Genomic DNA, 55630 nt, shown 5'->3' on the forward strand with positions numbered 1-55630 from the left:
TTTACCGCGATGTTGGGGGTGGGAATCGCGGCGATGTTGGGGGTGGGGCAGCTGGGCGCCGGGGGCCATAACCACAACAACGCCTGTAACTGACTGCCCCGTGGCAGGGTTGTGGGGGGGGATCCTGGGAGCCCGCCCCTCACCCGTCCGCGCGCGTACGCCGGCTACAGCGCCGCGCGGGTACGTTCCACCAGGCGTACGACCGACGCGTCGGCCACACCCGCCACCTCGTCGTACGCGAACCAGCGCAGGTCGAGCGACTCCTCGCTGATCGCCTCGACCGCGCCGGCCGGCGCCAGCGCCGCGTACTGCACGTCGAGGTGCCAGTTGCAGGGCGCGGGGATGGGATGCCGGTCGAGCCGCACCGGTCCGCCGGGCAGCAGCGTCAGGCCCGCGATGCCGGACTCCTCCGTGGCCTCGCGCAGCGCGGCACCGCTCAGCGTCGCGTCACCGGGCTCGCAGTGGCCGCCCATCTGGAGCCACATGTTCAGCTTCTTGTGCAGGGTCAGCAGCACCCGCCCGCGCTCCGGATCGACGACGAGCGCACTCGCCGTGATGTGTCCGGCCTCGCATGCCTTCCACATCCCGTCCGGGTGCGCCGCCAGGTGATCGAGGTACGTACGGCGCAGTTCCTCCTGGTCCTCGTACTTCTCCAGTACGAGGACCGCGTCGTCGTGCAGGCTCACTTGTCGCTGTCGCCCTCTGCGCCGTCGTTCGACTCGCCGTCCGTGTCCTTGGTCAGGTCCGGCTTGGGCGCGCTGCCGCCGGCCGCCTCGCCCAGCATCTTGTCGAGCTCGGAGAAGTCCATCTGCTCGCGGTGCACGAACCCGTCGGGGTCGTCCAGGTCGTCGGCCGTCGGCAGCATGTCCGGGTGCTCCCACAGCGCGTCGCGCCCGTCCAGGCCGCGCGCGTCCGTGAGCGAGGCCCACAGCCGCGCCGCGTCCCGCAGCCGCCGGGGCCGCAGCTCCAGGCCGATGAGCGTGGCGAAGGTCTGCTCGGCCGGACCACCGGAGGCCCGGCGCCTGCGCAGCGTCTCCCGCAGCGCGTCCGCCGACGCGAGCCGGGGCTTGGCCGCCTCGTGCACGACGGCGTCCACCCAGCCCTCGACCAGCGCGAGCGCCGTCTCCAGACGGGCCAGAGCCGCCTTCTGCGCCGGGGTGTCCTCCGGCTGGAACATGCCCTGCTGAAGCGCTTCCTGAAGCTGCTCCGGGTGCGACGGGTCGAGCTGGCCGACCACGTCCTCCAGCTTCGAGGTGTCGACCTGGATGCCGCGCGCGTACCCCTCGACCGCGCCGAACAGGTGCGAGCGCAGCCACGGCACGTGGGCGAAGAGCCGCTGGTGGGCGGCCTCGCGCAGCGCCAGATACAGCCGTACCTCGTTCTTGTCGACGCCCAGGTCCTTGCCGAACGTCTCGATGTTCAGCGGCAGCAGCGCGGCCTTGCCCGCCGGGCCCAGCGGCAGCCCGATGTCGGTCGAACCGACCACCTCGCCCGCCAGCACGCCCACGGCCTGCCCGATCTGCTGGCCGAACATCGCGCCGCCCATGGACCGCATCATCCCGAGCAGCGGGCCCGCCATGGCCTGCATCTCCTCGGGCAGCACGTCGCCCATGGCCGCGCCGACGCGCTCGGCGACCGGGTCCACGAGCTGCTGCCACGCGGGCAGGGTCGCCTCGACCCACTCCGCCCGGCTCCACGCCACCGAGGTCGCCGCGCCCGAGGGCAGCGAGGTCACGCCGTCCAGCCACAGATCGGCGAGACGCACCGCCTCCTCGACCGCCGACCGCTCGCCCGGGCTCACGCTGGAGTCCTTGGCGCCGTCGGCGGTGCCCTGCGCGACCGTCTGGCGGGCGATGTCCTTGGCCATGTCCCAGTTCACGGGACCGCCCTCGTAGCTGAGCATCTGCCCGAGCTGCTGGAAGGCCGCGCCCAGGTCGTTCGGGTTCAGCGAACCGAACATCGCGGCGAACGGATTGTCCCCGCCCGCGCCGCCCGCCCCGCCCGGCAGACCGAACCCGCCGAACGGGTTCGCCGGACCCTGGCCACCCTGGCCACCGCCCTCGCTGCCCTTCTTCTTGCCATCGTCGCCGTCCTCCGGCTCCTCCGGCGGAAGGCCGAATCCGAATGGGGTGTCACTCACGGGTTTCCTCGGCTCGTAAGGCCGCCGGCTCAGGCCGGCGGCAGCTGCCCGACATCACCACCCAGCGTAGACACCGGAACCCGAGAAGGGCTCGGTGCTCCGCCAGGACTCTGCCTGCGGCAGGATGGACGCCACCTGGTCCGTACGCGCCAACGCGGGTACGTACTGAAGACAACCGCTGGAGACGCCTGGTGAGTTCCCCAGATCCGCAGGTTCGCGCATCGCAGAGCGCCGAAGTTCGCCAGAGGCGAAACGACTCGGCCCCGACCGGCCGCGGCCCCGTCGTCGCGGTCACGGGCGCCGCCACGGGCATCGGAGCGCTGCTCACCCGGCGCCTCGCCGAGTCCGACGAGATCAGACAGGTCGTGGCGATCGACGAGCGCCGCGGCGAGGTCGCCGAGGCGCAGTGGCACATCCTCGACGTGCGCGACCCCGCCATCGCGGAGAAGCTGCGCGGCGCGGACGTCGTGGTGCACCTGGCCCTCGACCTCGACCTGGAGTCCGACCCCGCGGCCCGTACGGCGTACAACGTGCGGGGCACCCAGACGGTGCTCACCGCCGCCGCTGCCGCCGGCGTCCACCGGGTCGTGCTGTGCACCTCGGCGATGGTCTACGGCGCCCTGCCCGACAACGACATCCCCCTGTCCGAGGACGCGGAGCTGCGTGCCACCGCGGAGGCCGCCGGTGTCGGCGACCTCCTGGAGATCGAACGCCTCGGCCGCCGGGCGCCCCGCGCGCACCCCGGCCTGAACGTCACCGTGGTACGCCCCGCCGTCCTGGTCGGCGGCACGGACACCGCCCTCACCCGGTACTTCGAGTCGCCCCGCCTCCTGGTCGTCGCCGGCTCGCGCCCCACCTGGCAGTTCTGCCACGTCGAGGACCTGGTCACCGCGCTGGAGTACGCCGCGCTGGAGAAGGTCGACGGCGAGCTGGCGGTCGGCTGCGACGGCTGGCTGGAACAGGAGGAGGTCGAGGAGCTGAGCGGCATCCGCCGCATGGAACTGCCCTCCGCTGTCGCTCTGGGCGCCGCGGCCCGGCTGCACCGGATCGGCCTCACGCCGTCCCCGGCCGGGGACCTGGCGTACACGATGCACCCCTGGGTGGTCAGCGTGAGCAGGCTGCACGAGGCGGGCTGGCGGCCGCAGTGGACCAATGAGGAGGTGCTGGGCGAACTGCTCGAGGAGGTCGCCGGACGGCACACCGTCGCGGGCCGCCGACTGGGCCGCAAGGACGCCACGGCGGCGGGCGCCGCGGGCGCCACGGTGGCCCTTCTGGGCACGGCCGCGCTGGTACGCCGGGTGCGCAAGGCGCGGGGCCGCATGTAGGACTCTCCATACCAGGGGCTCGTACAGCCGGTCGAAAACGCTATTCCGGAATGCCGGTGCGGTACGGCACGATGGGCGGCATGGCAGGCACGCATTCCCACCCGGGCGAGCAGTCGGCGCAGGACCCCATCCGGCTGCTGGCGATCCGCGACACCCCGCTCTCCCTCGACGAGGTCTTCAGAGCCGTGGGGGACGACGCCGCGGGCGGAACCGCGCTGTTCGTCGGCACCGTACGCAACCACGACGGCGGCTCCGACGTGGACAGGCTCGGCTACTCCTGCCACCCCTCCGTCGAGGACGAGCTACGCCGTGTGGCCGAAAAGGTCGCCGCGGAATTCCCCGTGCGCGCCCTGGCGGCCGTCCACCGGGTGGGCGATCTGGAGGTCGGCGACCTCGCGGTCGTCGTGGCCGTCTCCTGCCCGCACCGCGGCGAGGCGTTCGCGGCCTGCCGCAAGCTGATCGACGATCTCAAGCACGAAGTGCCGATCTGGAAGCACCAGACCTTCTCCGACGGCACGGACGAGTGGGTCGGCGCGTAGCGCCGTCGTCCAGGGGCGGTGGCCGGGCGGCGGGAGGGCGGTCGGTAACGCTGTCGTCGACGAAGGATCTTCGCCGAAACCTGGGTGGCGACGAAGCGCCCCGATTTGCGTAACCGGGCCCCTGCCGTGAGCGTTGGACGCACCGGTGGCTAATCTGCTGATCGGCCCAACGCGGTCGGTCCTAGGGGTCGGGAGGTCGGGATGGCGGCACTCGCGTGGTTGCTGATTCCGCTGCTCGCTGTACTCGGTGCTGCGATATGGGCGAGCTGGGCAGCCAGGAACCGAACGGCCGGCGACGTCTCCGAACTCGCCGGCTACGCGCGGTTCCGTGAGGCGATGGAGAAGTCCCACTCCGGCACCGGCCTCGTCTGAGGGCGCGTGCAGCGGCGCGCGCCGTACCTCCGAGCCCGTGGGCCCCGTACGGACCGGCCCCAGCGGTGCACTGACAGACCCGTCCCGTACTGTCGTTCCATGCCACGCCGCACAGTGACGATGCTTGCCTCGACCCTCATCCTGATCGCGCTGCTGTGCGCGGGCGTGTTCATCAAGGTGCCGTACTCGGAGATGTCTCCGGGCCCGACGTTCAACACGCTCGGCGAGGCCAAGGGCGAGCCGGTGCTCCAGATCTCCGGTCGCAAGACGTACCCCACGAGCGGCAACCTCAACATGACGACGGTCAGAGTCACCGGCGCGGACTACCGGATGAACCTGGTCGAGGCGGTCTACGGCTGGCTGGCGCACGACAGCGTGGTGGTCCCGCACGACACGCTCTACCCCGACGGCAAGACGGAAGAGCAGTCGACGCAGGAGAACGCCGAGGAGTTCAGCCAGTCCCAGGAGAGCGCCAAGACCGCGGCGCTGCGGGAACTCGGCATTCCGGTGAAGACCCGGGTCGTGGTGCAGACCGTTCTGAAGGACAGCCCCGCCGAGGGCGAACTGCACGCGGGCGACGTCGTCAAGGCCGTGGACGGTACGGCCGTGAACGACCCCAAGGACGTCGCCAGGCTCGTCACCCGGCACAAGCCCACCGAGAAGGTCGTCTTCACGATCGTCCCCGCCCAGGACGCCGCCGCGGCGGAGAAGGCGGGCAAGGAGCCGGTGGGCGCCAAGGACATCACCATCACCACCGAGAAGGCCGCCGACGACGACCGCGCCGTCGTCGGCATCCAGGCGGGGCCCGACCACACCTTCCCGTTCAGCATCGACATCAAGCTGGTGGACGTCGGCGGGCCCAGCGCCGGCCTGATGTTCTCGCTCGGCATCGTCGACAAGCTCACGCCCGGCGACCTGACCGGCGGCAAGTTCGTGGCCGGCACCGGCACGATCGACGAGGCCGGCAAGGTCGGCCCGATCGGTGGCATCGAGATGAAGACCGTCGGCGCGCGGCAGGCGGGCGCCGCGTACTTCCTCACGCCCGAGGCCAACTGCGCCTCGGCCGCGGCCGACGTCCCCGACGGCCTCACCCTGGTCAGGGTCGAGACGATCGACGACGCGCGGAAGTCGCTGGAGAAGATCCGTGGCGGGGACACGGCCGGCCTGCCGCGGTGCACGACCGGCTGACCGCAGACGGCCGTGCACCCGCGGAGCGCGCCTCGCGGCGGCTACGCCTCGAAGGTCGCGGCCAGGGCCTCGGCAAGGCCCGGAACGAGCATCGCTCCGGTGAGCACCTCGGTGGGGGAGTCCTTCTCCCGCAGCCGCAGCGCGGACTCGCGCACGCCGTTGCGCAGCACGGCCACCGTCATGCGGACCTCCTGGCGGTCGGGGTGCTTGGCGACCCACTTGGCCAGCTGGGCCTCGTTCATGCCCTCGGGCACGGACGCCTCGGCGGACGGCGGCAGCATCAGCCGCTCCACGGTGAGCGCGCAGCCGGCCACCGCGTCGGGCCAGGCGATCGTGGCGAGGAACTCGTCGAGCGGGGTGCCCGACGGGATCTCTTCCTGCTCGACGGGGGTGAGCGCGGCCGCCGCCTCGCCCTCGGCGAGACCGAGCTGGGCGGCGAGCCCCGGCTCCTGGGCTCGCAGCTGGGCGGTGTCGACGAGGGCGAACAGCCTCGCGGGCTGGTCCCAGCCGAGGCCGGAGGTGTATTCGTCGATTTCGAGCACGGCTCGGGTGAGCGGGCTCGTGGCCATGGGGGGCCCGGAGGGGGAAACGTTGGACATGGTCGACATCCTGCCTCCTTCGGACCCCAAAGCGGGAACTGAGTAAAGCTTCAGTAAGTTGCATGAGTGGGCTCTACGATCGCGGAGCCCGCTTCTTACGACAGCGAACTTTCGAGGTGCGCACCTTGGCTTTCCAGATGCCGGACCGCGGCGGAGGCCCGACAGGGCCACGGATCAGAGTCGGCCGCCCGTCCCGGCGCGTCCGGACCCTGCTCATGACATTGGGCGTCCTGGCCGTCCTGGCCATGGCTTTCGTCATGTTCGCCGGGTTCTGGACGGACTGGCTCTGGTACCGCTCGGTCAGATACTCGTCCGTTTTCACCACCACCCTGTGGACCAAGATCGGGCTCTTCGCCGTCTTCGGACTGCTGATGGCCCTGGCCGTCGGCGTGAACATCTGGCTCGCGCACCGGCTCAGGCCGCCGCTGAGCGCGATGTCGCTGGAGCAGCAGAACCTGGACCGCTACCGGATGGGCATCGCCCCGTACAAGAAGTGGGTGCTCCTCGCGGTCACCGCTCTGGTCGGGCTGATCGCCGGCGCGTCCGCGTCCGGGCAGTGGCGCACCTGGCTCATGTGGGTCAACGGCGTGTCCTTCGGCCAGAAGGACCCGCAGTTCCAGCTCGACGTGTCGTTCTTCGCGTTCGACCTGCCCTGGTACCGCTTCCTGCTCGGCTTCGGCTTCGCGGCCGCCGTGCTCTCCCTGATCGCCGCCGCCCTCGTGCACTACCTGTACGGCGGTCTGCGGATCACCAGCCCGGGCGCCAGGGCCACCGCGGCGGCCACCGGCCACCTGTCGGTGCTGCTCGGCATCTTCGTGGCGCTCAAGGCCGTCGCGTACTGGCTGGACCGGTACGGCCTCGCGGTGAAGTCCAGCGACTTCAAGGCCACGGGCAACTGGGCCGGCCTGCGGTACGTCGACGCCAACGCCTACCTCCCGGCGAAGACGATCCTCTTCTGCATCGCCGTCATCTGCGCCCTGCTGTTCTTCGCGACGCTGTGGCGCCGCACCTGGCAGCTGCCGGTCATCGGATTCGGCCTCATGGTGCTCTCGGCGATCCTCATCGGCGGGCTCTACCCGGCGATCGTGCAGAAGTTCCAGGTCCAGCCGAACGAGCAGGCCAAGGAATCGCCGTACATCAAGAAGAACATCGACGCGACGCGCAAGGCGTACGGCATCGACGACGCCAAGGTGGACGACTACCAGGGCGTCGGCGACAGCAAGGACAACGCCCAGCTGCGCCAGGACGCCGACACTGCGGCCAGTTACCGGGTGATCGACCCGAACGTCGTGCCGCCGACCTTCCAGCAGCTCCAGCAGGAGCGTAAGTACTACCAGTTCCCCGCGACGCTGGACGTGGACCGGTACAAGGGCCAGGACACGGTCGTCGGTCTGCGCGAGCTGGACCTCAAGGGCATCCCGAAGCGCAACTGGATCAACGACCACTTCACGTACACCCACGGTTACGGCGTGGTCGCCGCCAAGGGCACCGCGGTCAAGCCGGACACCGAGGGCGCCCCGGACTTCACCGAGTCCGGCCTGCCGGCCCGGGGCACGCTCGGGACGTACGAGCAGCGGATCTACTACGGCGAGAAGACGCAGCAGTACTCGATCGTGGGCGGCCCGCAGAAGGAGCTCGACTACGAGAAGAACGGCGAGCCCACCAAGACCACCAGCTACAAGGGCAAGAGCGGGGTCAACCTGTCGAACCCGCTGAACCGCGCCGCGTACGCGGTGGCCTTCAGCGAGCCGCAGATCCTCTACTCGGGGGCCATCGGCGAGGGATCGCGGATCCTCTACAACCGCACGCCCAAGGAGCGCGTCGAGGCGGTCGCGCCGTGGCTGTCGCTCGACGGCGACGCCTACCCGGCGGTCGTGGGCGGGCGCGTCCAGTGGATCGTCGACGCGTACACCACCACCAACGGCTACCCCTACGCGTCCCGCACGACGCTCGGGGACACCACGGCGGACTCGCTGTCCCAGACCGACAGCCAGCGCGCGGTGATCGCCCAGCAGAACCAGGTCAACTACATCCGCAACTCGGTGAAGGCCACCGTCGACGCGTACGACGGCACGGTCAAGCTGTACCAGTGGGACACCGAGGACCCGGTCCTGAAGACCTGGATGAAGGCGTTCCCGGACACGGTGAAGCCCAGGGGCGACATCGCGCCGGACCTGATGCAGCACCTGCGCTACCCGCAGGACCTCTTCAAGGTGCAGCGCGAGCTGCTCACCCGCTACCACGTCGAGAACCCGTCGCAGTTCTACAGCGGCAGTGACGCGTGGCAGGTGCCGGACGACCCGACGACGGGCGAGAAGAGCTCGGTGCCGCCGTACTACCTGAGCCTGAAGATGCCGCAGGAGCAGGAGCGCAAGTTCTCGCTGACGACGACCTTCACCCCCAACGGGCGCCCGAACCTCGGGGCCTTCATGGCGGTCGACGCCGACGCGTCGAGCAAGGACTACGGCACGATAAGGCTCCTGAGAGTGACGGGAGACGTGCCGGGTCCCCAGCAGGTCCAGAACCGGCTCAACAGCAACGCCGAAGTGGCCGAGTTCGTCCGCAACCTCAAGGGCGCCAACTCGGACATCCAGTACGGCAACCTGCTGACGATCCCGCTCAACGACGGATTCCTGTACGTCGAGCCGGTGTACGCCCAGGGCAACAACGCCTATCCGCTGCTGAAGAAGGTCGCCGTGTCGTACGGCAGGGAGACCGTCTTCAAGGACTCCCTCGGCGAGGCGCTGAACGCCGTCTTCGGCGAGGAGGGCGAGACGCCTCCGCCGCCCAAGGACGGCGAGGACGACACCACCCGGCCGCCGTCCGAGGGCGAGGCTCCGCTCCAGAAGGCCATCGAGGACGCCCAGAAGGCGTACGACGAGGGCGAGGAGGCGCTGAAGCAGCAGGACTGGACCGCGTACGGCAAGGCGCAGGAGAAGCTCCAGGACGCGCTCGAGCGGGCCGCGGAGGCCGGGGCGAAGCCCGAGACGCCGGCCGCGCCCGGCGCCGAGGGTGAGAAGCCCGAGAAGGCCGGACAGGACGAGGAGGGCGACCAGAAGGGCAGCTGAGCTGGGACGTCCCCGCGCCGTGGTACTGTTTGAACACAACGGCGCGGGGTGGAGCAGCTCGGTAGCTCGCTGGGCTCATAACCCAGAGGTCGCAGGTTCAAATCCTGTCCCCGCTACTGAAGAAGAAGACGAGGGCCCGGATCTCGAAAGAGATCCGGGCCTTTGTTGTGCGCGCGGACGCCCGCGCTCGTCCGTGCGAAGCGTCCTTCATGCGGGCGGAGTTCGGCGTCACGCGTTTGGAGTGTCGCTGTGTGGGCATGTCGACAAAACGCTGAAGTGACCTCACTGGCTGCGGTATACCAGGTGTACGCGGGTTGCGGGTGGTGCGACGATGGTTTTTATGGGGGACAGGACAACTCTGTTGGAGACAGGGCGGTTTGTGCAGCGACACCAGGAGCACGCTGTTGACACCGTGGACACCGCCGAGGACGAGTCCGAGGCGAGGCACCGCCGCGCCGCCGAGAACGGCGACACCGAGTCCATGAGCGTGCTCGGCTCGCTGCTGCTGCGCCGTGGGGACCTCGACGGCGCCGAGCCGCACCTGCGCGCCGCGACCGCCGACGGCGACCGCGCCGCCGCGAACAATCTGGGCGTACTGCTCCACCAGCGCGGATACGCCGACGAGGCGGCCGGCTGGTGGCGCATCGCAGCCGTGGCCGGATCCGCCGCGGCCGCGCACGCGCTCGGCCGCCACTACCGCGAGCGCGGCGACGAGCCCGCCGCCGAGTACTGGCTGCGCCAGTCCGCCGAGCAGGGGCACGCGCTGGGGGCGTACGCCCTGGCCGACCTCCTTGAGCACCGCAGCGACGTGGGCGCCGAGCGGTGGCTGCGCGCTGCCGCCGAGCAGGGGCACCGGGAAGCGGCGTACCGCCTGGCCCGCACGCTGGACCGCCGGGCCGCCGCCGAGGCGCGGACCGGCGCGGCCGCCGACGGCATCGCCCGGGGCGGCTCCCGCACCGGCGCCGTACGGGGCCGCGGCCACCTCGACTTCGACACGGGCACCCGGCTGCCCGGCGCCGGCGCCGTCGCGGGCGTGGGCGGCGGCCGGGGCCCCGGTCTCGGCCCCTCGGGCACGCGCTACCCCGGCTACGGGTACGCGGAAGCCGGCGACGGCTCCGACGAGGGCATCGGAGAGCTCGCCGGCGCGGACCCGGCGACCGGGACGCGCACGGCCGGCGCGGACACCGGGCCGGAGGCTGCGGACGCGGCGAAGAGCCGGGCGGACGCGGGTCCCGGCACCGGAACGCGGCACGCGGTGGAGGGCGGCCGGCGCACCGGCGCGGGGCCGTCCGGCACCGGCACACGGCACGCCGCGACGGGCGCCGCAGAGCTGCCCCCGGCCGTCGAGGCCGAGCAGTGGTACCGCCAGGCCGCCGCGCGCGGTCACCGGCGTGCCGCCCTGCACCTCGGCGCCATCCTGGAGGAGCGCGGGGAGCTCAAGGAGGCCGGGCGCTGGTACCTGACCTCCGCCAAGGACGGCGAGCCCCGGGCCGCCTGCGCGCTCGGCTTCCTGCTGCGCGACGCCGGCGACGAGGAGAGTGCCGCCGTGTGGTGGCTGCGCGCCGCCCAGGACGGCGACGGCAACGCGGCCAACGCGCTGGGCGCCCTGCACGCCGCGCGCGGCGAGCAGCAGACCGCCGAGCGCTGGTACCGCGCCGCCCTGGACGCCGGCGACGTGAACGGGGCGTACAACCTCGGGCTGCTCTGCGCGGCGCAGGGGCGCACCGCCCAGGCCGACCAGTGGTACCGCCGCGCCGCCTACGCCGGCCACCGCGAGGCGGCCAACGCCCTCGCCATCCTGCTGCTCCAGGGCGGGGACGCGGCCGGCGCCGAGCCGTGGTTCTCCAAGGCCGCCGAGGCGGGCAGCGTCGACGCCGCCTTCAACCTCGGCATCCTCTACGCGGGTCGCGACGACGACCGTACGGCCTTCGTCTGGTACGAGCGGGCCGCCGCCGCCGGGCACACCGAGGCCGCGCTCCAGGTCGGCATCGCCCTGCTGCGCGACGGCGAGGAGCAGGACGCGGAGCGGCACCTGCGCTGCGCGGCGGGCAGCGGCAGCGCCGAGGCGGCGTTCCGGCTGGCCACGCTGCTCGACAGCAGGCAGCCGCCCGCCGGCCCGCCCGGCCTCGGCGAGACGCTGAACGAGAAGACCGAGTGTGAGGAGTGGTACGAGCGGGCCGCCGAGCAGGGGCACCGCCGCGCCCAGGTGCGCGTCGGCATGCTCGCCGCCGGCCGGGGCGACCTGGAGGGCGCCGCGCGCTGGTACCGGGAGGCCGCTGAGGCGGGCAGCCGCAACGGCGCGTTCAACCTCGGGCTGCTGCTGGCCCGCGAGGGCAGCGAGCCGGAGGCCGCCCTGTGGTGGTCCCGCGCCGCGCACGCGGGCCACGGCCGCGCCGCGCTGCGCCTCGCGCTGCTCGCGGCCCGCCACGGTGAGCTGGACGAGGGCGAGCGGTGGTGCGCGCGGGCGGTCGAGCTGGGACCCGCCGAGGTCGCCGAGCGGGCGGCGCGGCTGCGCGAGGCGCTGCACCAGGAGCTGACCGCGTAGCCCCGGCGTCGGCCACGGCTGCTGGAGGATCGTTTCTCCCCGCGTACGGGAACGGATTTGCGCTGGTCGGCGGTGCGACGTACAGTCGTGTTTACCGACGCGGGGTGGAGCAGCTCGGTAGCTCGCTGGGCTCATAACCCAGAGGTCGCAGGTTCAAATCCTGTCCCCGCTACTGATGAAGTAGCCGAAGGCCCGGATCTCGAAAGAGATCCGGGCCTTTGTCGTTGTGTGCGGGACGCGTGCCGGCGCGGGCCCGCGGGGCGGCCGGAGAATCCGAAGGGCCCGGCACCGGAGATCCGGTGCCGGGCCCTTCGCGTACGTGCCGGCGTACGTCAGGCGGCGGCGCAGTTGGGGCACGTGCCCCGGTAGGTCACCTCTACGTCCGAGATCGTGAAGCCGAAGCGCTCGGAGTCGGGCAGGTCCGTGAGCGGATTGCCGACCGGGTGGACGTCCCGTATGGCGCCGCACTGCGCGCACACCAGGTGCTGGTGCGGGCGGTGCGCGTTCGGGTCGTACCGCTTCGCCCGGCGGTCCGTGGAGACCTCGATCACCTCGCCGAGGGACACCATCTCGCCCAGCGTGTTGTAGACGGTCGCCCGGGAGATCTCGGGCAGCTTCGCCACGGCGCGGGCGTGCACCTCGTCGGCGGTCAGGTGGATGTGGTCCCCGTCGAGGACTTCGGCCACGACGCGCCGCTGAGCGGTCATGCGCCAGCCGCGTCCGCGCAGTCGTTCCAGCAGGTCACTCATGCGATCCAGCCTAACAGTGGTGGGGCCCAGGTCCCGAACGGGTGTGACTTTGGATGTTTGCTTGACTTAGACAAAGTCCATTGTAGGATCGAGACCGGCAAACGCCAAGGGACAGGACTTGCAGGTATGACGCAGGAGGCGCACGTGACGCAGGGACCGCTTACCACGGAGGCCGGCGCGCCGGTCGCCGACAACCAGAACAGCGAGACCGCTGGCGTCGGCGGCCCCGTTCTGGTGCAGGACCAGGCGCTGCTGGAGAAGCTCGCCCACTTCAACCGCGAGCGCATCCCGGAGCGCATCGTGCACGCGCGCGGCGCCGGTGCGTACGGCACCTTCACGGTCACCCGCGACGTCACGCAGTGGACGCGTGCGAAGTTCCTCTCCGAGGTCGGCAAGAAGACCGAGACGTTCCTGCGCTTCTCGACGGTCGCGGGCAACCTCGGCTCCGCCGACGCCGTGCGCGACCCCCGCGGCTTCGCGCTGAAGTTCTACACGGAGGAGGGGAACTACGACCTCGTCGGGAACAACACCCCCGTCTTCTTCATCAAGGACGCCATCAAGTTCCCGGACTTCATCCACACGCAGAAGCGCGACCCGTACACCGGCTCCCAGGAAGCCGACAACGTATGGGACTTCTGGGGCCTGAGCCCCGAGTCGACGCACCAGGTGACCTGGCTGTTCGGTGACCGCGGCATCCCGGCGACGCTGCGCCACATGAACGGGTACGGCTCGCACACGTTCCAGTGGAACAACGAGGCCGGCGAGGTCTTCTGGGTCAAGTACCACTTCAAGACCGACCAGGGCATCAAGAACCTCACCACCGACGAGGCCAACCGCCTCTCCGGCGTGGACCCCGACTCGCACCAGCGCGACCTGCGCGAGGCCATCGAGCGCGGCGAGTTCCCGTCCTGGACCGTTCAGGTGCAGATCATGCCGGCGGCCGACGCGGCGACGTACCGCTTCAACCCGTTCGACCTGACGAAGGTCTGGCCGCACGCGGACTACCCGCCGATCGAGATCGGCAAGCTGGAGCTCAACCGCAACCCGGAGAACATCTTCGCGGAGGTCGAGCAGTCGATATTCAGCCCCGCGCACTTCGTGCCGGGCATCGGCCCGTCCCCCGACAAGATGCTCCAGGGCCGCTTGTTCGCGTACGGCGACGCCCACCGCTACCGCGTCGGCATCAACGCCGACCACCTGCCGGTGAACCGCCCGCACGCCACCGAGGCGCGGACGAACTCCCGTGACGGCTACCTGTACGACGGCCGCCACAAGGGCACCAAGAACTACGAGCCCAACAGCTTCGGCGGACCCGCGCAGACGGGCCGGCCGCTGTGGGAGCCCGTGCCGGTCACCGGCGGCACCGGCAACCACGAGGCTGCGCGGCACGCCGAGGACGACGACTTCGTCCAGGCGGGCAACCTCTACCGCCTGATGTCCGAGGACGAGAAGGGCCGCCTGATCGACAACCTGGCCCAGTTCATCGCCAAGGTGTCGCGCGACGACATCGCGGAGCGCGCGGTGAACAACTTCCGTCAGGCGGACGGAGACTTCGGCAAGCGGCTGGACGCCGCGGTCCAGGCCCTGCGCGGCTAGTACGGACGCTTGTCGTAGGCGGAGGGCCGGATTCCCCCAGGGGAACCCGGCCCTCTTTCGCGTCAGGCCGCCAGGGCGTCCGGTTGCGGTCGGGACTGCCTGCGCCCCGGCGCCCAGCAGCGGATGATGTCGCGTACGGAGACGACGCCGACGGGGCCGTCCGAGTCCAGCACGATCAGGTGCCGGAAGCCGCCGTGCGCCATGGCGTCGGCGGCGTCCTCCAGGGTCCAGCAGGGCGCCGCGAAGACGACGTCGGTGGTGGTGTGGGTGCCGGCCGTCTCCAGATCGGGGTCCTGGCCCGAGCCGACGGAGATGAGGATGTCGCGTTCGGTCAGGATGCCGAGTCCGCCGGCGTCGGTGTCGAGGACGACAGCCGCCCCGACGCGGCGCTCCGCCATCAGCCGGGCTGCCTGACGGAGTGTGTGGGCGGGGCCGATGGTGAGGACCACCGTACTCATGGCGTCACGTACGAGCATGGACAGAGCCACCTCCTTGGTGAACGGCTCACGCGCTACGAGAACCGGTTCACAAGTTCACAAGTGGGGGGATCTCACAGAGTGGCAGCCGACCGGGGAGGCGACAAGAGGGCACGGGAGGGACGCGCCCGACGATCACACGCCCCCGCACGCCGGTTTCCCGGGCACGGGGGCCACGGGGACTAGGCCCGGAGGTAGTTCAGCATCTCCTCGTGGAGCAGGCCGTTGGACGCGGCGGCGTTCCCGCCGTGCGGGCCCGTCACTCCTTCGAGGCTGGTGAAGACCCCGCCGGCCTCCTGGACGATGATCGCGTTCGCGGCCATGTCCCAGAGGGACAGCTCCGGTTCGGCGCAGATGTCCACCGCGCCCTCCGCCACCATCATGTACGGCCAGAAATCGCCGTAGCCGCGCGTCCGCCAGCAGTCGCGGGTCAGGTTCAGGAAGCCGTCGAGCCGGCCGCGCTCCTCCCAGCCGCTGAGCGAGGAGTACGCGAAGGACGCGTTCTCGATCCGGTCGACCTTGGAGACGTGGAGGCGGGTCGCCGAGGTGAGGCTGCGGCCCGTGTACGCCCCGCCCCCCTTCGCGGCCCACCAGCGGCGGCCCAGGGCCGGCGCGGACACGACGCCCATCACGGGCTGGAAGCCGTTCTCGCCGGCCTCCATGAGGGAGATCAGCGTCGCCCAGACCGGCACCCCGCGCACGTAGTTCTTGGTGCCGTCGATCGGGTCGACCACCCAGCGGCGCGGGCCCGTGCCCTGGAGCCCGTACTCCTCGCCCAGAACGGCGTCGCGCGGCCTGCCGCGGTGCAGGTGGCTGCGGATCAGCTCCTCCGCGGCCTTGTCGGCCTCGGTCACCGGCGTCATGTCCGGTTTCGTCTCGACCTTGAGATCCAGAGCCTTGAAACGCTCCATCGTCGTGGCGTCCGCGGCGTCGGCGAGAACATGGGCAAAGCGCAGATCATCGTGGTAGTCGGGCATGACTGAACAGTATCGACCGTGTTGTGCGCGAACCACACGGTCTCGCTGTGCGGGCGCCGCCCGCGCCCCGTGCGCCCCGCGGGCGCCATTGACAGGGCCCAGCGGCCCGTCAACCCTGAAATCCCAGCAGTCGGGGAGGCGAACGCGATGCCCACAGCGCGAGAAGCCTTGTTGGACGCGGCCTTCACCGCGCTCGCGCACCGTCCGTGGTCCGGGGTGCGGATGGTCGACGTGGCCGCGGCGGCGGGCGTCTCGCGGCAGACCCTCTACAACGAGTTCGGCACCAAGGACGGCCTCGCCCGCGCGCTCGTGCGCCGCGAGGCCGACGGCTATCTCGCGGGCGTCGAGCGGGTGCTGGCCGGGCGCCTGCCCGACCGGACGCGGCCGGCGGCCGGTCCGCAGCCCGGCCTGCCCGGCGGCCGCGAGACGCGGCCGCGGGCGCAGGAACCGGCGGCGTCCCGCACGGCGAGCACCGAGGACCGGCTCGCGGCCGTGGCCGAGTGGACCGTCGCCGCCGCGCGCGCCAACCCGCTCGTACGCGCGCTGCTCACCGGCTGCTGGGGCGACGGCATGCCCGCTCCGCGCCCCGCCCGGTCCGCCCCCCGTACGGCGGTGTCGCCGGTGCCCGCGCAGCGGCGGGCCGACGCCGGTTCGCCGGGGCCCGCCGACGTGGTCGCGGCGGTACGGGACAGGGCGCTCGCCGCGCTCGGGACCGGGCATACGAAGGAGGAGGCCGCGGAGGTCGCCCTCCGCTGCGAACTGGCCGTCCGTGTCGCGCTGTCGTACGTCCTGGCGCCCGCGTCGCCGGGGGACGGCTACGCGCGCCTGGTGCGCAGGGCGCTCGCCGGGCCGGCTGCCGGCGGTGCGGGCGTCGGTGTCAGTGGGCCGAGCCCGAGAGCTGGAGGCCGATGACGCCGATGATCACCAGCGAGATCGAGATGAGCTTGAGCGTCGAGACCACGTCGCCGAGGAAGACCATGCCGTAGATCGCGGTGCCCGCGGCGCCGATGCCCGTCCACACCGCGTACGCCGGTCCCACGTCGAGCTTGCGCAGGGCGAGCGTGAGCAAGCCGAAGCTGCCCAGCGCGAAGGCGCAGAAGGCGACCGTGGGCCAGAGCCGGGTGAAGCCGTGGGACAGCTTCAGGCAGACGGCGAAGCCGGTCTCCAGCAGTCCCGCCACCATCACCAGCAGCCACGCCATGGTCGGTTTCCTCCCGTTCGGTGACTGCTTCAGCTGACTTGGGCGATTATGCCCACACCGGCGGTCCGCGGGAGGGGAACGCGGCGCGGTCAGTCGCCCTCGCGCCGCTCGCGCGTGGCGAGCAGCCGGCGCAGCGAGTCGAGCCGGGCCGGGTCGGCGTGGCCGTCGGCCACCCACTGGTCCAGCGCGCACTCCGCCTCGTCGTGGCTGCATCCGCGCGGGCATTCCTCCGTACCCGGTTCCAGGTCGGGGAACGCGAGGATGACGCGCGAGGGATCCACGTGGTTCAGACCGAAGGAGCGGACGCCCGGGGTGTCGATCACCCAGCCCGGCACGCCCGTGAGCGGCAGCGCGAGCGCCGACGTGGTGGTGTGCCGGCCGCGGCCCGTGACCGCGTTGACCAGCCCGGTCGTACGTTGGCGGTCCTCCGGCACGAGCGTGTTGACCAGGGTCGTCTTGCCGACGCCCGAGTGGCCGACGAACGCCGTGACCTTGCCCTCCAGGTGCTTGCGCACCAGGTCGGTCGCGGCGCCGTTCGCCAGGTCCTCGCGGCTGGTGACGACGTACGGGACGCCGAGCGGGCGGTAGGCGTTGAGCAGCGCTTCGGCCGGCGCCAGGTCCGACTTGGTCAGCACGAGGAGCGGCGTGAGCCCGGCGTCGTACGCCGCGACCAGACAGCGGTCGATCATGCGCGGGCGCGGCTCCGGGTCGGCCAGCGCGGTGACGATCGCCAGCTGGTCGGCGTTGGCCACCACCACGCGCTCGAACGGGTCGTCGTCGTCGGCGGTGCGGCGCAGCACGGAGGCGCGCGGCTCGACTCGGACGATGCGAGCCAGCGTGTCCTTGTCACCCGTGAGGTCACCCACGATGGCGACCCGGTCCCCGACGACGACGGACTTGCGGCCCAGCTCGCGGGCCTTCATCGCGATCACCGTGCGGTCCTCGACGAGACAGGTGATGCGGCCCCGGTCGACGGTCAGGACGAAGCCCTCGACGGCGTCCTCGTGCTTGGGGCGGGTATGGGTGCGAGGCCGGTTGCCCTTGCGGTTCGGGCGGACCCGGATGTCGTCCTCGTCGGGGTTCTTGCCGTAGCGGCGCATGTCGTCAGGCCCCGTCAGTTTCCGTCGAGCATTCCGGTCCACATCTGCGGGAAGTCGGGCAGTGTCTTGGCCGTGGTCGCCACGTTCTCGATCTGCACGTCCTTGACGGCGAGGCCGATGATCGCGCCCGCGGTCGCCATGCGGTGGTCGTGGTACGTGTGGAAGGTCCCGCCGTGCAGGCGGCGCGGCCGGATGCGCAGGCCGTCCTCGGTCTCGGTGACGTCGCCGCCGAGCGCGTTGATCTCCCGGGTGAGAGCGGCCAGCCGGTCGGTCTCGTGCAGGCGCAGGTGCGCGACGCCGCGCAGCACGGACTCGGAGTCGGCCAGGGCCGCGACCGCGGCGATGCCGGGGGTGAGTTCGCCGACGTCGCCGAGGTCCACGTCGATGCCGTGCACGGCGCCCGTGCCGGTGAAGGTGAGTCCCCGCTCGGTGAGCTCGCAGGAACCGCCCATCTCGGTGAAGATCTCCCGCAGCGCGTCACCCGGCTGGGTGGTGCGCTCCGGCCAGTCGGGGATCGTCACGCGGCCGCCGGTGATCAGGGCGGCGGCGAGGAACGGCTGCGCGTTGGACAGGTCCGGTTCGATGGTCAGGTCGCGGCCGAGGAGGGCGCCGGGGGAGACCCGCCACACGCCCGGCTCGCCGCCCGACTCGGGGGTGTCCACCTGCGCGCCGACGGCCCGCAGCATGTCGACGGTCATCCGGATGTGCGGCATGGACGGCAGGACGGCGCCGGTGTGCCGTACCTCGACGCCCTGGTTGAAGCGCGGTCCGGACAGCAGGAGCGCGCTCACGAACTGCGAGGAGGACGACGCGTCGATCTCGACCGCCCCGCCGTCCAGCGCTCCGTTGCCGTGCACGGTGAGCGGGAGGGCGCCTCGGTTGTCGTCGTCGATACGGGCGCCCAGCGTGCGCAGCGCCTCGATGACGGGGCCGATGGGGCGCTCGTACGAACGGGGGTCGCCGTCGAAACGCACGTCGCCGTCGGCGAGCGCCGCGACGGGCGGCAGGAAGCGCATCACCGTGCCGGCGTTGCCGGCGTCGACCGTGGCGGGCCCGTGCAGTCCCGCCGGGATGACGCGCCACGCCTCGCCCGAGCCGCTGAGCTCGCCGGTGGCCGAGGAGCTGGACGACACGGTCTCCTCGATGCCGACGCCCATCGCGCGCAGCGCGTCGGCCATCAGCAGGGTGTCGCGGGAGCGCAGCGGGTGGCGCAGCCATCCGGGTTCGGCGGCGAGGGCGGCGAGGACCAGAGCGCGGTTGGTGACCGATTTCGATCCGGGCACGGTGACGGTCGCGTCGACGGCTTCGCCCGCGCGCGGGGCGGGCCAGAGGGCGGGGTGCACGGAGCTTTCGGTCATGGCCATCACTTTAGTGGCTCGCGGCGGAGCCGGATCTTGATCAAATGCGGCGAAACCGGGGCGTAACACAAGGCTTTCGGTACGTTGACGCGACGACCGGCGGGTCTACAGCCCCAGCAGCCAGCGGCCGCCGCCCAGCAGCGCGCAGATCGAGACGGTGTGGAAGAAGAGCAGCCACAGCAGCGCGGGCACGTTCGTGAGCCGTGCCAGCTGGTCGGCGTCCGAGTCCGGGGCGCCGCCGTGACGGCGCTTGGACTGGAGCTCGAAGGCCGGCCGCACCCCGCCGAGGAGGAGGAACCAGACGGCGGCGTACGCGAACGCGGCCTGCACCTGCGGTGTCGTCAGCCACGAGATCAGCAGGAAGGCGGCGCCGGTGAGGATCACGGTCAGGGCGCCGTACGCGTTGCGGATCATCACCAGCATGGCGAGCAGCAGGGCCGTCGCGATCCACAGGAAGAGGGTGATGTGGTTCGCCGCGAGGAGCCACGCGCCGCCGAGGCCGAGCAGCGAGGGGGCGGTGTAGCCCGCCGCGGCCGTGAGGATCATCCCGATGCCGGTCGGCCTGCCCCGGCTGACGGTCAGGCCGCTCGTGTCGGAGTGCAGGCGTATGCCGTCGAGGCTGCGTCCGGTGAGCAGGGCGACCAGGCCGTGGCCGCCCTCGTGGGCGATGGTGACGGCGTTGCGCGCCACGCGCCAGACGGCGTGCGGGACGACGACGGCGAGGGCGGCGACGGCCGTGGCGATCACCAGCCACTGGTCGGGGTCGGGCTGCGTGCCGAAGACGCGGTCCCACAGGTCGCCGAGCTGGGTGGTGTCCATGTTCCGGGCGGCTCCTTGCGGTCGGGGCGGTCGTGGCAGTCTGGCACTTATGTGCGGACGGTATGCAGCGAGCCGGAGGCCCGAGGATCTCGTCGGGCTGTTCGACGTGCGGAAGTGGGAGCCCGAGGAGGCCCTCGCCCCCGACTGGAACGTGGCGCCCACCAAGGAGGTGCACGTCGTACTGGAGCGCCCTGTGAAGGACGCCGCGGACGACGGTCCGGTTCGGCAGCTGAGGAAGCTGAAGTGGGGGCTCGTCCCCGCGTGGTCGAAGTCGCCGGAGGGGGCGGCGCGGATGATCAACGCGCGGGCCGAGACGGTGCACGAGAAGCCGTCGTTCCGCCGGCCGTTCGTCTCCCGGCGCTGCCTGATCCCGGCCGACGGTTACTACGAGTGGGTCACCGGCGCGGACGAGCGGCAGCTGGAGGAGCAGGGCAGGAAGAAGCGCCCCCGCAAGCAGCCCTACTTCGTGACGCCGGCCGACGGTTCGGCCATGGCGATGGCCGGGCTGTACGAGTTCTGGCGCGACCGGACGCTGCCGGACGACCACCCGCAGGCGTGGTGGGTGACGTGCACCGTCATCACCACCGAGGCGGAGAAGTCCCCGCTGGCGGTCGCGCCGGCCACCGGGCCGGGGTCGCTGGCCGACATCCACCCCCGGATGCCCCTGATGCTGACGCCGGACCGGTGGGACGCGTGGCTGGACCCGTCCCGTACGGACCTGGACGACCTGCGCGAGCTGCTGGCGCCGCCGCCGGGCGGCCTGATGCGGGCCTACCCGGTGACCACCGCCGTGAGCAACGTGCGCAACAACGGTCCGGAGCTGATGGAGGAGCTGCCGGCGCCCGAGGTGGAGACGCTGTTCTGAGCCGTGACGCGTGGGGCGTTCGAGCATCCTGCGCCACGGGGGGCAGGATGGCCCCGTGACGCACAGTGAGACGGTGGAGACGGAGACCGGCCCGGCACGCATCACCTGGCACGAGGCCGGGGACCCCTGGGTCGTACTGGCCGTGAGCCACGGCGCCGGCGGCGGGATCGGAGCCCGGGACCTCCAGGGGCTCGCCGCCGCGCTGCCCGCGCGCGGGGTGAGTGTCGCGCTGGTGGAGCAGCCCTGGCGGGTGGCGGGGAAGAAGGTCGCCCCCGCGCCCCGGACCCTGGACGCCGGCTGGCGCGGACTGTGGCCGGCGCTGCTCGGGCCCGGCCTCCCGGTGGTGTCCGGCGGACGCAGCGCGGGCGCCCGGGTGGCGTGCCGTACCGCCGTCGAACTCGGCGCGCACGCCGTGCTCGCACTGAGCTTCCCGCTGCACCCTCCCGGCCGCCCCGAGAAGTCCCGCGAGGGGGAGCTGCTGGGCGCCGGGGTCCCCACGCTGGTCGTACAGGGCGGAAACGATCCCTTCGGGAAGCCCGCGGAGTTCCCGGAGGGCGCGTACGACCTCGTGGAGGTGGCGCACGCGGACCACGGGTTCGCCGTACCGAAGAGGGCCGGGGTCTCCGAAGAACAGGTCGTCGCGACGATCACGGACGCCGTGGCGCACTGGATCGGCGGCCTGCGGGAATGATGAGCGCCACCCCTTGGTTATTGCGTGCGTCGACATACACCGCACGTACGTGGAGAGGGAGTCCGTCGCATGGGATCGACCATCTGCCCGAGCCGCTCGAACACCGCTGACCTGGAGTGGACGGTGCTCACTGCGGCGAAGACCGCCCCTCGTCGGGCGGCGGCAGGGCAGGATCGTCGTCTATCCTCCGATTCGAGCGGGTCCGCATTCGGCCCCGCCACGGCGTTGGAGGAGGTGGGTCCGGTCACTGGGACCGACACAGGGACCGACGACGGCCAGGCGGCGGAGGAGACCACCGCGGAGCGCAACGCGCGATTCGAGCGCGACGCGCTGGGCTTCCTCGACCAGATGTACTCGGCCGCGCTGCGCATGACGCGCAATCCGGCCGACGCGGAGGACCTGGTGCAGGAGACCTACGCCAAGGCGTACGGGTCCTTCCACCAGTTCCGTGAAGGTACGAATCTGAAGGCGTGGCTCTACCGCATTCTGACGAACACCTTCATCAACACGTACCGGAAGAAGCAGCGTGAGCCTCAGCGCAGCGGCGCCGAGGAGATCGAGGACTGGCAGCTCGCGCGCGCCGAGTCGCACATGTCGACCGGCCTGCGCTCGGCCGAGTCGCAGGCGCTCGACCACCTGCCCGACTCGGACGTCAAGTCCGCGCTGCAGGCCATCCCCGAGGAGTTCCGCATCGCGGTCTACCTCGCGGATGTAGAGGGCTTTGCGTACAAGGAGATCGCGGACATCATGGGAACACCCATCGGTACGGTGATGTCCCGGCTGCACCGGGGCCGCCGCCAGCTGCGCGGCATGCTCGAGGACTACGCGCGTGACCGCGGGCTGGTTCCGGCGGGCGCCGGAGAGTCGAACGACGGGAAAGGTTCGGGCTCATGAGCTGCGGAGAACCGCACGAGACTGACTGCTCTGAGGTCCTGGATCATCTCTACGAGTTCCTCGACCACGAGATGCCCGACAGCGACTGCACCAAGTTCGAGGTGCACTTCGAGGAGTGCTCCCCGTGCCTGGAGAAGTACGGGCTCGAACAGGCCGTGAAGAAGCTGGTGAAGCGCTGCTGCGGCAGTGACGACGTACCCACCGACCTGCGGTCCAAGGTCATGGGGCGTATCGACCTGATCCGGTCGGGGCAGGCTGTGCCCGAACAGGACGTGACGGCCACGGCCACCGACAGTCCGGCCACCGCCACCGAGGCGTAGCCACCCCGCCACCCCGCTTGTCGCGAAGTCGGCCGATTATCACCCGAAGGTGCTAATCGGCCGCTTCGTCGTATCCGGCCCCGCCCAACTCGCTAGCCTGGCGCACGCATTGTGGCGAGTGGACCGGGACAACGGGAGCGACCCAGGTGAGAGCCCTTTCGGTGGCGGCGCGCGCGTACATCCTCTGCGCGCTGATCGCGGCCGTCTGCTGTGCGCTCCCCGCCCTGCCGCCCGGCGCCGGTACGCCGTGGGAGAGCGCCGCGCTGCTCGCCGTGCTCTACGCCGCGTGCGAGGTGCTCGGGCGCAGGCCGTTCCTCGTGAGCGCGGTACGGGTCGGCTCGGGCTCCTTCTTCCCGGTGCTGCTCGCCGCCGTGCTGCTCCTGCCGCCGCCGGCCGCCGCGCTCGTCGCCGTGCCGGGAGCCCTCGTCGGCCATGTCGAGCGGCGCCCGCGCGCCGTGCGGCGTGTCTGGCGGGCGGCGCAACTCGCGCTCGCCGCGTGGTGCGCGGCGCACGTCTGGGCGTACCTGGACGGCGGCGCGGCGCTCGGGGGCGCGGCGGCCGGACGCGCCGCGCCGGACTTTCCGTACGTCCTGCTGCCCGCGGGGGCCGCCGTCCTCGCCTTCTGCCTGGTCCTGACCGCCCTCGACGGCGGCATCCTCGCCACCGCCGAGCGGCTGCCGGTACGCACCGCGTGGCACGGGCTGCTGCTGCGGTCCGTCGCGCCGCACTGCGTGCACGGACTGGCGGGGCTGATGATGGCGGTGCTCTGGCGCAGTCCGTACGGGCCGCTCGCCGCGCTCTTCGTGCTGCTGCCGATGTACATCTCCTGCTGGGTCTTCGCGCAGTACCACCGGGAGCGCGCCGCCCACCAGGCGACGATCCGGGCGCTCGTGCAGGCGGTCGACATCAAGGACCAGTACACGCGCGGGCACAGCGAACGGGTCGGCCGCGCGTCCGTGATGATCGCGCGGGAGATCGGCATGGACGAGGACCGCGTCGAGGTGCTGCGGTTCGCCGGAATCCTGCACGACGTCGGCAAGCTGGGCGTCCCGACGCGGCTGCTGCGCAAGGACGGACCGCTGACGCCCGAGGAGCGGCGCGTCATCGAGCTGCATCCCGAGTACGGGCACGAGATGGTCCGGGGCATCGGCTTCCTCGGGGAGGCGCGGGCGGCGATCCTGCACCATCACGAGCGGCTCGACGGGAGTGGCTATCCGTACGGGCTCGCGGGCGGCCAGATTCCCGAGTTCGCCCGGGTCGTCGCCGTGGCCGACGCGTTCGACGCGATGACCTCGACCCGCTCGTACCGGCGGGCGCGGCCGGTCGGGACGGCGCTGCGGGAGCTCGAACGCTGCGCCGGAACGCAGTTCGACCCCCACATGGTCCACGCGCTCGCGCGGGCGCTCGCCCGCCAGGGCTGGCACCACCGGGTCACCTCCGACGAGCAGCACGACCCGAGAGGAAACGTCCCGCCACCGCGCGGCGGCGACGAGGCCCGGGAGCCGGCGCCCCCGGTCGCCGCCGCGAGGTCCCACGACCCGGGACGGCCCGGGTGAGCGCCGCCAGGGCCCACGCGGGGCGTGGCGCGTGAGCCGGCCGGTGCTCACGCTCGGGGTCGTGTACGGCGCCGCCGCCGCACTCACCGCCTACGCGCTCGGCGACACCCTCTGGCACGGCGTCACCGAACCCGGCATCGCCCTGGCCTTCGGCGCGCTCATCGCCGTCGGCGAGCTGTCCCGCTGGGGCGTACGGACGGGCCCCGGCGCGCTGCCCGCCGAGCGCGAGCCCGCCCCGCTCGGCGCCGCCGGGGCCCTCGCGTACGCCCTGCTCGGCCACATCGCCGGGCAGCCCACCACGCACGGCGTCCTCCAGGTCGTCGCCGTCGTGTTCGCGGCGGCTCTCGCCGGCGCGGTGCCGCACGTCGCCGCCGGGCACGGACCCGCTCTCGACCACGTCGTCCGCCGCGTCCTCACCGTCGCCTTCGCCGCCGCGTGCTTCCAGCCGCTCTACAACTCCGGACTGTGGGGCGCGTGGGTGGGCCACGGCCCGTACCACGCGCTGCTCCTCGCGCTCCTGCTCGTCCTCACCGCCCTGTGCGACGCCGTGCTCGCCGCCGCCATGGCCCGTGCCCGTACCGGCTACCCCTACGGGCCGCTGCTCCGCGACGAGCTGCGCGCGCTCCTCGGGATCGGGTCGGCCGTCGGCGCCACGGGGGCCGTCATGGCGCTCGGCACCGCCGTCGCCGGGCTCTGGGCGCTTCCCGTCTTCTGCGTGCCCCTGCTGCTCACCCAGCTCTCCTTCCGCCGGTACGCCGCCGTCCGTACGACGTACCGCCAGACCATCACCTCGCTCGCCCGCGCCACCGAGATCGCCGGGTACACCCCGCAGGGCCACGCCCGCCGCGTCGCCCTGCTCAGCCGCGCCGTCGGGCGTGAGCTGGGGCTCTCCGAGCCGGACCTCACCGTCCTCGAGTACGCCGCCCTGATGCACGACATCGGTCAGCTCTCCCTGCTCGACCCCGTCCAGGGCGGAGCCACCGCCTCCCTCCCGGCGGAGGAGCAGCGCCGCATCGCCCTCCTGGGGGGAGCCGTCGTACGCCAGACCGGGGTCCCCGCGGAGGTCGCGGTGGTCGTGGAGCGGCAGGCCGACCCGTACCGCGAGCAGCCGCTTTCCGCCCGTATCGTCCGTGCCGTCAACGCATACGACGATCTCTCGGGGGAAAGCGGAGGTGGACTGGGCGGGCCGCTCAGCGCCCTGGAACAGCTGCGCCTGGGGACCGGCCGCGACTATCAGCCCGAGGTCGTGGAATCCCTGGCGCGTGTCCTGTCCCGGGGCGGTCTGACCCTGTCCCCACCTGGGTAACCCATGGGTAATGAGCGGCCCTCCGACCCGGCATGGTTGGATGCGAGAAGAGGAACAAGAGGGCGTCCGGGGGGACTGACCTTCAGCGACCGGCAGGCGGGACAGGCGGGAATCGTGAAGATCTTCGGGAAGGTACGGCATCGGCCATCCGCCTCGTGGCGGCAGGCCACCGACCGCGCGTTCACGCTGATCGGCGACGGTCGGTACGAGGACGCGGGAGCGCTGCTGACACGCGCGGCGGACCTCGAGCCCTGGTTGTCCGAGTCCTGGTTCAACCTCGCGCTGCTGCACAAGTTCCGGCACGACTGGGAACAGGCCCGTTCCGCCGGGCTGCGCGCCGTGGCGCTCCTCGACCGGGAGACCGGCGCTCCCGACTGGTGGAACGTGGGCATCGCGGCCACCGCGCTCCAGGACTGGCCGCTGGCCCGCCGTGCCTGGCAGGCGTACGGCCTGAAGGTGCCCGGGGAGCCCACCGAGAGCGGCGAGCCGCACGGCATGGAGCTGGGCAGCGCCGCCGTCCGCCTCTCGCCCGAGGGCGAGGCCGAGGTGGTCTGGGGCCGCCGGCTCGACCCGGCGCGCATCGAGGTGCTCTCGATCCCGCTGCCGTCCTCCGGGCGGCGCTGGGGCGAGGTCGTCCTGCACGACGGTGTGCCGCACGGCGAGCGCGTCACCGCCGCCGGACCGTCCTTCCCCGTGTTCGACGAGATCGAACTGTGGGCGCCGTCGCCCGTGCCGACCTGGGTGGTTCTCCTGGAGGCCGCCACCGAGTCCGACCGGGACGCCCTGGAGCGGCTGGCCGCCGACGCGGGCTTCGCCGCCGAGGACTGGTCCTCGTCCGTACGGCTGCTCTGCCGGTCCTGCTCCGAGTCCCAGATGCCCAGCGACGAGGGCGACGGCGAGCACCTCGACCCGCACGACCACAGCGAACCGGGCCATCCGGGACCGCTCGGGCACCGCACGGCCGGCGCCGGTGAGCTGTGGCTGCCGGAGCGCGAGTGCGGCATCGCGGCGCCCGCCGGACTGGTGCGCGGACTGCTCGACGGGTGGGTCGCCGACAACCCCGACAGCCGTGAGTGGCGGGATCTCGAAGAAGTCTGCTGAGCGTTCCGCCGGAGCCTGCCCGTAGGCTGTACGGGCATCGGATCCGGTATCGCCGGGTTTCCGGTTTCCCGGGTTTCTTGGTTTTGAGGAAGGCGTACGGCGGACATGGCGCAGCAGGAGACGGACCAGCAGGCGACGGACCAGCAGGTCATCAACGACGGGTTCGTCGTGGACACGGAGGACACCGAGGAGCGCGAGCGGGCCCACCGCGAGCGCGGTACCGCCCGCCCCATCACCGTCGTGGGGAACCCGGTCCTGCACAGGGAGTGCAAGGACGTCACGGAGTTCGACGACAAGCTCGCCGCGCTGATCGACGACATGTTCGCCAGCCAGCGCGCCGCCGAGGGCGTCGGCCTGGCCGCCAACCAGATCGGCGTCGACCTCAAGGTCTTCGTCTACGACTGCCCGGACGACGACGGCGTGCGACACGTCGGCGTGGTCTGCAACCCGGTCCTCCAGGAGCTCCCGCAGGAGCAGCGCCAGCTCGACGAGTCCAACGAGGGCTGCCTGTCGGTCCCGACGGCGTACGCCGAACTGGCCCGCCCCGACTACGCCGTGGTCCACGGCCAGGACGCCCGGGGCAACCCGATCAAGGTGCGCGGCACGGGCTACTTCGCGCGGTGCCTCCAGCACGAGACGGACCACCTGTACGGCTACCTGTACATCGACCGGCTCTCGAAGCGCGACCGCAAGGACGCGCTGAAGCAGATGGCCGAGGGCACGGCGCGCTACGAGACCGTCCCGAACGACTGACCAACTCCGTGCCGCCGGGGGGCGACCGCCATTGGTCGGACAAATGACCATGGGGGTCGCCCTGTTGACGCGCGTCCACGAGGGCGTCAGTGTCGGGCGTGCCCCCCGCTTCCGCGTTCCCGGTATGGAGGTCCCATGCTCCGACGTACGGCGAGAACCATCCTGTGTCTTGTCATGCTCATGGTCGCCGGATTGGCCGGTACGGTCGTCACCGCCGGCACCGCGCACGCCGACGGCTGCTACACCTGGTCGCGCACGCTGTCCCAGGGCGCCACCGGGGCCGACGTCACGCAGCTCCAGATCCGGCTCGGCGGCTACCCCGGCTACGGCGCGGTGCTCGCCGTCGACGGTTCCTACGGGCCCGCCACCACCGCCGCCGTCAAGCGCTTCCAGTCCGCGTACGGGCTGGCCGCCGACGGCGTCGCGGGCAGCGCCACCTTCAGCAAGCTCTACGCGCTCCAGGACGACGACTGCACGCCCGTCCACTTCAGCTACGCCGAGCTCAACGACTGCAACAGCACCTGGGAGGGCGGTGCGGTGAGCGCGGCCACCGCCAGGGCCAACGCCCTGCGCACCATGTGGAAGCTCGAAGCGCTGCGGCACGCGCTCGGCGACCAGCCCATCACCGTCACCAGCGGCTTCCGCTCGTACGCCTGCAACGACGCGGTCGGCGGGGCCAGTGGCAGCCGGCACCTGTACGGGGACGCCGCCGACCTCGGGGCCGGCCCGCACTCCCTGTGCACCCTGGCCAAGCAGGCGCGCAACCACGGCTTCAACGGCATCCTCGGCCCGGGCTACCCCGGCCACGGCGACCACACGCACCTGGACCACCGCGCGAGCCGGTTCTGGTCGGCGTCGAGCTGCGGCGTCTCCTGAGCCGTCCCGCGCACCCCTTCCGGGGACCGGCGACGGCCTACGCGGCCAGCGCCGGGCCCCGGAAGGTGCGGCGGTACGCGTTCGGAGTGGTCCCCAGGGACCGTACGAACTGATGACGCAGCGCCGCCGCGTTGCCGAATCCCGCGCGCCCCGCGACGGCGTCCACCGTGTCGTCCGTCGCCTCCAGCAACTCCTGCGCCAGCAGCACCCGTTGCCGCAGCAGCCAGCGGTACGGCGTGGTGCCCGTCTCCTGTGAGAAGCGCCGGGCGAAGGTGCGGGGCGACATGTGCGCCCGCTCCGCCAGCTGCTCCACGGTCATCTCCTGGTCCAGGTGCCGCTCCATCCAGCTCAGCACCCCGCCCACCGTGTCGCAGCGCACGTGCGTCAGGGGACGCTCGATGTACTGGGCCTGACCGCCGTCGCGGTGCGGCGGGACCACCATGCGGCGCGCGATCGTGTTGGCGACCTCCGACCCGTGCTCCTGGCGGACGACGTGCAGGCAGGCGTCGATCCCGGCGGCGGTCCCGGCCGAGGTGATGACCGCGCCCTCGTCGACGTACAGCACGTCCGGTTCGACCTTCGCCAGCGGGTGGCGGCGGGCCAGTTCCGCCGAGTGCCGCCAGTGGGTCGTGCACCGGCGCCCGTCCAGCAGCCCCGCGGCCCCGAGCACGAAGGCGCCCGAGCAGACGCTGAGCACGCGGGCCCCGCGGTCGACGGCCCGCCGCAGGGCGTCGAGGAGCGGCTCGGGGTAGGTGCGGGCCTCGCAGTGCTGGTCGGCGGGCACGGCGACGAGATCGGCGCTCTCCAGCCGGTCGAGGCCGTACGGAACGGAGAGGGAGAAGGCGCCCGAGCGGGCCGAGAGCGGGCCCGGTTCGGCCGCGCAGACCGCGAAGTCGTAGACCGGCAGCCCCTGGTCACTGCGGTCGATCCCGAACACCTCGCACAGGACGCCGAGTTCGAACGGGTTGACTCCGTCGACCAGGGCCACGGCAACGTTTTTCAGCATGGGCCGAGTGTGGCAGTAATTCGTGGTTCCATGACAGTCCTGCCACTGACTTTTCTGGATCCCGAGGACCAGAGTGGACGTCATGGAAACCTCTTTGAACTACCTCGCGGTCCTCGTCCTCTTCGTACTCCTCACCCTCCCGTCGTTCCTCGGCCACGCCCGGGAACGCCGGATCGACCGGCAGCTCAGGGACGCGGAGAACCCCCGCCCGCGTCAGTCCGGCACCCCTCGCGGCGCGCCCGGACGGCGGCCGGTGCGGCGGCCCGCCGCCTCGCACGTGCTGTCGTCGGCCGGCAGGTGAACGACCGTACGGCTGTGGGCTGCCCCCGCGTACGCGAGGACAGCCCACAGGCGGGGACGGCTAGAAGTCGTCGTCGAAGGCGACCGAACCCTCGACCGCGACCTGGTACGCCGACGGGCGGCGCTCGAAGAAGTTCGTCAGCTCCTGCACGCCCTGGAGCTCCATGAACGAGAACGGGTTCTGCGAGCCGTACACCGCGGGGAAGCCCAGGCGCTCCAGCCGCTGGTCGGCGACGCACTGCAGGTACTCGCGCATCGACTCGGTGTTCATGCCCGGCAGGCCGTCACCGCACAGGTCGCGGCCGAACTGGAGCTCCGCCTCCACGGCCTCCTTCAGCATGTCCGTGACCTGCTGCTGGAGGGCGTCGTCGAAGAGCTCCGGCTCCTCCTTGCGGACGGTGTCCACGACCTCGAACGCGAAGTTCATGTGCATGGTCTCGTCGCGGAACACCCAGTTGGTGCCCGTCGCCAGGCCGTGCAGCAGACCCCGCGAGCGGAACCAGTAGACGTACGCGAACGCGCCGTAGAAGAACAGGCCCTCGATGCACGCCGCGAAGCAGATCAGGTTCAGCAGGAAGCGGCGGCGGTCGGCCTGGGTCTCCAGGCGCTCGATCTTCTCGACCGAGTCCATCCACTTGAAGCAGAACTGCGCCTTCTCCCGGATCGAGGGGATCTCCTCCACCGCGTCGAACGCCGCGGCGCGGTCGTCCGGGTCGGGCAGGTAGGTGTCGAGCAGCGTCAGGTAGAACTGGACGTGCACGGCCTCCTCGAAGAGCTGGCGCGAGAGGTACAGGCGCGCCTCGGGGGAGTTGATGTGCTTGTAGAGGGTCAGCACCAGGTTGTTGGAGACGATCGAGTCGCCCGTCGCGAAGAACGCGACCAGCCGGCCGATCATGTGCTGCTCACCCGGCGAGAGCTTGGCGAGGTCGGCGACGTCGGAGTGGAGGTCGACCTCCTCCACCGTCCACGTGTTCTTGATCGCGTCCCGGTAGCGCTCGTAGAAGTCCGGGTAGCGCATGGGGCGCAGGGTCAGCTCGAAGCCCGGGTCGAGAAGGTTTTTAGAGATTGCAGCCTTGTCGCTCATGATTACTGGCACGCCTCGCAGGACTCGGGGTTCTCAAGGGAGCAGGCGATCGCTTCCGCGTCGGGGGCGGCGGGGGCCTGCGGTACGGGGACGGGGGCCGCGGCGGCGGCGCCGGAGCCGGCCGCGCGGGCGATGCGGGTCGCGGGGCGCGAGCGCAGGTAGTACGTCGTCTTCAGCCCCTTCTTCCACGCGTACGCGTACATCGAGGAGAGCTTCCCGATGGTCGGCGTCTCCAGGAAGAGGTTCAGGGACTGCGACTGGTCGAGGTACGGCGTACGGGCCGCCGCCATGTCGATCAGTCCGCGCTGCGGGATCTCCCACGCCGTGCGGTACAGCGCCCGCACCTCCTCGGGGATCCAGCTGAAGCCCTGCACCGACCCGCTCGACTCGCGCAGCGCCTCGCGGGACTGGGCGTCCCAGACGCCGAGCTTCTTCAGGTCCTCCACCAGGTAGCCGTTGACCTGGAGGAACTCACCGCTGAGCGTCTCGCGCTTGAAGAGGTTGGAGACCTGCGGCTCGATGCACTCGTACACGCCCGCGATCGACGCGATGGTCGCGGTCGGCGCGATCGCCAGGAGCAGCGAGTTGCGCATGCCCGTTTTGGCGATACGGGCGCGCAGCGCGTCCCACCGCTCCGGCCAGGTGACCTCGACGCCGTAGTGGTCGGGGTGCAGGACGCCGCGCGCCGCGCGGGTCTTCTCCCAGGCCGGGAGCGGGCCGCTGACCTCGGCGAGGTCGCAGGACGCCTCGTACGCGGCGAGCATGATGCGCTCGGCGATCCGGGTGGACAGGTCGCGGGCCTCGGGGGAGTCGAAGGGCAGGCGCAGCTTGAAGAAGACGTCCTGGAGGCCCATCGCGCCCAGGCCCACCGGGCGCCACTTGGCGTTGGAGCGGCCGGCCTGCTCGGTCGGGTAGAAGTTGATGTCGACGACGCGGTCGAGGAACGTGACGGCCGTACGCACGGTCTCGTCCAGCCGCTCCCAGTCGATCTCGCCGTTCCCGAGAACGAACGAACCGAGGTTGACGGAACCGAGGTTGCAGACGGCGGTCTCCCCGTCGTCCGTCACCTCCAGGATCTCGGTGCACAGGTTCGAGGAGTGGACGACCGACCCGGGCTCCGCCGTCTGGTTCGCCGTACGGTTCGACGCGTCCTTGAACGTCATCCAGCCGTTGCCGGTCTGCGCCAGGGTGCGCATCATCCGGCCGTACAGCTGGCGCGCGGGAATCGTCGTACGGGCGAGTCCGTCGGCCTCGGCCTTGCGGTACGCCTGGTCGAACGCGTCGCCCCACAGGTCGACCAGCTCGGGCACGTCGGAGGGCGAGAACAGCGACCAGTCGGCGTCCGCGTCGACGCGGCGCATGAACTCGTCGGGGATCCAGTGCGCGAGGTTCAGGTTGTGCGTACGCCGCGCCTCCTCACCCGTGTTGTCGCGCAGCTCCAGGAACTCCTCGATGTCCGCGTGCCAGGTCTCCAGGTAGACGCAGGCCGCGCCCTTGCGCCGGCCGCCCTGGTTGACGGCGGCGACCGACGAGTCGAGGGTGCGCAGGAAGGGGACGATGCCGTTGGAATGGCCGTTCGTGCCGCGGATCAGGGAGCCGCGGGCGCGGATGCGGGAGTACGAGAGGCCGATGCCGCCCGCGTGCTTGGACAGGCGCGCGACCTCGTGGTAGCGGCCGTAGATCGAGTCGAGCTCGTCGAGCGGCGAGTCCAGCAGGTAGCAGGACGACATCTGCGGGTGGCGCGTACCGGAGTTGAAGAGGGTCGGCGAGGACGGCAGGTAGTCCAGGCGGCTCATCAGGCGGTACAGCGCGGCGACCTCGTCGGCGGCGGCGGGGGACTCGTCCTTGGCGAGCCCGGACGCCACGCGCAGCATGAAGTGCTGCGGGGTCTCGATCACCTGGCGGGTGATGGGGTGGCGCAGGAGGTAGCGGCTGTAGACCGTGCGCAGGCCGAAGTAGCCGAAGCGGTCGTCGGCGGCGGGGTCCACGAGCGCGTCGAGACGGGCCGCGTGGGCGGTCACGAAGGCGGCCGTACGGTCGGCGATGAGGCCCTCGCGGTGGCCGACGGAGACCGAGTCGGAGAACGTGCGGACGCCCTGTGTCGCCGCCTCGTCGCGGATCGTCCGGGTCAGGAGGCGGGCCGCGAGCCGGGAGTACGCCGGGTCCTCGGCGATCAGACCGGCGGCGGCGTCGGTGGCGAGGCCCCGGAGCTCGGCCGCGTCCGACGCCGCGTTGCGGCCGCGCAGCGCGGCTGCGGCGACTCTGCCCGGGTCGGTGTCGGGGAGGTCGACGGTCAGGTCGGTGAGGGTCCGCAGCAGTGCGGTCCCGGCTCCGGGTCCGTCGGACGACTCCGTCGACTCCGTGGCGGTTGCCGGATCGGCTGACGCGATGGTCACGGGGTGCTCTCCCTCGCTCGGCTCGGGGCCGGCGGGGGAGGAGTGGGGGCGTACGGGCGCGCGTCACCCCGCGGGGGCGGCGCACCGCGTAGCATCCACAGGCCCAACCGCGAGGCCCGGACGTGTCGGTACCCGGTTCGGTCGAGCCGGATACGCCGTCGGCAGGTCCTCGGACTCCTGGGTGCGCAAAAGCGCACCGATCACACCGTTGCGGGACAGTTCCGGATTCACACCGGATTCCCCTGCGGCGACAGCGAGCATGAGCATACATGTGGGGGCGGTGGGGAGTTGCACCCCCCACATGTTGTGTCGCGCGAGGAGGATCAGGGCGGCTGTCACAGCTCTCGGCTATCGTCGTGAACACAAGGAGGTACGCCCATGTCAGCCGTCGACGACCGGCCCCACCTGCTCCCCGAAGAGTTCGACGAGGCCACGCGCATACTGACCCGCACGACCGAGGGCGTGCGGCTGGAGCTCATCGACGGGAGGCTGAGGAGCAGGGTTGTGCCGGACGGTGATCACGGGCGGATCATTCAGTGGTTGACGCGCATCTGTATGCAGTCCCGCCCCGAGCTGTGGCTCCATCCCGACCAAGGGCTGAAGGTGCAGGCCTACCGGAAGGGGCGCGCGCGCCCCGACGGCTCACTCGCGCCCAGTGACGCCTTCGTCGGCCAAGGCGAGTGGGCCGACCCGGATCAGGTGCTCATGGTCGTCGAGGTCACGTCGTACGACACCGACACCGACCAGCGCGACCGGGTGGAGAAGCCCCGCGCCTACGCCCAGACCGGCATTCCGGTGTACCTGTTGATCGACCGGGACACCTGCGAGGTGACGGTCTACAGCGAGCCCGACGGCGTGCGGTACGAGAACGCGCACATCGTCCCCTTCGGCAAGCCCTTGACGCTGCCCGGTCCAGTGGACATCAGGCTGGAGACCGAGGCCCTCAAGGAGTGGGTGCGCTGACGCGCCGACGGGCCGCCGCGTACCCCGGTGAGGAAACGCGACGGCCCGTCGGCCGTGCTCAGCAGCAGCGGAAGCCCTCGCGGGGATCCGCCTCGCGGGCGTCGGTGCGGCCGCGTTCGAACTCGCGGCGCGTCATGACCGGCGCTTGCGGGTCGCAGGACCGCGCGTGGGCGACGTACCGGTCGTACGCCGACTCGCCCGTCAGCTCGCGGACGTACCAGCGGATGCGGCCCGCCGCCCTTCGCACGTCCGTCAACGTCATTCGGACGTCCCCGCCCCGGCCGGCGCCGTCTCCTTGCGGTTGCCGCCCTCGGGGCCGACACCGGCCGCTACCAGCTCGGCCTTCTCCTCCTTGGTCGCGATGATCGAGGCCGGCGCGACGAGCCGGGACTCGACGTACGGAGCCTCGTGGAGCTTCACGCTCTCGGGGTCGCGGATCGCCTTGAGGCAGACCCGGCCGGCGTCCGCGAGCACCACCACGATGAGGATCGCGAAGAGCGCGCACAGCACGCCGTCGACGGTCGAGTTGGTGACGACGGTGTGCATCTGGTCCATGTTCTTCGCGGGCGGCAGCACCTGGCCCGCGTCGATGCCCGCCTGGTACTTGTCGCGCTGCGCGAAGAAGCCGACCTTCACGTCGTCCGAGAAGATCTTCTGCCAGCTGGCGGTGAGCGTGACCGCCACGTCCCACGCGAGCGGCACCGCCGTCACCCAGGCCCACTTCAGGCGGCCGGACTTCACGAGCAGGGTGGTGCAGACGGCGAGCGCGACGGCGGCCAGGAGCTGGTTGGCGATGCCGAAGAGCGGGAAGAGCTGGTTGATGCCGCCCAGCGGGTCGTGCACGCCGACCCACAGGAAGTAGCCCCAGCCGCCGACGACGACCGCGCTGGCGAACCAGACGCCCGGCTTCCAGCTCACCTGGCGGAACGGCTTGTAGACGTTGCCCAGCATGTCCTGGAGCATGAAGCGCCCGACGCGGGTGCCGGCGTCGACCGTGGTGAGGATGAACAGCGCCTCGAACATGATGGCGAAGTGGTACCAGAACGCCTTCATCGCGGTGCCGCCGACGACGGCGGAGAAGATCTCCGACATGCCGAGCGCGAACGTCGGCGCGCCGCCGGTGCGCGACAGCAGGCTCTGCTCCTCGACGTCCTTGGCCGCCTGGGCCAGGGCCTCCGGGGAGATGGAGAAGCCGAGGTTGGTCACCGCCTCGGACGCCGCCTGGACGCTGTCCCCGACCACGCCGACGGGCGAGTTGATGGCGAAGTACAGCCCCGGGTCGATGATGCAGGCCGTGATCATCGCCATCACGGCGACGAACGACTCGGTCAGCATCGCCCCGTAGCCGATCATCCGGATCTGCGTCTCCTTCTGGACCATCTTCGGGGTGGTGCCCGAGGAGACCAGGGAGTGGAAGCCGGACAGCGCGCCGCAGGCGATGGTGATGAAGACGAACGGGAACATCGAGCCGGCGAAGACCGGTCCCGTGCCGCTGGTCGCGAAGTCGGTGACGGCGGGCATCTTCATCGTCGGCAGGGCGATGAACACGCCGAGCGCGAGCAGCGCGATGGTGCCGACCTTCATGAAGGTGGAGAGGTAGTCGCGCGGGGCGAGCAGCAGCCACACCGGGAGGACCGAGGCCAGGAAGCCGTACACGATCATCCAGACGACGAGCGTGCCCGGCTCCAGCGTGAACGTGTCCGCCCACGAGGACTCCGCGACCCAGCCGCCCGAGACGATCGCGAGCAGCAGCAGCGCGACGCCGATCAGCGAGACCTCGCTGACCCGGCCGGGCCGCAGCACGCGCAGGTAGACGCCCATGAAGAGGGCGATCGGGATGGTCATGCCGATGGAGAAGACGCCCCAGGGCGAATGCGCCAGCGCGTTCACGATGACCAGCGCGAGCACCGCCAGCAGGATGATCATGATGGCGAAGACGGCGACCAGCGCCGCCGCGCCGCCGAACGGCCCTATCTCGTCCCGCGCCATCTGGCCGAGCGAACGGCCGTCGCGGCGGGTGGAGAAGAAGAGCGTCACCATGTCCTGGACGGCGCCGGCGAGGATGACGCCGACGATGATCCATATCGTGCCGGGCAGGTAGCCCATCTGCGCGGCCAGCACGGGACCGACCAGCGGGCCCGCGCCCGCGATGGCGGCGAAGTGGTGCCCGAACAGCACGCGGCGGTCGGTCGGGTGGAAGTCGACACCGTTGTCGAGCCGCTCGGCCGGAGTGGCCCGGTTCTTGTCGACCTTCAGCACCCGGTGGGCGATGAAGCGCGAGTAGAAGCGGTACGCGATGGCGTACGAGCCGAGGGCCGCCGCCAGCATCCAGGCGGCGGAGACCTCCTCGCCGCGCGAAAGGGCGAGCACCGCCCAGGCGATGGCGCCGACGAGAGCCACGGCGCTCCACACGGCGATGGACTTCGGGGACAGGGCCCGTCGTCTCTGGGCTGGTGTTGTCGACTGCGGCTCCGGCATGACGGTCCGTCCCCTCGCGCGATCTTTCTCGTAACGTGCGCGAAATCTAGGTGCTGTGACCGCCGGGCGTAACCCCCCGTCCGCATATCGGTACGGACACGGCCCGACCATTGCAGGTCGGAGCCGTACCAGAACTCCCTCGGCCCCCGGGCCGCTTCGGACGCCGCCCGGGCCCTCGGCCGCTGTGTGGAGCGCCGCCGTGTCAGTCCGTGGGCCGCTTGAGGTTCGCCACGAACTTGTAGCGGTCGCCGCGGTAGACGGAACGCACCCATTCCACCGGTTCGCCGTTCCCGTCGATCGAGTGCCGGGAGAGCATCAGCATCGGCAGGCCCACGTCCGTGCCGAGCAGCCCGGCCTCGCGCGGGGTGGCCAGCGAGGTCTCGATGGTCTCCTCGGCCTCGGCGAGACGGACGTCGTAGACCTCCGCCAGCGCCGTGTAGAGCGAGGTGTACTTGACGAGCGAGCGGCGCAGCGCCGGGAAGCGCTTCGCCGACAGGTGCGTCGTCTCGATCGCCATCGGCTCGCCGCTCGCCAGCCGCAGCCGTTCGATGCGCAGGACCCGCCCGCCCGCCGAGATGTCGAGCAGCCCGGCGAGCGTGTCGTCCGCGGTGACGTAGCCGATGTCCAGCAGCTGGGACGTGGGCTCCAGGCCCTGCGCGCGCATGTCCTCGGTGTACGAGGTGAGTTGCAGCGCCTGCGAGACCTTGGGCTTGGCCACGAACGTGCCCTTGCCCTGGATCCGCTCCAGGCGGCCCTCGACGACCAGTTCCTGGAGCGCCTGGCGCACGGTCGTGCGGGACGTGTCGAACTCGGCCGCGAGGGTCCGCTCCGGCGGTACGGGCGTCCCCGGCGGGAGGGTTTCCGTCATGTCCAGCAAATGGCGCTTGAGCCGGTAGTACTTGGGCACGCGCGCGCTGCGTGTCGTCGCCGCCGCCGTGCCCTCGGCCTCCGTGCCGCCCCCGTCCGTGGCCATGACCCGCCTTTCCGACTTCTGTGCTGCTGCCGTCACCGGCTCCTCCGACTGTCGCGGCTCACATGGTGGCACGGCCTCGCCGAAGGTCGTCGCCCTTGCTCAGGTGTCGGTCCGATAACGGACGCGAGAGCCCTTCTTATACACCCTTGACACCCATAAAGGTCTAGGCCAAGCTCCCGGTACTGGTCTAAACCATTAAAGACCAAGGTCCCACCCCCGGGCAGTACTTGTCGTAAGTCTTCGCGGTGGGCAGGGGGGTTGCAGGCATCCCTGAGGAGGGTGGCGTGAAGCGCAAGCTCATCGCGGCGATAGGCGTCGCGGGCATGATGGTCGGCATGGCGGCGTGTGGCGACTCGGGCGGCACGGGCGGTGGCGACAAGGCGAAGCCCAAGGAGCTCACGGTCTGGCTCACGGTCGACGCCCAGAACAACTGGCCCGAACTGGTCAAGGCGGCCGACGACAAGATCGCCAAGAAGTACCCGGGCATCAAGATCAAGCACGAGTACTACGGCTGGCCGGACAAGAACGCCAAGCTCGACGCCGTACTCGCCACGGACAAGGCCCCCGACGTCGTCGAGATGGGCAACTCGGAGATGGTCGGCTACATGTCCACCGGCGCCTTCGCCGAGGTCGACCCGTCGAAGTTCGACAAGTCGGACGAGTGGCTCGACGGCCTCAAGCTGTCCGTCACGTACGAGGGCAAGACGTACGGCGTGCCCTACTACGCCGGTGGCCGCGTCGGCACCTGGCGCAAGGACATCGCCGCCGAGGCGGGCGTGAAGACCCCGCCGAAGACGTACAAGGAGCTCACCTCCGCACTGGACAAGATCCAGAAGAAGAAGGGCGACAAGTTCAGCGCCTGGTACCAGCCGTCGCCCGACTGGTACGCGGCCATGTCGTTCGTCTACGACGCCGGCGGCTCCATCGCCGAGCAGTCCGGCGACCAGTGGAAGTCCAACCTGTCCTCCGCCGAGTCCCTCAAGGGCCTGGGCGAGTACAAGAAGGTCCTCGACAAGTACATGCACGCGGACAAGACCAAGGACGAGGCCGACCGCCCGGTCGTCTTCGGCCAGGGCAAGGCCGCGACGATGTTCGCCGCCGCGTGGGAGGGCGGGACCGCCGCCGACCCGAAGAACGACAAGGTCGGCAAGCTCGCCGACAAGATCGAGAGCTTCGTGATGCCCGGCCCGTCCGGCAAGAACCTCCCGGTCTTCCTCGGCGGTTCCGACCTGGCCATCCCGGTCAAGTCCGACGCCCAGGCCGCCGCGGCGGAGTGGATCAACGCGTTCACCGGCGCCGAGGGTCAGAAGGGCCTCGTCGGCAAGGGCAACCTCCCGAACAACAAGTCGGACCTGGAGCCCCTGAAGTCGGACCCGGCGACCGCCGTCCCGGCCACCGCCGCCGCGTCCAGCTGGTTCGTTCCCACCGCTCCCGGCTGGGGCCAGGTCGAGAAGGGCAAGATCCTCCAGACCATGCTCCAGGAGATCGGCACCGGCAAGAAGTCGGTCGAGGCCGCCGCGAAGGCCGCCGACGCCAAGATCGACAAGGTCATCAACACCAAGTGACCTCGAGCGGGCAGGGCCACCGCCGTACCGGCGTGGCCCTGCCCGCCCGCAGTAGCAGAGGGAGCTGTGAGGAGCGCGCGATGAGTGCCGCAGAGACAACCACCGCCAAGGCGCCGCCGACGCGGCCGGCGCCGTCGCCGCGAACCGGGGCGCGGGTGCCCGGAAAACCCGTCAGGAAGCCGTCCGCCGGCGCCGCCGCCGTGCCGTGGGCGCTGCTCGCTCCCTGCCTGCTGGTCATCGTGCTCGTCATGGGCTATCCGCTGGTGCGGCTGGTGACGCTGTCGTTCCAGAGTTTCGGTAAATCGGAGCTGTGGGGCTTCAAGGAGGCCGAGTGGGTCGGCCTGAAGAACTTCACCGCGATACTCGGCGACGGCGAGTTCTGGGCGGTGGTCGTACGGACCGTCGTCTTCACGGCCGGCGCCGTCATCCTGACCATGGTGCTCGGCATGCTGATCGCCCTGCTGATGCAGCGGGTGTCCGGCTGGGTGAAGGCGCTCATCAGCATCGCCCTGGTCGCGAGCTGGGGCATGCCGATCATCGTCGCCACGGCCATCTTCAAGTGGATCTTCGACACCGACTACGGCGTGCTCAACTGGCTGCTGAGCAAACTGCCCGGAGTCGAGATGGTCGGCCACAACTGGTTCGCCAGCGGCCCGCAGGGCCTGGCCGTCATCATGCTGCTCGTCGTGTGGGGCGCCGTTCCCTTCGTCGTGATCACGCTCAGCGCCGGTCTGACGCAGGTCCCCAAGGAGATGGAAGAGGCCGCCCGGCTCGACGGAGCCGGTGCCTGGGGCGTGTTCCGCTGGGTCACCCTGCCCATCCTCAAGCCCATCCTCGTCATGCTGACCACGCTGTCGGTGATCTGGGACATGGGCGTCTTCCCGCAGGTCTTCGTGATGCGGGGCGGCAACCCGGAAGCCGAGTTCCAGCTGCTCACCACGTACTCGTACCAGAAGGCGTTCGTGGTCAACGACTACTCCGGCGGCTCCGCCATCGCCCTGGTCACCGTCTTGCTGCTGCTGGGCGTGGTCGCCGTCTACATGCGTCAGATGCTCAAGATCGGAGAGGTGGAGTGACCTCGACCACCGCGGCTCCCGCCGCCGTCGCGCCCCCCAGGAGCGCTCCCGCCACGAGCCGTCCCCGGAGGGGCAGGAGGGGCAGGGCCGGCTGGAACGCCCTCGGGCTGCTGGTCTTCGTCGTCATGGGCTTCCCGGTCTACTGGATGCTCAACACGGCGTTCAAGCCCGCCAAGGACGCGATCGATCCCAACCCCCAGTTCTTCCCCAGCCCGTTCACGCTGGAGAACTTCCGGCGCGCGTTCGACGTGGCGGACTTCTGGGGCCCGGTCGGCCGCAGCCTGGCCGTCTCCTCCGTCGTGGTCGTCATCGGCATCGTGGTCGGCATGCTCGCCGCGCTCGCCATCTCGCGGTTCGCCTTCCGGGGCCGCAAGATCGTGATCGTCGGCATCCTCGCGGTCCAGATGGTCCCGCTGGTCGCCATGATCATCCCGGTCTTCCTGCTCCTGAACGAGTTCGGTCAGTACGACAAGATCACCGGACTCATCATCACGTACCTGACCTTCGTCCTCCCCTTCACCGTGTGGACGCTGCGCGGCTTCATCGTGAACATCCCCAAGGAGCTGGAGGAGGCGGCCATGGTCGACGGCTGCACCCGCTCCGGAGCGTTCGTCCGCGTCGTCTTCCCGCTGCTCGCCCCCGGCATGGTGGCGACCTCGGTGTACGGCTTCATCCAGGCGTGGAACGAGTACCTGTACGCGCTGATGCTGATGAGCCAGCAGAACCAGACGGCGACGGTCTGGCTCGGCAACTTCACCACCAAGCACGGCACCGAGTACGCCCCGATGATGGCCGGCGCCACCATGATGGCCGTCCCCATCGTGATCCTCTTCCTCCTCGTCCAGCGCAAGATGGCCGCGGGCCTGACGGCCGGCGCAGTGAAGGGATAACGCCGCCATGACGACATTCGCGAGCCGTACGGACACCCTGACCCGCGACGCCCTCGCGGTCCTCCAGCCCGGCTTCGAGGGGGCCACCGCCCCCGACTGGCTGCTGCGCCGCGTCGGCGAGGGCCTCACCTCGGTCGGCCTGTTCGGCCGCAACATCGCCTCGCCGGAGCAACTGGCCTCTCTCACCGCGCGGTTGCGGGCCGAGCGCGACGACATGCTCGTCGCGATCGACGAGGAGGGCGGCGACGTCACCCGCCTGGAGGTCCGCCACGGCTCCTCGTTCCCCGGCAACCTCGCGCTGGGCGCCGTCGACGACACCGCGCTCACCCGGGACGTGGCCCGCGAACTCGGCCGCAGACTGGCCGAATGCGGAGTCAACCTGAACTGGGCGCCCTCCGCCGACGTCAACTCCAACCCGGGCAATCCGGTCATCGGGGTACGTTCCTTCGGCGCCGACCCGCTGCTCGTCGCCCGGCACACCGCGGCGTACGTCGAGGGTCTCCAGGCCGCCGGAGTCGCCGCCTGCACCAAGCACTTCCCCGGACACGGCGACACCGCCGTCGACTCGCACCACGCACTCCCCACGATCGACGTGGATTTGGACACACTGCACGCCCGTGAGCTGGTGCCTTTCCGGGCGGCGATCGCGGCGGGCTCCAAATCTGTCATGAGCGCGCATATCCTGCTTCCTGCGCTCGACCCGTCCCGTCCGGCCACTCTGAGCCCGCAGATCCTCACCGGTCTGCTGCGCGAGGAGCTCGGCTACGACGGGCTGATCATCACCGACGGCATGGAGATGCAGGCGATCTCCGGGACGTACGGCATCGAGCGTGGCAGCGTCATGGCGATCGCCGCCGGCGCCGACGCGATCTGCGTCGGGGGCGGGCTGGCGGACGACGAGACCGTGCTGCGGCTGCGCGACGCGCTCGTCGCTGCCGTGCGCGGCGGCGTACTGCCGGAGGAACGGCTGGCCGACGCGGCCGCGCGCGTGCGCGCGCTCGCGGGCTGGGCGCAGCGGACCAGGGGGGCCCGGGGGGCCTCCGGGCCGGGCGCGGCTTCACAGGAGGGGACCGCGCCCGGACCCGGCGCGGGCTCACGTCCCGAGGTCGGCCTGGTGGCCGCACGCCGGGCGCTGCGCGTCACGCGGAGCCCCGGTTTCGAGCCCGTCACCGCCGCTCCCTACGTCGCGTCCTTCTCAGCCGGAGCCAACATCGCCGTCGGCGACGAGACGCCCTGGGGTGTGGCCGCCGAACTCGCGCGCCTGCTGCCGGGCACCGCGACGGGAACCTACGGCGAGGAGAACGCCACGGCGGAGCGGGTCACCGGGGACGCTGGGGACCGCCGCGTCGTCGCGGTCGTACGCGACGCCCACCGCCACCCGTGGATGGCGGTCGCCCTGGAGTCGCTGACCGCGGCCCGCCCCGACACCGTCGTCGTCGAGATGGGCGTGCCGCAGGCGCAGACGCGCGGGGCCCTCTACATCGCCACGCACGGCGCCGCCCGGGTCTGCGGCCGGGCGGCCGCCGAGGTGATCGCGGGCGTCTGAGCGGCCCTACGACAACGAGTGCCGAGTGCCGGGGTCCGGGGGGACCTCGGCACTCGTCGTGTCGTCGGGCGGTGCGCCCGCCGCTACAGCCCTTGCCAGGCCGGCTTCGCCGCGTAGGTCGCCCGGAAGTAGTCCGCCAGCTTCAGCTTGGACGCCGCGGCCTCGTCGACGACGACCGTCGCGTGCGGGTGGAGCTGGAGCGCGGAGCCCGGGACCAGCGCCGCGACCGGGCCCTCGACGGTCTGCGCCACGGCCTCGGCCTTGCCCTCGCCGGTGGCGAGCAGCACCAGGTGACGGGCCTCCAGGATGGTGCCGATGCCCTGGGTGACGACGTGGTGCGGCACCTGGTCGATGTCGTTGTCGAAGAAGCGCGCGTTGTCGACGCGGGTCTGCTCGGTCAGCGTCTTGATGCGGGTGCGGGAGGCGAGCGAGGAGCACGGCTCGTTGAAGCCTATGTGCCCGTCGGTGCCTATGCCGAGCAGCTGGAGGTCCACGCCCCCGGCCTCGCTCAGCGCGCGGTCGTACGCCGCGCAGGCCGCCTCGATGTCCTCGGCGGCCCCGTCGGGCCCCATGAAGGACTTCTCGGTCAGACCGAGCGGCTCGACGACCTCGCGCAGCACGACGGAGCGGTACGACTCGGGGTGCCCGGCGGGCAGCCCGACGTACTCGTCGAGCTGGCAGACCCGGGCGCGCGACGCGTCGACCTCGCCCGCGCGGACCATGGCCGTCAGCGCCTCGTAGACGGGCAGCGGGGAGGAACCGGTGGCCACGCCGAGCAGTGCGTCGGGCTTGTGGGTCAGCAGCCGGCCGATGGCCGCCGCGATGAGCTCGCCGCCCGCTTTGGCGTCCGGGACGATGACAACTTCCACGCTGAGCCTGCCGATCTGAGAGGAGGAGCCGCTTGTGGTATAGACCAATCTAGCAGAGGCGGTGCCGTGTTCCAGGTGCTCTTCGCGATGCGGACGCCCGTCTTTCCATGGTCGACTGAGACGCGTGGATCGTCACCTTTTTGGAGGTATCGGGCATGGTCGAACAGCCAGGCAGGATGATGGCCGCCGAGATCGCCGAGCAGCCCGCCGTGCTGCGGCGGCTCCTGGAGGCCGGAGCGCCGCGCATCCGCGAGACCGCGCGGGCCGTCGCCGCCCGGAGCCCGCGCTTCGTCCTGCTCACGGCCCGGGGCACGTCGGACAACGCGGCGCTCTACGCCAAGTACCTGATGGAGATCCAGCTCGGCCTGCCCTGCGGCCTGAGCTCCATGTCCACGACGACGGCGTACGGCGCCCGCCCGGACCTGCGGCAGGGGCGATCACGCTCGCCGTCACCAACAACGCGGACTCGCCGCTGGCGGCCGTCAGCGAGCACCACATCGACATCCTCGCGGGCCGGGAGAAGGCCCTGCCCGCCACCAAGACGTACACCGCCTCCCTGCTCGCCCTCTACCTCCTCGTGGAGGGCCTGCGGGGCGGCGACGGGGCGGCGGCCTCGGTCCTGCCCGGCCACGCCGAACGGATCCTCGCCCGCCGGGAGGAGGTCAGGCAGCTCGCCGGGCGCTACCGGTTCGCCGGCCGCATGGTCATCACCTCGCGCGGTTACGGCTACCCCACGGCCAAGGAGGCGGCGCTCAAGCTCATGGAGACGAGCTACATCCCCGCGCTCTCCTACTCCGGCGCCGACCTGCTGCACGGCCCGCTCGCCATGGTGGACAACATCTCCCCGGTCATCGCCGTCGTGACGGCGGGCAGGGGCGGTGAGGCCCTCCAGCCCGTGCTGGACCGCCTGCGCGGGCGCGGCGCCGACCTCGTGGTGATCGGCCCGGCCGCGCAGGTCGGCGCGGCCTCGGCCGGCTTCGTACTCGCGCTGGAGGGCGTCCCGGAGGAGCTCCAGCCGGTGCTGGAGATCCTTCCGCTCCAGCTCCTGGCGTACGAGGTGACGATCGCCCGGGGCCAGGACCCGGACGCCCCGCGCGCCCTGGCGAAGGTCACAGAAACCCACTGAAGGCCGTACGTGTCCGCACGCGGGCACTTCATCCGGTAATTTGACCAGGCACGGCCATAGACACGGATAATGGTCTAGTCCACAATGGGCAGGTAAAGAAAATAGCCTCCTCCCTCCCCGCACAGGAGGGTGGATCGAGGTAGCGGTGCTCTCTGCCCTGACTGCGCCGTCACCTCCACAAGGCCGCGCGGGACCGCACACCCGCTCGGTCGAGCAGCTCCGGGCTGCGGTGCCGGGAGGGCTGAGGGTCCCTCCCAGGCGCCGCGGCCATGGGGTTGCCGCAGCGCGGGTACGCTCGCACACGTGCCCTCCATGAACGACCTCGTCCGCCAGCACACCGCTCTGAGTGAAACCGACCTCGAGTGGCTCCATCTGCTGGTCTCGGAGTGGCAGCTGCTCTCCGACCTCTCCTTCGCCGACCTCGTCCTGTGGGTCCCCACCCTCGACGGGACCCGCTACGTCTCCGTCGCGCAGATGCGGCCCAACACCGGCCCCACCTCCTACCAGGACGACATGGTCGGCCACCTGGTCCCGCGCGGCCGCCGCCCGCTCCTCGACGCCGCCCTCGACGAGGGCCGCATAGTCCGGGAGGGCGACCCGGAGTGGCGCGAGGAGGTCCCCGTACGGGTCGAGTCGATCCCCGTACGCCGCGAGGGCCGCGTCCTCGGCGTCATCGCCCGCAACACGAACCTGCTCACCGTGCGCACCCCCAGCCGCCTGGAGCTGACGTACCTCCAGAGCGCGTCCGACCTGGCGCAGATGATCGCCGCCGGATCGTTCCCCTTCCCGGGCCAGCAGGTCGACATGGACGCCTCGCCGCGCGCCGGGGACGGACTGATCCGGCTCGACGCGGACGGCATCGTGCAGTACGCGTCGCCGAACGCCCTGTCCGCCTACCACCGTCTGGGCCTCGCCTCCGACCTCGTCGGCCACCACCTCGGCCAGGCCACGGCCGAACTGGCTCCCTCCCGGGGCCCCGTGGACGAAGCCCTGGTCAAACTGGCCAGCGGTTACGCCCCGCGCGAGACCGAGGTCGAGGGCAGCAGCGGCGTCATCCAGTTGCGCGCCATTCCGCTGAAGCCGAAGGGCACCCGGATCGGTTCGCTCGTCCTGTGCCGCGACGTGACGGAACTGCGCCGCCGCGAGCGCGAGTTGATCACCAAGGACGCGACCATCCGGGAGATCCACCACCGGGTGAAGAACAACCTCCAGACGGTGGCGGCGCTGTTGCGGCTCCAGGCTCGCCGCATGGACTCCGAGCAGGGCCGCGAGGCGCTCAACGAGGCGGTGCGCCGGGTCGGCTCGATCGCGATCGTCCACGAGACGCTGTCGCAGAACCTCGACGAGCGCGTGGAGTTCGACGAGATCGCCGACCGGGTGATCGCCATGGTCGCCGAGATCTCGCCGGGCAAGGTGGCCTGCCGCCGCGCCGGGCGCTTCGGCATACTCGACGCCGAGGTCGCGACACCGCTCGCGATGGTCCTGACCGAGGTGCTCCAGAACGCGCTGGAGCACGCCTTCGCGCCGGCCGAGCACGGCTCGGTCGAGGTCGCCGCCGTGCGCGGCGGCGACCACAAGGACGCCCGGCTGCTCATCACCGTCCAGGACGACGGCCGCGGACTGCCCGAGGGCTTCGACCCGAAGCGGACGGGGAACCTCGGGCTCCAGATCGTACGAACCCTGGTCGAGGGGGAGTTGGGCGGGACGTTCGACATGGTCCCGGCCCCCGAGCGCGGCACTCGGGTCGTACTCGACGTGCCCGTACGCGCCGCGAAGTAGGGCCACGCGACGCCTGCGGCCACGCGCCGCCGCGTGATGCCGCGCCGGAAAAGCGGCGAGCCCCGGACCTAGGGTACGGTCCGGGGCTCAAAGCTCACGTTGCTAAGCGCATCGGGGGTACTGCGCGCTGCGGCTCGGGGGCGGGTGGTGCGTACGCGCTGTACGCGCCGCCAAGCTCAGGCTCGTGCGGGGTGGTGGATCAGGCGGTCGCGTTGCGCGCCCGGTTGCGAGCGGCGCGGCGCTTCATCGCGCGGCGCTCGTCCTCGCTGAGGCCACCCCAGACGCCGGAGTCCTGGCCGGACTCGAGCGCCCACTGCAGGCACTGCTCCATGACGGGGCAGCGGCGGCAGACGGCCTTGGCTTCCTCGATCTGCAGCAGCGCAGGACCGGTGTTGCCGATGGGGAAGAACAGCTCCGGGTCTTCCTCACGACAAACGGCGTTGTGACGCCAGTCCATGGCTGCTACCTCTCCTTGGTATTACAAGCACGTTGCTTGTGAATGTGAACGCTTTCACGAATCCCCCCGCAAGTGAAGGGCCGACTGCCAGTTGCCTGGTGTGGGTCCTGTGTGGAGGAGGGGTTCCGGCTTTCAGTGGAGGCCGGTGTTGCGGGCCGTCCCGATCGCCATGTAGAGATTCCCAAACCTCGGCAGCGGATACAACCCCTTCTGGAAAGTTTTTTTTGATTCCTCGGTGTCGGGTAGGTCACAGCCGTACTTCTATGGGGTGTAACCCAGCCCGTACGTTCGAGTTAAAGGACTTTTGCGCGTTCCGCTCACACAATCACACGCAGTGCACGGCGAACGCCTGTGAACGTCACGCTCGTACGCAGTCCGAGGTGGTCACCGTCCATCTGGAAGGGGAGCGGGGCCTTCGAATGCAAGGTGAAGTCGGTCAGGTCATGCAATGTCACCGCATGTTTGCCATGGGGTCCGCGCTCGGGCGACGAGGTCAGCAGCTGGGTCGCGTACCGGGCCACGGCGGGGGTCGACAGCTTGGTCAGTCCGAGCACGTCGAGGGCCTTGTCGAACGACGCCTCGGGGGACGCGTACATCGGACGATTGCCCAGGTAGGTCCAGGGGGCGGTGTTGCAGACTATGGACAGCACAAGATCCTCGACCGGGTCGTGGCCCGGACGCTCCAGGGTGATCAGTCCCTGCAGGCGGTGCGGTTCCATCAGGAACTGGCGTACGACCTGGCGGACGTAGAGGGCGTGCGTCGAACGCTTTCCGCGCTCCCTGTGCTGCTCGACCCTGCCGATCACTCCGGCGTCGAAGCCGAATCCCGCACAGAACGTGAACCAGCGGGCCGGGACTGATTCGTCCTCCGTTCCCGGGGTACCCGCCGCCAGTCCGAGGCCGACGGTGCGCTCACTGTGCGTGCGCAGCGCGTCCAGGATCGCGCCCGTCGCCTCGACGGCGTCGTTGGGAATGCCGAGGGCGCGCGCGAAGACGTTCGTGGAACCGCCCGGCACGACGGCCAGGCGCGGCAGCCGCTCGGGATCCGGGCCCTCGTGGAGGAGACCGTTGACGACCTCGTTGACCGTGCCGTCGCCGCCGAGCGCCACGACCAGTTCTATGTCCTTGCTCTCCACCGCCCGCCGGCCCAGGTCGCGGGCGTGCCCCCGGTACTCGGTCGTCACGACCTCCAGCTTCATCTCGCTGGCGAGGGCATGGATCAGGACATCGCGGGTGCGTGCGCTGGTGGTGGTAGCTGCCGGATTGACCACGAGGAGTGCACGCATGAGCGCCAGACTACCCAGTACGGAGTACCTGGCCCAGACCTGGTCCGCCGGGGCGGCCGGTTACGCTGCAGGGGTGAGCAATGAGCAGACCTCCGAGGCCGCCACCGCACCCCGCCCCGGCCGGCTGACCGCCGCCGCCGGGCTCGCCGCGTTGGAGGGCCTGGCCCTGGTGGCGGGCGGCGCGTACATGCTCGTGATGGGGCTGCTCGGCAGCCCCGACAAGCCCGAGCAGGCGGAGATGGGCGGCCTCACCCTGATCGCCCTCGCGCTGCTGCCGCTGCTGGCCGCGCGCGGACTGCTGAAGTGCCGCGCCTGGAGCCGCGGGCCGGCGATCATCACGCAGATCATGGCCCTGCCGGTGGCCTGGACGCTGCTGCGTTCCGAGGGCGCCCTGCTGATTCCGGCCGGCATCGCCCTCGCGGCGGTGGCCGTGGCGTCGCTGGTCCTGCTGGTCAATCCCGCGACGAACCGGGCGCTGGGCATTCGCGGCCCCCGCGACGCGTGACGACGGCGCCGCGGGTCACCGCGGGGACGGTACGGACCGCCGGGCGGCGCCGGCGGTGCGGACTGCCGCCCGGTCCTGCTTCCGGCCCCTGTCCTGCCCGGTCCTGATCCTGCCCGGTCCTGCTTACTCCTCGACCAGCAGCTTCTCGCGGAGCTGCGCCAGCGTGCGCGCCAGCAGCCGGGAGACGTGCATCTGGGAGATGCCCACCTCCGTGGCGATCTGCGACTGCGTCATGTTGCCGAAGAACCGCAGCAGCAGGATGCGCTTCTCGCGCGGCGGAAGGTCTTCCAGGAGGGGCTTGAGCGACTCCCGGTACTCGACGCCCTCCAGCGCCTCGTCCTCGGAGCCCAGCGTGTCCGCCACCGCCGGGGACTCGTCGTCGGTGTCCGGCACGTCCAGCGACAGCGTGCTGTACGCGTTGGCGGACTCCAGGCCCTCGAGGACCTCCTCCTCCGAGATGCCCAGGCGCTCCGCCAGCTCGTGCACGGTGGGGGACCGGCCGTGCTGCTGGGAGAGCTCGGCCGTGGCCGTGGTGAGCGACAGGCGCAGCTCCTGGAGCCTGCGCGGCACCCGCACGGCCCAGCCCTTGTCGCGGAAGTGCCGCTTGATCTCACCGACGACGGTGGGCGTGGCGTACGTCGAGAACTCGACCCCGCGCTCCGGATCGAACCGGTCCACCGACTTGATGAGCCCGATCGTGGCGACCTGGGTCAGGTCGTCGAGCGGCTCGCCCCGGTTGCGGAAGCGGCGCGCCAGGTGCTCGACCAGCGGCAGGTGCATGCGCACCAGCCGGTTGCGCAGCTCCGCCTTCTCGGCCGAACCGTCCGGCAGCTCCCGCAGCTCGACGAAGAGCGCACGCGCGCCACTGCGGTCGTTCGGATCACGGCGCTCGTGGGCGTCGTGGCGCTCGTGCTCCCGCTCCGTGGAGTGCTGTCCGTGCTCGCTCATATGGCCCGCCCGCTCCGCCTGCTCCGCCGCCACCGTGCCCTCCGGGCCGTCCGCCGGTCCGTCGACCGCCGGCCCGCCGTCCACCGGTCCGTCGACCGGGTGGGGGCGGGCCTGCTGCTCAGGGATGCCCGAGGGTGCGGGCGCGGGACCGGCCGGGACCGCGCGCCCTCCCGTCGGCGCCTGTGGGCTGAGCTCCTCGTTGCGCACCGGCCCGTCCCCGTTCCTCACGCCGGCCCGGGTCCCGCGCCGCGCTGTTTGTACAGGCTGATGGTGACCGTACGGTCCTCCGCGACCGTGGAGTCGACCTTGCCCGCGAGTGCCGAGAGCACCGTCCAGGCGAAGGTGTCGCGCTCCGGCGCGCGTCCGTCGGTGGTGGGGGCGGAGACCGTGACGTCGAGGGCGTCGTCGACGAGCCGGAAGACACAGCTGAGGACGGAACCCGGCACGGCCTGCTGGAGCAGGATCGCGCAGGCCTCGTCGACCGCGATGCGCAGATCCTCGATCTCGTCGAGGGTGAAGTCCAAGCGCGCCGCGAGTCCGGCCGTGGCCGTACGCAGCACGGACAGATAGGCACCTGCAGCGGGCAGCCGGACTTCCACGAAGTCCTGGGTCCCGGGCTCGCCTGCGATCTGGGACACCCTCACCTCCAAGGTGGCACAAGCTCTTTCGGGGGTTCGGGAGGCAGCGCCCCCCGAAGCCACGCGGTACGTCATTACGTTCGTTCGCCGGTGACGCTATCGCGATCCATTCTGCCCTGTCGCCGGGGCCCCCACCCCGGACTGTCACTCATGGTAAGCACATGAGCACGCACAGTGGCTAGGGGTTTGCGGCACCCAATTGGAAACAACCGGCGTCGGGTTGACGTACCCACACGTCAGACGATCGAACCGTCCTCGTAGCACCAGCGCCAGTCCTCGCCCGGCTCGAAGCTGCGCACCACCGGGTGCCCCTCCTCCTTGGCGTGCTCGGACGCGTGCCGGTAGGGCGACGAGTCGCAGCACCCCACGTGCCCGCACTCCAGGCACAGCCGCAGCTGGACGGGGTGGCTGCCGGCCGCGAGGCACTCCGGGCACGTGTCGGTCAGCGGCACCGGCTCGGGGTGCGGCAGTACGGCGACGTGACGGCACTCGTTCATGATGGCCAGGTTACGACGTACGAACCGATAGGGCGGGCCGGAAACGATGGACGCATTGCCACTGCTGGTGCTCGTCGCGGGGAGTGCCGTGGTCGCCGGGGCGGCCCGCAGGACGCCGGTGCCCGCGCCGCTGCTGCTGGTCGCGGCGGGACTCGCGGCGACGTACGTCCCGGGCGTGCCGGACTACACCCTGAGCCCGGACATCGTGCTGCCCCTGCTGCTGCCGCCGCTCCTCTACACGGCCGCCGTGGACAGCTCGTACCTCGACCTCAGGGCGAACGTCCGGCCCGTCGCCTTCCTCTCCGTCGGCTACGTGCTGTTCGCGACCGTGGTCGTCGGCTACTTCGCGTACCTCGTCGTTCCGGGGCTCCCGCTGGCGTCCGCGCTGGTCCTCGGCGCGGTGGTCGCACCGCCCGACGCGGTGGCCGCGACGTCCATCGCCCGGCGGCTCGGGCTGCCCCCGCGCATCACGGCGATCCTCCAGGGCGAGTCCCTGGTGAACGACGCCACCGCGATCACCGCCTTCAAGGTCGCCGTCGCGGCAGCGGCCGGCGAGGGCGCCAGCTGGGCCGGCGGCATCGCCGAGTTCGCCGTCGCGGCGGTCGGCGGCGTGGGCGTCGGCCTGCTGCTGATGGTGCCGCTGCACTGGCTGCGCACGCACCTGAGGGAGCCGCTGCTCCAGAACACCCTCTCCCTGCTGATCCCCTTCGTGGCCTACGCGGCGGCCGAGCACGTGCACGCGTCCGGAGTGCTCGCCGTCGTGGTCGTCGCCCTCTACCTGGGGCACCGCTCCTGGCAGGTCGACTTCGCGACCCGCATCCAGGAGCACGCCGTCTGGCGGATGGTGTCGTTCATCCTCGAATCGGTCGTCTTCGCGCTGATCGGACTCCAGCTGCCGTTCGTCCTGCGCGGTCTGGGCCCCTACGGGGGAGCGGAGGCCGCCTGGTACGCGTTCGCGGTGTTCGCTGCGGTCGTGCTGGCCCGCTTCGTGTGGGTCTTCCCGTCGACGTATCTGCCCCGCCTCCTGTCGCGGCGCATCCGGGAACGCGAGCCCGGCGTCACCTGGGCGTCGCCCGTGATCGTCGGATGGGCCGGGATGCGCGGGGTGGTGTCCCTGGCGATCGCGTTCTCCATCCCGCTGACCGTCGAGCACGGCGAGCCGTTCCCCGAGCGGAACCTCGTCCTCTTCCTCACCTTCACTACGGTGATCGGCACACTCGTCGTACAGGGACTCACCCTCGCTCCGCTGATCCGCCTCCTGAAGATGCCCAAGCGCGACGTGTACGCCGAGACGCTCGCCGAGGCGCAGGCGCAGAGCGAGGCGTCGTCGGCCGCCGAGGCGCGGCTGGAGGAGCTTCTCGCCGATCCGCGCAACGCGCTGCCGCAGCCCCTCGCGGACCGGCTGCGGACCGTTCTCGACAGGCGCCGCAACGCCGTGTGGGAACGCCTGGGCTCGGTCAACGAGGAGACCGGGGAATCGGCGGACGACACGTACCGCCGTCTCGCCGGCGAGATGATCGCCGCGGAACGGACGGTCTTCGTGGAACTGCGCGACCGGCGGCGCATCGACGACGAGATGCTGCGCACCCTCATGCGCCGGCTGGACCTGGAGGAGGCGGCGGCCTACCGGGCGGAGTCCGGCTGACCCGTGATGACCGCCGCGACGGTAGTGCCGGGCGGGAAGGCGCCCTCGGCGGCGAGGGTGGTCAGTCCGTACAGCATCTTGGCCACATAGAGCCGTTCGACGGGCAGGCCGTGCCGGTCCTCGAAGTCGGCGGCGAACGCTTCGAGTCCTGGGGTGGTACGGGCGTACCCGCCGCAGTGGAAGCGGTCGTCCAGCGCCCAGTCGCCGGCGGGGGCGCCGAACGCGGCCTCCTGGAGGGCGCGTATCGCGTCGCCGAGGAAGCCGCCCCTGAGCACGGGGAACCCGATGACGCGCTGCCCGGGGTCCAGCCCCGCGGCGAGCCCGGCGACGGTGCCGCCGGTCCCGCAGGCGACGCCCACGACGTCCGCCGCGCCCCGCAGCTCCCGCCCGAGCGCCACGCATCCCCGTACGGCGAGGGCGTTGCTGCCGCCCTCGGGAACGACGTGGACGCCGTGCGCGGGGGCGGCGGATCCGCCTCGCCCCGCGGCGGCCCCGGCCTCCGCCACGACGGCGGCCAGCACGTCCGGTTCCGCCTTCGCCCGGTACGTCGCCCGGTCCACGAAGCGCAGCAGCATGCCATCCGCAACGCACCGGGCGAGGGAGGGGTTCAGGGGCCGCCCGGCCAGCTCGTCGCCCCGTACGACGCCGATCGTGGGAAAGCCCAGCAGGCGCCCGGCGGCGGCCGTCGCCCGCAGATGGTTCGAGTACGCGCCGCCGAACGTCAGCACCGTGCGCCCGCCCGCCGCGCGGAGGTTCGGCTCCAGCTTGCGCCACTTGTTGCCCGGCAGGTCCGGGTGGATCAGGTCGTCGCGCTTGAGCAGCAGCCGTACCCCGTGCCGGCCGAAGCGCTCGTCCTCGACCGCCCGCAGCGGCGACGGCAGGCGCGGCCGCAGGAGGGAGAGGTCGAGCGCTTCGGGGGTCATGCACCCATTGTCGCCACAGCGTGCACAGGTGGCGCAGGGGTCACGGTTGTCGCGCGGGGCTCACGCGAGGCGGTCCTGGATGCGCGCGCGCATCGTGTTCATCGAGAATCCGAGGGGATCTATCTTGCCCGGCTGCCATTCGCGGTGACCGATCACCGAACGGGAGTTCCACCCGTGGTGCCGGCAGACCGCGGCCGCCGCCCGCTCGATCGCGTCGAGCTGGGCCTCGGGCCACGGGTCCTCCCCGTCGCCGAGGTTCTCGCACTCGAAGCCGTAGAAGTGCCGGTTTCCGTCGGTGTTGGACTCGTTGTCGCGCGGCAGGGTCCGCTCGGCGATGACGGCGCGCAGGACGTCGTCGTCGCCCATCCCCGCGTGGTTGGCACGGCCGTACCCGACCAGGTGGACGGTTCCGTTCTTGGCGATCACGCCGTGGCAGAGCGGGCCGGGGAGTCCCGCGTAGCCGTCCCGGCAGATGCGCACGGTCTTCGCCGTGCCGGAAGTGACGGTGTGGTGGATCATCACGCCGTGCACGGGCCCCCAGGGGCCCACGTGGTTGCGGTTGTGCGTACGCCAGTCGCCGACCTGGACGACGCTGATGCCTTCGTCTCTCAGTACGTCGAGGAATCTGCTCGCGGACATGGGTGAGGCCATGACCGCCTCCTTAGGTGAGTCGCGCACCATCTCGTACCGATGGCTTACCCGAACTCGGCTGCCACGACTACGTGTTCGGGCGCCGTACGAGTCGATCCGGACAACTTCCGCACCCGTCGCCCGCCCCGGCGTCGTGCGACATGCCCAGCGCTCCGGTGATCTAGTCACACTCTTTTGTGTAATGGCGCTGCCACTGTCCGTACTGAAAGGCTCCTCGATGCAGGTCAGCACATGTATCGAGAGGGAGTCAGATGTCGGTCGAGGCAGGTTCCGAGATCCGCACAGAGCAGGCTAAGCCGCAGCAGAGTCTCGGCACGGCCGCAGCGCGGAACTTGGCCACCACCACCAAGTCCGCACCGCAGATGCAGGAGATCACCTCCCGGTGGCTGCTGCGGATGCTGCCGTGGGTCCAGGTCCAGGGCGGTACGTACCGGGTGAACCGCCGGCTCAGCTACGCGGTGGGCGACGGACGGGTGACCTTCGTGCAGACCGGGGAGCGCGTCGAGGTCATCCCGGGGGAGTTGAAGGAGCTTCCGGCGCTGCGCACCTACGGGGACGACGAGGTGCTGGCCGAGCTGGCGCAGCGCTGCGAGCAGCGGGAGTTCGCGGCGGGCGAGGTGATCGCGACCGCCGGTGAGGCCGCGGACACGGTCTACCTGCTGGCCCACGGCCGGGTCGAGAAGGTCGCGGACGGCGCGTACGACGCCGAGGCGGTGCTCGGTGTCCTCGCCGACGGGGCCTACTTCGGCGACCAGGCCCTCGTCGAGGAGAACGGCACCTGGACGTGCTCGGTCCGCGCCGCCACCGCGTGCACGGTGCTGACGCTCTCCCGGCAGTCCGTCATGACGCTCGCCGACCGCGCAGAAACGTTGCGTGACCACCTGACGCGCGTACGGTCGCTGCCCCGCCAGCGCACCAACAAGTACGGCGAGGCGCCCATCGACCTGTCCGCCGGCCACGTGGGCGAGCCCGTCGTCCCGCACACCTACGTCGACTACGACGCAGCGCCCCGCGAGTACGAACTGAGCGTCGCGCAGACGGTCCTGAAAGTGCACAGCCGGGTCGCGGACCTCTACAACCAGCCGATGAACCAGACCGAGCAGCAGTTGAGGCTCACCGTCGAGGCGCTGCGCGAGCGCCAGGAGCACGAGCTCGTCAACCACCGGGAGTTCGGGCTGCTGCACAACTGCGACTACGGGCAGCGTCTCCAGCCGCACGACGGCGTGCCCGGCCCGGACGACATGGACGAGCTGCTGTCGCGGCGGCGCGGCTCCAAGATGTTCCTCGCCCACCCCCGCGCCATCGCCGCCTTCGGCCGGGAGTGCAACAAGCGCGGTCTGAACCCGGAGACCGTGGAGATCGGCGGCAGCCGCGTGCCCACCTGGCGCGGCGTCCCCATCTTCCCGTGCAACAAGATCCCGATCAGCGACGCCCGTACGACCTCGATCATCTGCATGCGTACGGGCGAGGCCGAGCAGGGCGTCGTCGGACTCCAGCAGAGCGGCATCCCGGACGAGATCGAGCCCAGCCTGTCGGTCCGCTTCATGGGCATCGACGAGCAGGCGATCATCCGTTACCTGGTCACGGCGTACTACTCGGCGGCCGTCCTGGTGCC

The 55630-nt window shown here is 71.2% G+C and carries 51 protein-coding genes, 2 tRNA genes, 1 pseudogene and 1 riboswitch (1 of these 55 cut by a window edge); of the genes and pseudogenes, 30 read left to right on the forward strand and 24 right to left on the reverse strand.

Going from position 1 to position 55630, the window contains the following annotated elements; all coding sequences use genetic code 11:
* Nucleotides 1-164: 164 nt before the first annotated feature.
* Nucleotides 165-686, reverse strand: coding sequence for an NUDIX hydrolase (locus ACWGH0_RS16255; protein WP_453404795.1), 522 nt, complete (start codon nt 684-686; stop codon nt 165-167).
* Nucleotides 683-2140, reverse strand: coding sequence for a zinc-dependent metalloprotease (locus tag ACWGH0_RS16260; protein WP_453404796.1), 1458 nt, complete (start codon nt 2138-2140; stop codon nt 683-685). The genes ACWGH0_RS16255 and ACWGH0_RS16260 overlap by 4 nt, the downstream gene beginning before the upstream one ends.
* A 191-nt stretch (nt 2141-2331) precedes the next feature.
* On the opposite strand from ACWGH0_RS16260, the gene ACWGH0_RS16265 reads away from it, so the two are divergent.
* From ACWGH0_RS16265 to ACWGH0_RS16280, 4 genes are all read left to right on the forward strand, one after another.
* Nucleotides 2332-3465 carry an SDR family oxidoreductase gene (locus ACWGH0_RS16265; protein ID WP_453404797.1) on the forward strand — a complete coding sequence of 378 codons (1134 nt, stop codon included), beginning with the start codon at nt 2332-2334 and terminating at the stop codon, nt 3463-3465.
* An 80-nt stretch (nt 3466-3545) separates the two neighbouring features.
* On the forward strand, nt 3546-4004 hold the full coding sequence (locus ACWGH0_RS16270) for a molybdenum cofactor biosynthesis protein MoaE (RefSeq protein ID WP_453404798.1): 459 nt from the start codon (nt 3546-3548) through the stop codon (nt 4002-4004).
* Between the two features lie 201 nt (nt 4005-4205).
* Nucleotides 4206-4376: a hypothetical protein gene (locus ACWGH0_RS16275; protein WP_453404799.1), complete on the forward strand. Its 171-nt coding sequence runs from the start codon at nt 4206-4208 to the stop codon at nt 4374-4376.
* A gap of 99 nt (nt 4377-4475) precedes the next feature.
* Nucleotides 4476-5564, forward strand: coding sequence for a YlbL family protein (locus ACWGH0_RS16280; protein ID WP_453404800.1), 1089 nt, complete (start codon nt 4476-4478; stop codon nt 5562-5564).
* A 41-nt stretch (nt 5565-5605) separates the two neighbouring features.
* Here the strand turns inward: ACWGH0_RS16280 and ACWGH0_RS16285 are convergent, their stop codons facing one another.
* A complete protein-coding gene (locus ACWGH0_RS16285; RefSeq protein ID WP_453404801.1) occupies nt 5606-6163 on the reverse strand; it encodes a PPA1309 family protein in 558 nt (185 codons plus the stop codon).
* A gap of 137 nt (nt 6164-6300) precedes the next feature.
* Between ACWGH0_RS16285 and ACWGH0_RS16290 the strand changes: the two genes are divergently transcribed.
* The 4 genes from ACWGH0_RS16290 (at nt 6301) to ACWGH0_RS16305 (ending at nt 11948) form a co-directional block, all read left to right on the forward strand.
* Nucleotides 6301-9231: a UPF0182 family membrane protein gene (locus tag ACWGH0_RS16290; RefSeq protein WP_453404870.1), complete on the forward strand. Its 2931-nt coding sequence runs from the start codon at nt 6301-6303 to the stop codon at nt 9229-9231.
* A 42-nt stretch (nt 9232-9273) separates the two neighbouring features.
* A tRNA-Met gene (locus ACWGH0_RS16295) sits at nt 9274-9347 on the forward strand.
* A 215-nt stretch (nt 9348-9562) separates the two neighbouring features.
* Nucleotides 9563-11776 (forward strand): tetratricopeptide repeat protein, encoded by a 2214-nt coding sequence (locus tag ACWGH0_RS16300; RefSeq protein WP_453404802.1) that lies wholly within the window; start codon nt 9563-9565, stop codon nt 11774-11776.
* Nucleotides 11777-11874: 98 nt separating this feature from the next.
* Nucleotides 11875-11948, forward strand: a tRNA-Met gene (locus ACWGH0_RS16305).
* A gap of 160 nt (nt 11949-12108) precedes the next feature.
* Here ACWGH0_RS16305 and ACWGH0_RS16310 read toward each other — a convergent pair.
* Nucleotides 12109-12525 carry a Fur family transcriptional regulator gene (locus ACWGH0_RS16310; RefSeq protein ID WP_453404803.1) on the reverse strand — a complete coding sequence of 139 codons (417 nt, stop codon included), beginning with the start codon at nt 12523-12525 and terminating at the stop codon, nt 12109-12111.
* Nucleotides 12526-12651: 126 nt separating this feature from the next.
* Between ACWGH0_RS16310 and ACWGH0_RS16315 the strand changes: the two genes are divergently transcribed.
* A complete protein-coding gene (locus tag ACWGH0_RS16315) occupies nt 12652-14121 on the forward strand; it encodes a catalase (RefSeq protein ID WP_453404804.1) in 1470 nt (489 codons plus the stop codon).
* 62 nt (nt 14122-14183) lie between these two features.
* Here ACWGH0_RS16315 and ACWGH0_RS16320 read toward each other — a convergent pair whose 3' ends face one another.
* On the reverse strand, nt 14184-14597 hold the full coding sequence (locus tag ACWGH0_RS16320; protein WP_453404805.1) for a CBS domain-containing protein: 414 nt from the start codon (nt 14595-14597) through the stop codon (nt 14184-14186).
* 182 nt (nt 14598-14779) lie between these two features.
* Nucleotides 14780-15574 carry a histidinol-phosphatase gene (hisN, locus tag ACWGH0_RS16325; RefSeq protein WP_453404806.1) on the reverse strand — a complete coding sequence of 265 codons (795 nt, stop codon included), beginning with the start codon at nt 15572-15574 and terminating at the stop codon, nt 14780-14782.
* Between the two features lie 147 nt (nt 15575-15721).
* Here hisN and ACWGH0_RS16330 point away from each other — a divergent pair, with 147 nt between their 5' ends.
* The gene (locus tag ACWGH0_RS16330; RefSeq protein ID WP_453404807.1) at nt 15722-16486 is read left to right on the forward strand and encodes a TetR/AcrR family transcriptional regulator; all 765 of its coding nucleotides are present in this window, start codon (nt 15722-15724) and stop codon (nt 16484-16486) included.
* Here the strand turns inward: ACWGH0_RS16330 and ACWGH0_RS16335 are convergent.
* The 4 genes from ACWGH0_RS16335 to ACWGH0_RS16350 all read right to left on the reverse strand — a co-directional run bounded on the left by ACWGH0_RS16335 (nt 16452) and on the right by ACWGH0_RS16350 (nt 20052).
* The gene (locus tag ACWGH0_RS16335) at nt 16452-16775 is read right to left on the reverse strand and encodes a DMT family transporter (RefSeq protein WP_453404808.1); all 324 of its coding nucleotides are present in this window, start codon (nt 16773-16775) and stop codon (nt 16452-16454) included. The genes ACWGH0_RS16330 and ACWGH0_RS16335 overlap by 35 nt on opposite strands.
* Before the next feature lie 89 nt (nt 16776-16864).
* Nucleotides 16865-17875 (reverse strand): ribosome small subunit-dependent GTPase A, encoded by a 1011-nt coding sequence (rsgA, locus tag ACWGH0_RS16340; RefSeq protein ID WP_453404809.1) that lies wholly within the window; start codon nt 17873-17875, stop codon nt 16865-16867.
* Nucleotides 17876-17889: 14 nt separating this feature from the next.
* Nucleotides 17890-19233: a 3-phosphoshikimate 1-carboxyvinyltransferase gene (gene aroA / locus ACWGH0_RS16345; protein WP_453404810.1), complete on the reverse strand. Its 1344-nt coding sequence runs from the start codon at nt 19231-19233 to the stop codon at nt 17890-17892.
* A 105-nt stretch (nt 19234-19338) separates the two neighbouring features.
* Nucleotides 19339-20052 carry a M50 family metallopeptidase gene (locus ACWGH0_RS16350; RefSeq protein WP_453404811.1) on the reverse strand — a complete coding sequence of 238 codons (714 nt, stop codon included), beginning with the start codon at nt 20050-20052 and terminating at the stop codon, nt 19339-19341.
* A gap of 49 nt (nt 20053-20101) precedes the next feature.
* On the opposite strand from ACWGH0_RS16350, the gene ACWGH0_RS16355 reads away from it, so the two are divergent.
* The 9 genes from ACWGH0_RS16355 to ACWGH0_RS16395 all read left to right on the forward strand — a co-directional run bounded on the left by ACWGH0_RS16355 (nt 20102) and on the right by ACWGH0_RS16395 (nt 28414).
* Nucleotides 20102-20917: an SOS response-associated peptidase gene (locus tag ACWGH0_RS16355; protein ID WP_453404812.1), complete on the forward strand. Its 816-nt coding sequence runs from the start codon at nt 20102-20104 to the stop codon at nt 20915-20917.
* A 55-nt stretch (nt 20918-20972) separates the two neighbouring features.
* Nucleotides 20973-21608, forward strand: coding sequence for an alpha/beta hydrolase family protein (locus tag ACWGH0_RS16360; RefSeq protein ID WP_453404813.1), 636 nt, complete (start codon nt 20973-20975; stop codon nt 21606-21608).
* Between the two features lie 234 nt (nt 21609-21842).
* Nucleotides 21843-22502, forward strand: a complete 660-nt coding sequence (locus ACWGH0_RS16365; protein ID WP_453404871.1) for a sigma-70 family RNA polymerase sigma factor — start codon at nt 21843-21845, stop codon at nt 22500-22502.
* Complete coding sequence (gene rsrA / locus ACWGH0_RS16370) at nt 22499-22822, forward strand: mycothiol system anti-sigma-R factor (RefSeq protein WP_453404814.1); 324 nt, start codon at nt 22499-22501, stop codon at nt 22820-22822. The genes ACWGH0_RS16365 and rsrA overlap by 4 nt, the downstream gene beginning before the upstream one ends.
* 146 nt (nt 22823-22968) lie before the next feature.
* On the forward strand, nt 22969-24378 hold the full coding sequence (locus tag ACWGH0_RS16375) for an HD-GYP domain-containing protein (RefSeq protein ID WP_453404815.1): 1410 nt from the start codon (nt 22969-22971) through the stop codon (nt 24376-24378).
* Between the two features lie 31 nt (nt 24379-24409).
* On the forward strand, nt 24410-25684 hold the full coding sequence (locus tag ACWGH0_RS16380; protein ID WP_453404816.1) for an HD-GYP domain-containing protein: 1275 nt from the start codon (nt 24410-24412) through the stop codon (nt 25682-25684).
* Nucleotides 25685-25798: 114 nt separating this feature from the next.
* Nucleotides 25799-26785 carry a tetratricopeptide repeat protein gene (locus ACWGH0_RS16385; RefSeq protein WP_452807762.1) on the forward strand — a complete coding sequence of 329 codons (987 nt, stop codon included), beginning with the start codon at nt 25799-25801 and terminating at the stop codon, nt 26783-26785.
* Between the two features lie 105 nt (nt 26786-26890).
* Nucleotides 26891-27538 (forward strand): peptide deformylase, encoded by a 648-nt coding sequence (gene def / locus ACWGH0_RS16390; protein WP_453404817.1) that lies wholly within the window; start codon nt 26891-26893, stop codon nt 27536-27538.
* 135 nt (nt 27539-27673) lie between these two features.
* Nucleotides 27674-28414: a D-Ala-D-Ala carboxypeptidase family metallohydrolase gene (locus ACWGH0_RS16395; protein WP_453404818.1), complete on the forward strand. Its 741-nt coding sequence runs from the start codon at nt 27674-27676 to the stop codon at nt 28412-28414.
* Nucleotides 28415-28451: 37 nt separating this feature from the next.
* Here the strand turns inward: ACWGH0_RS16395 and ACWGH0_RS16400 are convergent, their stop codons facing one another.
* Entirely contained in the window at nt 28452-29420 is a 969-nt protein-coding gene (locus tag ACWGH0_RS16400) for a helix-turn-helix domain-containing protein (protein ID WP_453404819.1), read from the reverse strand.
* A gap of 82 nt (nt 29421-29502) precedes the next feature.
* Here ACWGH0_RS16400 and ACWGH0_RS16405 point away from each other — a divergent pair, with 82 nt between their 5' ends.
* On the forward strand, nt 29503-29721 hold the full coding sequence (locus ACWGH0_RS16405) for a hypothetical protein (protein ID WP_453404820.1): 219 nt from the start codon (nt 29503-29505) through the stop codon (nt 29719-29721).
* Between the two features lie 60 nt (nt 29722-29781).
* Here the strand turns inward: ACWGH0_RS16405 and ACWGH0_RS16410 are convergent, their stop codons facing one another.
* Entirely contained in the window at nt 29782-30804 is a 1023-nt protein-coding gene (locus ACWGH0_RS16410) for a ribonucleotide-diphosphate reductase subunit beta (protein ID WP_453404821.1), read from the reverse strand.
* Between the two features lie 2 nt (nt 30805-30806).
* Nucleotides 30807-33200: a ribonucleoside-diphosphate reductase subunit alpha gene (locus tag ACWGH0_RS16415; protein WP_453404822.1), complete on the reverse strand. Its 2394-nt coding sequence runs from the start codon at nt 33198-33200 to the stop codon at nt 30807-30809.
* A 143-nt stretch (nt 33201-33343) separates the two neighbouring features.
* A riboswitch (cobalamin riboswitch) is annotated at nt 33344-33467 on the reverse strand.
* Nucleotides 33468-33578: 111 nt separating this feature from the next.
* Between ACWGH0_RS16415 and ACWGH0_RS16420 the strand changes: the two genes are divergently transcribed.
* A complete protein-coding gene (locus tag ACWGH0_RS16420; RefSeq protein ID WP_453404823.1) occupies nt 33579-34163 on the forward strand; it encodes a Uma2 family endonuclease in 585 nt (194 codons plus the stop codon).
* A gap of 58 nt (nt 34164-34221) precedes the next feature.
* Here the strand turns inward: ACWGH0_RS16420 and ACWGH0_RS16425 are convergent, their stop codons facing one another.
* The 3 genes from ACWGH0_RS16425 to ACWGH0_RS16435 form a co-directional block, all read right to left on the reverse strand.
* Nucleotides 34222-34425, reverse strand: a complete 204-nt coding sequence (locus ACWGH0_RS16425; RefSeq protein ID WP_453404824.1) for a YbdD/YjiX family protein — start codon at nt 34423-34425, stop codon at nt 34222-34224.
* Nucleotides 34422-36641, reverse strand: coding sequence for a carbon starvation CstA family protein (locus tag ACWGH0_RS16430; RefSeq protein ID WP_453404825.1), 2220 nt, complete (start codon nt 36639-36641; stop codon nt 34422-34424). The genes ACWGH0_RS16425 and ACWGH0_RS16430 overlap by 4 nt, the downstream gene beginning before the upstream one ends.
* 202 nt (nt 36642-36843) lie before the next feature.
* Complete coding sequence (locus tag ACWGH0_RS16435; RefSeq protein WP_453404872.1) at nt 36844-37614, reverse strand: GntR family transcriptional regulator; 771 nt, start codon at nt 37612-37614, stop codon at nt 36844-36846.
* A gap of 284 nt (nt 37615-37898) precedes the next feature.
* Between ACWGH0_RS16435 and ACWGH0_RS16440 the strand changes: the two genes are divergently transcribed.
* The 4 genes from ACWGH0_RS16440 to ACWGH0_RS16455 all read left to right on the forward strand — a co-directional run bounded on the left by ACWGH0_RS16440 (nt 37899) and on the right by ACWGH0_RS16455 (nt 42691).
* Nucleotides 37899-39179, forward strand: coding sequence for an extracellular solute-binding protein (locus ACWGH0_RS16440; protein WP_453404826.1), 1281 nt, complete (start codon nt 37899-37901; stop codon nt 39177-39179).
* Between the two features lie 80 nt (nt 39180-39259).
* The gene (locus tag ACWGH0_RS16445; protein WP_453404827.1) at nt 39260-40255 is read left to right on the forward strand and encodes a carbohydrate ABC transporter permease; all 996 of its coding nucleotides are present in this window, start codon (nt 39260-39262) and stop codon (nt 40253-40255) included.
* Complete coding sequence (locus ACWGH0_RS16450) at nt 40252-41145, forward strand: carbohydrate ABC transporter permease (protein ID WP_453404828.1); 894 nt, start codon at nt 40252-40254, stop codon at nt 41143-41145. The genes ACWGH0_RS16445 and ACWGH0_RS16450 overlap by 4 nt, the downstream gene beginning before the upstream one ends.
* 7 nt (nt 41146-41152) lie before the next feature.
* Complete coding sequence (locus tag ACWGH0_RS16455; protein ID WP_453404829.1) at nt 41153-42691, forward strand: glycoside hydrolase family 3 protein; 1539 nt, start codon at nt 41153-41155, stop codon at nt 42689-42691.
* A gap of 83 nt (nt 42692-42774) precedes the next feature.
* Here ACWGH0_RS16455 and nagB read toward each other — a convergent pair whose 3' ends face one another.
* Complete coding sequence (gene nagB / locus ACWGH0_RS16460; RefSeq protein WP_453404830.1) at nt 42775-43560, reverse strand: glucosamine-6-phosphate deaminase; 786 nt, start codon at nt 43558-43560, stop codon at nt 42775-42777.
* A gap of 155 nt (nt 43561-43715) precedes the next feature.
* On the opposite strand from nagB, the pseudogene ACWGH0_RS16465 reads away from it, so the two are divergent.
* Nucleotides 43716-44686: pseudogene (locus ACWGH0_RS16465) on the forward strand (SIS domain-containing protein).
* A 312-nt stretch (nt 44687-44998) separates the two neighbouring features.
* On the forward strand, nt 44999-46465 hold the full coding sequence (locus ACWGH0_RS16470; protein WP_453404873.1) for a sensor histidine kinase: 1467 nt from the start codon (nt 44999-45001) through the stop codon (nt 46463-46465).
* A gap of 199 nt (nt 46466-46664) precedes the next feature.
* Here ACWGH0_RS16470 and ACWGH0_RS16475 read toward each other — a convergent pair whose 3' ends face one another.
* Together ACWGH0_RS16475 and ACWGH0_RS16480 are read right to left on the reverse strand one after the other, a co-directional pair.
* Nucleotides 46665-46922 carry a WhiB family transcriptional regulator gene (locus tag ACWGH0_RS16475; protein ID WP_004937597.1) on the reverse strand — a complete coding sequence of 86 codons (258 nt, stop codon included), beginning with the start codon at nt 46920-46922 and terminating at the stop codon, nt 46665-46667.
* A gap of 317 nt (nt 46923-47239) precedes the next feature.
* A complete protein-coding gene (locus ACWGH0_RS16480) occupies nt 47240-48208 on the reverse strand; it encodes a diacylglycerol/lipid kinase family protein (RefSeq protein ID WP_453404831.1) in 969 nt (322 codons plus the stop codon).
* Between the two features lie 73 nt (nt 48209-48281).
* Here ACWGH0_RS16480 and ACWGH0_RS16485 point away from each other — a divergent pair, with 73 nt between their 5' ends.
* Entirely contained in the window at nt 48282-48713 is a 432-nt protein-coding gene (locus ACWGH0_RS16485) for a hypothetical protein (protein ID WP_453404874.1), read from the forward strand.
* Between the two features lie 123 nt (nt 48714-48836).
* Here ACWGH0_RS16485 and ACWGH0_RS16490 read toward each other — a convergent pair whose 3' ends face one another.
* The 3 genes from ACWGH0_RS16490 to ACWGH0_RS16500 form a co-directional block, all read right to left on the reverse strand.
* A complete protein-coding gene (locus tag ACWGH0_RS16490) occupies nt 48837-49889 on the reverse strand; it encodes an RNA polymerase sigma factor SigF (RefSeq protein ID WP_453404832.1) in 1053 nt (350 codons plus the stop codon).
* Nucleotides 49886-50299 (reverse strand): anti-sigma regulatory factor, encoded by a 414-nt coding sequence (locus ACWGH0_RS16495; RefSeq protein ID WP_447032396.1) that lies wholly within the window; start codon nt 50297-50299, stop codon nt 49886-49888. The genes ACWGH0_RS16490 and ACWGH0_RS16495 overlap by 4 nt, the downstream gene beginning before the upstream one ends.
* Before the next feature lie 236 nt (nt 50300-50535).
* Entirely contained in the window at nt 50536-50796 is a 261-nt protein-coding gene (locus ACWGH0_RS16500; protein WP_453404833.1) for a UBP-type zinc finger domain-containing protein, read from the reverse strand.
* Between the two features lie 46 nt (nt 50797-50842).
* Between ACWGH0_RS16500 and ACWGH0_RS16505 the strand changes: the two genes are divergently transcribed.
* A complete protein-coding gene (locus ACWGH0_RS16505; protein WP_453404834.1) occupies nt 50843-52441 on the forward strand; it encodes a Na+/H+ antiporter in 1599 nt (532 codons plus the stop codon).
* Here the strand turns inward: ACWGH0_RS16505 and ACWGH0_RS16510 are convergent.
* Nucleotides 52420-53364, reverse strand: a complete 945-nt coding sequence (locus ACWGH0_RS16510; protein ID WP_453404835.1) for a 1-aminocyclopropane-1-carboxylate deaminase/D-cysteine desulfhydrase — start codon at nt 53362-53364, stop codon at nt 52420-52422. The two genes, ACWGH0_RS16505 and ACWGH0_RS16510, sit on opposite strands and share 22 nt — an antisense overlap.
* Before the next feature lie 60 nt (nt 53365-53424).
* Complete coding sequence (locus ACWGH0_RS16515; RefSeq protein ID WP_453404836.1) at nt 53425-54015, reverse strand: N-acetylmuramoyl-L-alanine amidase; 591 nt, start codon at nt 54013-54015, stop codon at nt 53425-53427.
* 251 nt (nt 54016-54266) lie between these two features.
* On the opposite strand from ACWGH0_RS16515, the gene ACWGH0_RS16520 reads away from it, so the two are divergent.
* Nucleotides 54267-55630 carry the 5' portion of a family 2B encapsulin nanocompartment shell protein gene (locus ACWGH0_RS16520; RefSeq protein ID WP_453404837.1) on the forward strand. Its footprint extends 49 nt past the window's final position, so the window shows 1364 of its 1413 coding nt (coding positions 1-1364); it begins with the start codon at nt 54267-54269; its stop codon lies beyond the right edge, outside the window.

The organism is Streptomyces sp. NPDC054887, assembly GCF_053610585.1.

Coding starts and splice junctions, on each gene's coding strand:
- hisN (WP_453404806.1), bottom strand. CDS start 15,574: ATGCCCGACTACCACGATGATCTGCGCTTTGCCCATGTTCTCGCCGAC.
- ACWGH0_RS16430 (WP_453404825.1), bottom strand. CDS start 36,641: ATGCCGGAGCCGCAGTCGACAACACCAGCCCAGAGACGACGGGCCCTG.
- ACWGH0_RS16280 (WP_453404800.1), top strand. CDS start 4,476: ATGCCACGCCGCACAGTGACGATGCTTGCCTCGACCCTCATCCTGATC.
- rsgA (WP_453404809.1), bottom strand. CDS start 17,875: ATGCGCCGCTACGGCAAGAACCCCGACGAGGACGACATCCGGGTCCGC.
- ACWGH0_RS16505 (WP_453404834.1), top strand. CDS start 50,843: ATGGACGCATTGCCACTGCTGGTGCTCGTCGCGGGGAGTGCCGTGGTC.
- ACWGH0_RS16395 (WP_453404818.1), top strand. CDS start 27,674: ATGCTCCGACGTACGGCGAGAACCATCCTGTGTCTTGTCATGCTCATG.
- rsrA (WP_453404814.1), top strand. CDS start 22,499: ATGAGCTGCGGAGAACCGCACGAGACTGACTGCTCTGAGGTCCTGGAT.
- ACWGH0_RS16435 (WP_453404872.1), bottom strand. CDS start 37,614: ATGGCCACGGACGGGGGCGGCACGGAGGCCGAGGGCACGGCGGCGGCG.
- ACWGH0_RS16285 (WP_453404801.1), bottom strand. CDS start 6,163: ATGTCCAACGTTTCCCCCTCCGGGCCCCCCATGGCCACGAGCCCGCTC.
- aroA (WP_453404810.1), bottom strand. CDS start 19,233: ATGACCGAAAGCTCCGTGCACCCCGCCCTCTGGCCCGCCCCGCGCGCG.
- ACWGH0_RS16275 (WP_453404799.1), top strand. CDS start 4,206: ATGGCGGCACTCGCGTGGTTGCTGATTCCGCTGCTCGCTGTACTCGGT.
- ACWGH0_RS16420 (WP_453404823.1), top strand. CDS start 33,579: ATGTCAGCCGTCGACGACCGGCCCCACCTGCTCCCCGAAGAGTTCGAC.
- ACWGH0_RS16410 (WP_453404821.1), bottom strand. CDS start 30,804: ATGAGCGACAAGGCTGCAATCTCTAAAAACCTTCTCGACCCGGGCTTC.
- ACWGH0_RS16470 (WP_453404873.1), top strand. CDS start 44,999: ATGAACGACCTCGTCCGCCAGCACACCGCTCTGAGTGAAACCGACCTC.
- ACWGH0_RS16290 (WP_453404870.1), top strand. CDS start 6,301: ATGCCGGACCGCGGCGGAGGCCCGACAGGGCCACGGATCAGAGTCGGC.
- ACWGH0_RS16320 (WP_453404805.1), bottom strand. CDS start 14,597: ATGCTCGTACGTGACGCCATGAGTACGGTGGTCCTCACCATCGGCCCC.
- ACWGH0_RS16500 (WP_453404833.1), bottom strand. CDS start 50,796: ATGAACGAGTGCCGTCACGTCGCCGTACTGCCGCACCCCGAGCCGGTG.
- ACWGH0_RS16350 (WP_453404811.1), bottom strand. CDS start 20,052: ATGGACACCACCCAGCTCGGCGACCTGTGGGACCGCGTCTTCGGCACG.
- ACWGH0_RS16330 (WP_453404807.1), top strand. CDS start 15,722: ATGCCCACAGCGCGAGAAGCCTTGTTGGACGCGGCCTTCACCGCGCTC.
- ACWGH0_RS16515 (WP_453404836.1), bottom strand. CDS start 54,015: ATGGCCTCACCCATGTCCGCGAGCAGATTCCTCGACGTACTGAGAGAC.
- def (WP_453404817.1), top strand. CDS start 26,891: ATGGCGCAGCAGGAGACGGACCAGCAGGCGACGGACCAGCAGGTCATC.
- ACWGH0_RS16480 (WP_453404831.1), bottom strand. CDS start 48,208: ATGCGTGCACTCCTCGTGGTCAATCCGGCAGCTACCACCACCAGCGCA.
- ACWGH0_RS16445 (WP_453404827.1), top strand. CDS start 39,260: ATGAGTGCCGCAGAGACAACCACCGCCAAGGCGCCGCCGACGCGGCCG.
- ACWGH0_RS16300 (WP_453404802.1), top strand. CDS start 9,563: ATGGTTTTTATGGGGGACAGGACAACTCTGTTGGAGACAGGGCGGTTT.
- ACWGH0_RS16335 (WP_453404808.1), bottom strand. CDS start 16,775: ATGGCGTGGCTGCTGGTGATGGTGGCGGGACTGCTGGAGACCGGCTTC.
- ACWGH0_RS16425 (WP_453404824.1), bottom strand. CDS start 34,425: ATGACGTTGACGGACGTGCGAAGGGCGGCGGGCCGCATCCGCTGGTAC.
- ACWGH0_RS16355 (WP_453404812.1), top strand. CDS start 20,102: ATGTGCGGACGGTATGCAGCGAGCCGGAGGCCCGAGGATCTCGTCGGG.
- ACWGH0_RS16455 (WP_453404829.1), top strand. CDS start 41,153: ATGACGACATTCGCGAGCCGTACGGACACCCTGACCCGCGACGCCCTC.
- ACWGH0_RS16405 (WP_453404820.1), top strand. CDS start 29,503: ATGGAAACCTCTTTGAACTACCTCGCGGTCCTCGTCCTCTTCGTACTC.
- ACWGH0_RS16475 (WP_004937597.1), bottom strand. CDS start 46,922: ATGGACTGGCGTCACAACGCCGTTTGTCGTGAGGAAGACCCGGAGCTG.
- ACWGH0_RS16315 (WP_453404804.1), top strand. CDS start 12,652: ATGACGCAGGAGGCGCACGTGACGCAGGGACCGCTTACCACGGAGGCC.
- ACWGH0_RS16310 (WP_453404803.1), bottom strand. CDS start 12,525: ATGAGTGACCTGCTGGAACGACTGCGCGGACGCGGCTGGCGCATGACC.
- ACWGH0_RS16510 (WP_453404835.1), bottom strand. CDS start 53,364: ATGACCCCCGAAGCGCTCGACCTCTCCCTCCTGCGGCCGCGCCTGCCG.
- ACWGH0_RS16400 (WP_453404819.1), bottom strand. CDS start 29,420: ATGCTGAAAAACGTTGCCGTGGCCCTGGTCGACGGAGTCAACCCGTTC.
- ACWGH0_RS16270 (WP_453404798.1), top strand. CDS start 3,546: ATGGCAGGCACGCATTCCCACCCGGGCGAGCAGTCGGCGCAGGACCCC.